Annotated in this window: 50 protein-coding genes (1 of these 50 running past the window's edge); 34 read left to right on the top strand and 16 right to left on the bottom strand. The window is 63.3% G+C overall.

Annotation, left to right across the window (positions count from 1 at the left end; all coding sequences use genetic code 11):
- The first annotated feature begins 8 nt into the window (after window positions 1–8).
- Complete coding sequence (locus CRO22_RS12820) at window positions 9–1,379, top strand: class II 3-deoxy-7-phosphoheptulonate synthase (RefSeq protein ID WP_097070598.1); 1,371 nt, start codon at window positions 9–11, stop codon at window positions 1,377–1,379.
- Between the two features lie 83 nt (window positions 1,380–1,462).
- Here the strand turns inward: CRO22_RS12820 and CRO22_RS12815 are convergent, their stop codons facing one another.
- The gene (locus tag CRO22_RS12815) at window positions 1,463–2,212 is read right to left on the bottom strand and encodes a PAS domain-containing protein (protein ID WP_245860974.1); all 750 of its coding nucleotides are present in this window, start codon (window positions 2,210–2,212) and stop codon (window positions 1,463–1,465) included.
- A 204-nt stretch (window positions 2,213–2,416) separates the two neighbouring features.
- Between CRO22_RS12815 and CRO22_RS12810 the strand changes: the two genes are divergently transcribed.
- Genes CRO22_RS12810 through CRO22_RS12800 form a run of 3 tightly spaced genes read left to right on the top strand, consistent with a single transcriptional unit; the run spans window position 2,417 to window position 4,461 of the window.
- Window positions 2,417–3,295 carry a YicC/YloC family endoribonuclease gene (locus CRO22_RS12810; protein WP_097070550.1) on the top strand — a complete coding sequence of 293 codons (879 nt, stop codon included), beginning with the start codon at window positions 2,417–2,419 and terminating at the stop codon, window positions 3,293–3,295.
- Between the two features lie 12 nt (window positions 3,296–3,307).
- Entirely contained in the window at window positions 3,308–3,943 is a 636-nt protein-coding gene (gene gmk, locus CRO22_RS12805; RefSeq protein ID WP_176518638.1) for a guanylate kinase, read from the top strand.
- A complete protein-coding gene (locus CRO22_RS12800) occupies window positions 3,940–4,461 on the top strand; it encodes a gamma carbonic anhydrase family protein (RefSeq protein WP_097070548.1) in 522 nt (173 codons plus the stop codon). Before gmk ends, CRO22_RS12800 begins: the two co-directional genes overlap by 4 nt.
- 2 nt (window positions 4,462–4,463) lie before the next feature.
- Here the strand turns inward: CRO22_RS12800 and CRO22_RS12795 are convergent, their stop codons facing one another.
- On the bottom strand, window positions 4,464–4,862 hold the full coding sequence (locus tag CRO22_RS12795) for a hypothetical protein (protein ID WP_097070547.1): 399 nt from the start codon (window positions 4,860–4,862) through the stop codon (window positions 4,464–4,466).
- Window positions 4,863–5,023: 161 nt separating this feature from the next.
- Between CRO22_RS12795 and CRO22_RS12790 the strand changes: the two genes are divergently transcribed.
- Complete coding sequence (locus tag CRO22_RS12790) at window positions 5,024–6,070, top strand: ATP-binding protein (RefSeq protein ID WP_097070546.1); 1,047 nt, start codon at window positions 5,024–5,026, stop codon at window positions 6,068–6,070.
- 126 nt (window positions 6,071–6,196) lie between these two features.
- Here the strand turns inward: CRO22_RS12790 and CRO22_RS12785 are convergent, their stop codons facing one another.
- Window positions 6,197–7,783 (bottom strand): alpha-glucosidase, encoded by a 1,587-nt coding sequence (locus CRO22_RS12785; RefSeq protein ID WP_097070545.1) that lies wholly within the window; start codon window positions 7,781–7,783, stop codon window positions 6,197–6,199.
- A 152-nt stretch (window positions 7,784–7,935) separates the two neighbouring features.
- Between CRO22_RS12785 and CRO22_RS12780 the strand changes: the two genes are divergently transcribed.
- From CRO22_RS12780 to CRO22_RS12755, 6 genes are all read left to right on the top strand, one after another.
- Window positions 7,936–10,332, top strand: a complete 2,397-nt coding sequence (locus CRO22_RS12780) for a glycogen/starch/alpha-glucan phosphorylase (RefSeq protein ID WP_217991901.1) — start codon at window positions 7,936–7,938, stop codon at window positions 10,330–10,332.
- 7 nt (window positions 10,333–10,339) lie between these two features.
- Window positions 10,340–12,505 carry a 1,4-alpha-glucan branching protein GlgB gene (gene glgB / locus CRO22_RS12775; protein WP_097070543.1) on the top strand — a complete coding sequence of 722 codons (2,166 nt, stop codon included), beginning with the start codon at window positions 10,340–10,342 and terminating at the stop codon, window positions 12,503–12,505.
- A 41-nt stretch (window positions 12,506–12,546) separates the two neighbouring features.
- On the top strand, window positions 12,547–13,818 hold the full coding sequence (gene glgC / locus CRO22_RS12770) for a glucose-1-phosphate adenylyltransferase (RefSeq protein ID WP_097070542.1): 1,272 nt from the start codon (window positions 12,547–12,549) through the stop codon (window positions 13,816–13,818).
- A 69-nt stretch (window positions 13,819–13,887) separates the two neighbouring features.
- The gene (glgA, locus tag CRO22_RS12765; RefSeq protein WP_097070596.1) at window positions 13,888–15,321 is read left to right on the top strand and encodes a glycogen synthase GlgA; all 1,434 of its coding nucleotides are present in this window, start codon (window positions 13,888–13,890) and stop codon (window positions 15,319–15,321) included.
- Entirely contained in the window at window positions 15,318–17,321 is a 2,004-nt protein-coding gene (glgX, locus tag CRO22_RS12760; RefSeq protein WP_097070541.1) for a glycogen debranching protein GlgX, read from the top strand. Before glgA ends, glgX begins: the two co-directional genes overlap by 4 nt.
- Window positions 17,322–17,330: 9 nt before the next feature.
- Complete coding sequence (locus CRO22_RS12755; RefSeq protein WP_097070540.1) at window positions 17,331–18,956, top strand: alpha-D-glucose phosphate-specific phosphoglucomutase; 1,626 nt, start codon at window positions 17,331–17,333, stop codon at window positions 18,954–18,956.
- Between the two features lie 250 nt (window positions 18,957–19,206).
- On the opposite strand, the gene CRO22_RS12750 is transcribed toward CRO22_RS12755, so the two are convergent.
- Complete coding sequence (locus CRO22_RS12750) at window positions 19,207–20,178, bottom strand: quinone oxidoreductase family protein (protein WP_097070539.1); 972 nt, start codon at window positions 20,176–20,178, stop codon at window positions 19,207–19,209.
- An 11-nt stretch (window positions 20,179–20,189) separates the two neighbouring features.
- The gene (gene cbbR, locus CRO22_RS12745; protein WP_097070538.1) at window positions 20,190–21,191 is read right to left on the bottom strand and encodes a LysR family regulator CbbR; all 1,002 of its coding nucleotides are present in this window, start codon (window positions 21,189–21,191) and stop codon (window positions 20,190–20,192) included.
- Between the two features lie 92 nt (window positions 21,192–21,283).
- On the opposite strand from cbbR, the gene CRO22_RS12740 reads away from it, so the two are divergent.
- The 12 genes from CRO22_RS12740 (at window position 21,284) to CRO22_RS12685 (ending at window position 32,835) form a co-directional block, all read left to right on the top strand.
- Complete coding sequence (locus CRO22_RS12740) at window positions 21,284–22,279, top strand: class 1 fructose-bisphosphatase (RefSeq protein ID WP_097070537.1); 996 nt, start codon at window positions 21,284–21,286, stop codon at window positions 22,277–22,279.
- Window positions 22,280–22,285: 6 nt separating this feature from the next.
- Entirely contained in the window at window positions 22,286–23,164 is an 879-nt protein-coding gene (locus CRO22_RS12735; RefSeq protein ID WP_097070536.1) for a phosphoribulokinase, read from the top strand.
- Between the two features lie 78 nt (window positions 23,165–23,242).
- Window positions 23,243–25,216, top strand: a complete 1,974-nt coding sequence (tkt, locus tag CRO22_RS12730; RefSeq protein ID WP_097070535.1) for a transketolase — start codon at window positions 23,243–23,245, stop codon at window positions 25,214–25,216.
- A gap of 9 nt (window positions 25,217–25,225) precedes the next feature.
- Window positions 25,226–26,227, top strand: a complete 1,002-nt coding sequence (gap, locus tag CRO22_RS12725; RefSeq protein ID WP_097070534.1) for a type I glyceraldehyde-3-phosphate dehydrogenase — start codon at window positions 25,226–25,228, stop codon at window positions 26,225–26,227.
- An 82-nt stretch (window positions 26,228–26,309) separates the two neighbouring features.
- Window positions 26,310–27,374, top strand: a complete 1,065-nt coding sequence (fba, locus tag CRO22_RS12720) for a class II fructose-bisphosphate aldolase (RefSeq protein WP_097070533.1) — start codon at window positions 26,310–26,312, stop codon at window positions 27,372–27,374.
- A gap of 17 nt (window positions 27,375–27,391) precedes the next feature.
- A complete protein-coding gene (locus CRO22_RS12715) occupies window positions 27,392–28,768 on the top strand; it encodes a ribulose-bisphosphate carboxylase (protein ID WP_097070532.1) in 1,377 nt (458 codons plus the stop codon).
- 54 nt (window positions 28,769–28,822) lie between these two features.
- Window positions 28,823–29,509 (top strand): ribulose-phosphate 3-epimerase, encoded by a 687-nt coding sequence (gene rpe, locus CRO22_RS12710; RefSeq protein WP_097070531.1) that lies wholly within the window; start codon window positions 28,823–28,825, stop codon window positions 29,507–29,509.
- Window positions 29,510–29,520: 11 nt separating this feature from the next.
- Entirely contained in the window at window positions 29,521–30,072 is a 552-nt protein-coding gene (locus CRO22_RS12705; RefSeq protein WP_097070530.1) for a thioredoxin family protein, read from the top strand.
- Window positions 30,072–30,734 carry a phosphoglycolate phosphatase gene (locus CRO22_RS12700; protein ID WP_097070529.1) on the top strand — a complete coding sequence of 221 codons (663 nt, stop codon included), beginning with the start codon at window positions 30,072–30,074 and terminating at the stop codon, window positions 30,732–30,734. Before CRO22_RS12705 ends, CRO22_RS12700 begins: the two co-directional genes overlap by 1 nt.
- The gene (locus CRO22_RS12695; protein WP_097070528.1) at window positions 30,725–31,408 is read left to right on the top strand and encodes an HAD family hydrolase; all 684 of its coding nucleotides are present in this window, start codon (window positions 30,725–30,727) and stop codon (window positions 31,406–31,408) included. The genes CRO22_RS12700 and CRO22_RS12695 overlap by 10 nt, the downstream gene beginning before the upstream one ends.
- 57 nt (window positions 31,409–31,465) lie before the next feature.
- Window positions 31,466–31,900, top strand: coding sequence for a TIGR01244 family sulfur transferase (locus tag CRO22_RS12690; RefSeq protein ID WP_245860973.1), 435 nt, complete (start codon window positions 31,466–31,468; stop codon window positions 31,898–31,900).
- Between the two features lie 185 nt (window positions 31,901–32,085).
- A complete protein-coding gene (locus CRO22_RS12685) occupies window positions 32,086–32,835 on the top strand; it encodes a helix-turn-helix transcriptional regulator (RefSeq protein WP_097070527.1) in 750 nt (249 codons plus the stop codon).
- A gap of 362 nt (window positions 32,836–33,197) precedes the next feature.
- On the opposite strand, the gene tsf is transcribed toward CRO22_RS12685, so the two are convergent.
- Together tsf and rpsB are read right to left on the bottom strand one after the other, a co-directional pair.
- Window positions 33,198–34,106, bottom strand: coding sequence for a translation elongation factor Ts (gene tsf / locus CRO22_RS12680; RefSeq protein ID WP_097070526.1), 909 nt, complete (start codon window positions 34,104–34,106; stop codon window positions 33,198–33,200).
- Between the two features lie 90 nt (window positions 34,107–34,196).
- A complete protein-coding gene (gene rpsB, locus CRO22_RS12675) occupies window positions 34,197–34,952 on the bottom strand; it encodes a 30S ribosomal protein S2 (protein ID WP_097070525.1) in 756 nt (251 codons plus the stop codon).
- A gap of 346 nt (window positions 34,953–35,298) precedes the next feature.
- Here rpsB and CRO22_RS12670 point away from each other — a divergent pair, with 346 nt between their 5' ends.
- From CRO22_RS12670 to CRO22_RS12660, 3 genes are all read left to right on the top strand, one after another.
- Window positions 35,299–36,225 carry a PfkB family carbohydrate kinase gene (locus CRO22_RS12670; RefSeq protein ID WP_097070524.1) on the top strand — a complete coding sequence of 309 codons (927 nt, stop codon included), beginning with the start codon at window positions 35,299–35,301 and terminating at the stop codon, window positions 36,223–36,225.
- Entirely contained in the window at window positions 36,222–37,133 is a 912-nt protein-coding gene (locus CRO22_RS12665) for a pseudouridine-5'-phosphate glycosidase (protein WP_097070523.1), read from the top strand. The genes CRO22_RS12670 and CRO22_RS12665 overlap by 4 nt, the downstream gene beginning before the upstream one ends.
- A gap of 70 nt (window positions 37,134–37,203) precedes the next feature.
- Entirely contained in the window at window positions 37,204–37,962 is a 759-nt protein-coding gene (locus CRO22_RS12660; protein WP_097070522.1) for a DUF502 domain-containing protein, read from the top strand.
- Between the two features lie 18 nt (window positions 37,963–37,980).
- On the opposite strand, the gene CRO22_RS12655 is transcribed toward CRO22_RS12660, so the two are convergent.
- Window positions 37,981–38,754, bottom strand: coding sequence for a 3-hydroxybutyrate dehydrogenase (locus CRO22_RS12655; RefSeq protein WP_097070521.1), 774 nt, complete (start codon window positions 38,752–38,754; stop codon window positions 37,981–37,983).
- Between the two features lie 295 nt (window positions 38,755–39,049).
- Here CRO22_RS12655 and CRO22_RS12650 point away from each other — a divergent pair, with 295 nt between their 5' ends.
- Window positions 39,050–40,897 (top strand): extracellular solute-binding protein, encoded by a 1,848-nt coding sequence (locus CRO22_RS12650; RefSeq protein ID WP_097070520.1) that lies wholly within the window; start codon window positions 39,050–39,052, stop codon window positions 40,895–40,897.
- A gap of 198 nt (window positions 40,898–41,095) precedes the next feature.
- The gene (locus tag CRO22_RS12645; RefSeq protein WP_097070519.1) at window positions 41,096–41,416 is read left to right on the top strand and encodes a hypothetical protein; all 321 of its coding nucleotides are present in this window, start codon (window positions 41,096–41,098) and stop codon (window positions 41,414–41,416) included.
- A 38-nt stretch (window positions 41,417–41,454) separates the two neighbouring features.
- Here the strand turns inward: CRO22_RS12645 and CRO22_RS12640 are convergent, their stop codons facing one another.
- On the bottom strand, window positions 41,455–42,078 hold the full coding sequence (locus CRO22_RS12640; protein WP_097070518.1) for a helix-turn-helix domain-containing protein: 624 nt from the start codon (window positions 42,076–42,078) through the stop codon (window positions 41,455–41,457).
- 45 nt (window positions 42,079–42,123) lie between these two features.
- Between CRO22_RS12640 and CRO22_RS12635 the strand changes: the two genes are divergently transcribed.
- The 3 genes from CRO22_RS12635 to CRO22_RS12625 all read left to right on the top strand — a co-directional run bounded on the left by CRO22_RS12635 (window position 42,124) and on the right by CRO22_RS12625 (window position 45,591).
- Window positions 42,124–43,659 carry a class I adenylate-forming enzyme family protein gene (locus tag CRO22_RS12635; RefSeq protein WP_097070517.1) on the top strand — a complete coding sequence of 512 codons (1,536 nt, stop codon included), beginning with the start codon at window positions 42,124–42,126 and terminating at the stop codon, window positions 43,657–43,659.
- Window positions 43,656–44,279, top strand: coding sequence for a DsbA family oxidoreductase (locus tag CRO22_RS12630; RefSeq protein WP_097070516.1), 624 nt, complete (start codon window positions 43,656–43,658; stop codon window positions 44,277–44,279). Before CRO22_RS12635 ends, CRO22_RS12630 begins: the two co-directional genes overlap by 4 nt.
- A 91-nt stretch (window positions 44,280–44,370) precedes the next feature.
- Window positions 44,371–45,591 (top strand): multidrug effflux MFS transporter, encoded by a 1,221-nt coding sequence (locus CRO22_RS12625; RefSeq protein ID WP_141399447.1) that lies wholly within the window; start codon window positions 44,371–44,373, stop codon window positions 45,589–45,591.
- Between the two features lie 49 nt (window positions 45,592–45,640).
- Here CRO22_RS12625 and CRO22_RS12620 read toward each other — a convergent pair whose 3' ends face one another.
- The 6 genes from CRO22_RS12620 to CRO22_RS12595 all read right to left on the bottom strand — a co-directional run bounded on the left by CRO22_RS12620 (window position 45,641) and on the right by CRO22_RS12595 (window position 53,577).
- Window positions 45,641–46,030, bottom strand: a complete 390-nt coding sequence (locus CRO22_RS12620) for a helix-turn-helix domain-containing protein (protein ID WP_097070515.1) — start codon at window positions 46,028–46,030, stop codon at window positions 45,641–45,643.
- A gap of 11 nt (window positions 46,031–46,041) precedes the next feature.
- Window positions 46,042–47,127, bottom strand: a complete 1,086-nt coding sequence (locus tag CRO22_RS12615) for a quaternary amine ABC transporter ATP-binding protein (protein WP_097070514.1) — start codon at window positions 47,125–47,127, stop codon at window positions 46,042–46,044.
- On the bottom strand, window positions 47,120–48,031 hold the full coding sequence (locus tag CRO22_RS12610) for an ABC transporter permease (RefSeq protein ID WP_097070513.1): 912 nt from the start codon (window positions 48,029–48,031) through the stop codon (window positions 47,120–47,122). Before CRO22_RS12610 ends, CRO22_RS12615 begins: the two co-directional genes overlap by 8 nt.
- 61 nt (window positions 48,032–48,092) lie before the next feature.
- Window positions 48,093–49,094: an ABC transporter substrate-binding protein gene (locus tag CRO22_RS12605; RefSeq protein ID WP_097070512.1), complete on the bottom strand. Its 1,002-nt coding sequence runs from the start codon at window positions 49,092–49,094 to the stop codon at window positions 48,093–48,095.
- Window positions 49,095–49,363: 269 nt separating this feature from the next.
- Window positions 49,364–52,801: a transcription-repair coupling factor gene (mfd, locus tag CRO22_RS12600; protein ID WP_097070511.1), complete on the bottom strand. Its 3,438-nt coding sequence runs from the start codon at window positions 52,799–52,801 to the stop codon at window positions 49,364–49,366.
- A gap of 110 nt (window positions 52,802–52,911) precedes the next feature.
- The gene (locus CRO22_RS12595; RefSeq protein WP_342745176.1) at window positions 52,912–53,577 is read right to left on the bottom strand and encodes a component of SufBCD complex; all 666 of its coding nucleotides are present in this window, start codon (window positions 53,575–53,577) and stop codon (window positions 52,912–52,914) included.
- On the opposite strand from CRO22_RS12595, the gene hemB reads away from it, so the two are divergent.
- Together hemB and CRO22_RS12585 are read left to right on the top strand one after the other, a co-directional pair.
- Window positions 53,576–54,574, top strand: a complete 999-nt coding sequence (gene hemB, locus CRO22_RS12590) for a porphobilinogen synthase (protein WP_097070510.1) — start codon at window positions 53,576–53,578, stop codon at window positions 54,572–54,574. The two genes, CRO22_RS12595 and hemB, sit on opposite strands and share 2 nt — an antisense overlap.
- 118 nt (window positions 54,575–54,692) lie before the next feature.
- Window positions 54,693–55,250 (top strand): lipid-binding SYLF domain-containing protein, encoded by a 558-nt coding sequence (locus CRO22_RS12585; RefSeq protein WP_097070509.1) that lies wholly within the window; start codon window positions 54,693–54,695, stop codon window positions 55,248–55,250.
- Window positions 55,251–55,324: 74 nt separating this feature from the next.
- Here the strand turns inward: CRO22_RS12585 and CRO22_RS12580 are convergent, their stop codons facing one another.
- A complete protein-coding gene (locus CRO22_RS12580) occupies window positions 55,325–55,942 on the bottom strand; it encodes a lytic transglycosylase domain-containing protein (protein ID WP_097070592.1) in 618 nt (205 codons plus the stop codon).
- Between the two features lie 192 nt (window positions 55,943–56,134).
- Between CRO22_RS12580 and ssb the strand changes: the two genes are divergently transcribed.
- On the top strand, window positions 56,135–56,574 hold the 5' portion of the coding sequence (ssb, locus tag CRO22_RS12575; protein ID WP_097070508.1) for a single-stranded DNA-binding protein. 79 nt of this gene lie beyond the right edge of the window; the window shows 440 of its 519 coding nt (coding positions 1–440); the start codon lies at window positions 56,135–56,137; its stop codon lies off the right edge, out of view.

Genomic DNA, 56,574 nt, shown 5'->3' with positions numbered 1-56,574 from the left:
AGGGCAAGATGGCCAAGGCATGGACGAAATCGGACTGGCGCGCGAAACCGCGGGTGCAGATGCCCGATTATCCTGATGCACAGGCGCTGGCCTCGGTCGAGGCGCAGCTCGGGCATCTGCCGCCGCTCGTCTTTGCGGGCGAGGCGCGCCGGCTCAAGGCCGATCTCGCCAAGGCGGCGAAGGGCGAAGCCTTCCTTTTGCAAGGCGGCGACTGTGCCGAGAGCTTCACCGAATTCTCCGCCGACAATCTGCGCGACACGTTCAAGGTGCTGTTGCAGATGGCGATCGTGCTCACCTGGGGCGCGAAAGTGCCGGTGATCAAAGTGGGCCGGATGGCCGGGCAATTCGCCAAGCCGCGCTCCGCGCCCACCGAGATGATCGGCGGGGTCGAATATCCGTCCTACCGCGGCGATATCATCAACGGGTTCGAAGCGACCGAGGCCGCCCGCACGCCCGATCCGGCGCGGATGCTGACCGCCTATACCCAGGCGGCGGCCTCGCTGAACCTGCTTCGCGCCTTCTCGACTGGCGGCTATGCCGATATTCACCGCGTGCAAAGCTGGATTTCCGGCTTTACCGACGAAGATGAAGCGGCGCGCTACCGCGAAGTGGCGGAGCGGATCTCGGATGCGATGGATTTCATGGCCGCCGCGGGGGTGACCTCGGAAACCGCGCATGAGTTGGCGGCAGTTGATTTCTATACCTCGCACGAGGCGCTGCTCCTCGAATATGAAGAGGCGCTCTGCCGGATCGACAGCACCACCGGTCTGCCGGTGGCGGGCTCGGGCCATATGCTCTGGATAGGCGACCGCACCCGGCAGGTGGATGGGGCCCATGTCGAATTCTGCCGTGGCGTGCAAAACCCAATCGGTCTCAAATGCGGCCCCTCGACCACGGAGGAAGACCTCAAGGTCTTGATGGCAAAGCTCAATCCGCAAAATGAGCCGGGCCGCCTCACGCTGATCGCGCGGTTTGGCGCGGGCAAGGTGGGCGAGCATCTGCCGCGCCTGATCCGCACTGTGCAGGCGGAGGGCGCCGAGGTGGTCTGGTCCTGCGACCCGATGCACGGCAACACGATAAAATCGGCCTCGGGCTTCAAGACCCGGCCGTTTGACTCGGTGCTGCGCGAGGTGCGCGAGTTCTTTGCCGTGCACAAGGCCGAGGGCACGATCCCGGGGGGGGTGCATTTCGAGATGACCGGCAAGGACGTGACCGAATGCACCGGCGGCGTGCGCGCGGTCTCGGACGAAGACCTCTCGAGCCGCTATCATACCGCCTGTGACCCGCGGCTCAACGCCAGCCAGTCGCTGGAACTGGCCTTCCTCGTGGCTGAGGAGCTGCAAGACCGGCGCATGATGAAGAAAGCCGCAGGGCTTTAAGAGCGCCACACAATCCTTTGAGATTAAATAGAAAGGCCCGGGGAATTCCCGGGCCTTTTCTTCCTGCCTGTCGCGGCAATTGGTCAGTCGTTGCTGACAACACGGAACATCGCGCGGCGCTCTTCGGGCGTGCGGGCGGTGAAGGCGGGTTTGGGCGGTTGCGCCACGCGCGGCACCTGCGCGACCGGCGCCGCCGGCTTGCCGAAATGCGGCAGGCGCTCGCCAAGGCCGAAGGCTTCGGGGCGGACAGGCGCAGGCGTTTTGGCCGGGGTCGGCACGCCCACTTTCACCGGCTCGACATGCGAGGCCTCAACCAGGAAGCGGCGCGGCGTGCGGCCAATGCCCTGACCTTCCGCGACGAGGCAGCCGAGGATGCGCGTCACATCGCCCATGTCGGATTTCATCGGCAACAGGATCATCCGCGCCGTCATCGGCGGTTTGCCAATCCCCGCCTCGGCGGTCAGCACAAGCTCGGCAATCGACGGGCCGGAGAACACTGCCTCGGTCGCATCGGCCACGCGTTTGCGGCCCTCGGGGGTGAAGAGAGCGGTGAGCGGCATGCCGCGCACTTCCATGCCCATCAGATCATTGAGATGCATGCCCGCAAGGCGAAAACGGCCCATGCCGGGGGCGACGCGCTCAAGAATGAAAGCATATTCGAGCGTGTTCTGCAGCCCGCGCGGGTCAATCTCGGCGCGCGCCGGCACATCGCGTCCCTGGCGCAACCCTTCCCAATAGGCCCGCATCTGCGAGACGACCCGACGACCCACGCCAGTGTCTCCGAGACGCGCCAGTTGGTCTTTCATGTCGTGGTCGTGGTCCATATTGTCCATCCCGTTTCCGGCCCTGATCTGGGCTCTGGCGTCCTGATGCTCCGGCCTTTGGCGAGGCGGGTCTTTCTGTTGACCCCGGGAGCGAAATCCTTACTGAACTCTTAATACGCCCTTTTTCGGCCACACGGAGAACTAAAGTCTTAAATGGTTAAACTTGCAGATAGATCCCGCTCGCCGTCCGCCCCCGCGCCGGGGCTGCGCTCGATGACCGCTTTTGCCGCCGCTTCGGGGGCGACGGAGGGGCATGACTGGGCCTGGGAGATCCGCGCCGTCAATGGCAAGGGGCTCGATTTGCGGCTGCGCCTGCCCGAGATCGAGGGGCTTGAGGCGGAGGTGCGCGCGGCGGTCACGCGCGCGGCCGCGCGGGGGAATATTCAGCTTTCCCTGAAAGTTGCGCCCAAAAGTGGAAGCGAGCGGCTGGACCTTTCCATGTCTGCGCTCGGCGCGGCGCTCACCGCGCTGCGCGAAGTGGAGGAAACGGCGCGGGCGCATGGGCTCACGCTCGCCCCCTGCCGCGCCACCGATCTTCTGGGCCTGCGTGGCGTGGTCACCCAGAGCGCGGGAGAGACGAGCGATCCAGCCGCGCTGAAAGCGGTGCTTCTGGCCGGGCTCGACAATCTTCTGGGCGATTTCGTGGCAATGCGTGCGGCGGAAGGGGGGCAGCTTTGTGGCGTGATTGCGGCGCAAATCGAGAGAATCAGCGATCTGACCGAGCAGGCGGCCGAAGTGGCGGAGGCGCGCCGCCCCGAAACGGCGGCAGCGCTGGCCGCAGCATTGGCCCGCGTGATGGAAAATGCCCCCGCCGCCGATGCCCCGCGCGTGGCGCAGGAACTCGCCCTTCTGGCCGTTAAGGCCGATGTCACCGAGGAGATTGACCGGTTGCGCGCGCATCTCGCCGCAGCGCGCGCGCTTTTGGCAGAATCAGGCCCCGTGGGGCGCAAGTTCGAGTTCCTGACCCAGGAATTCGTGCGCGAGGCGAATACTCTCTGCTCAAAATCGGGGGCGACCGCCTTGACCGCAATCGGGCTTGACCTGAAGCATGTCATCGACCAGATGCGCGAGCAGATCCAGAATGTGGAGTAAGACATGCCCGAAATGCGCCGCCGGGGGCTGCTGATCATCCTTTCCTCACCCTCTGGCGCAGGAAAATCGAGCCTTGCCAAGCGCTTGATGGCTTGGGACGCGACGATGCGGTTTTCCGTCTCGGCCACAACGCGCGCGCCGCGGTCCGGTGAGGTGGACGGGCGCGACTATTACTTCAAGAGCCGAGAGGGGTTTGAGGAGATGGTCGCGGCGGGCGAGATGCTCGAGCATGCCGAGGTGTTCGGCAATCTTTACGGTACGCCGCGTGCGCCGGTGGAGGCGCGACTCGCCGAGGGGCATGACGTGATCCTCGATATTGACTGGCAGGGCGGCCAACAAGTGCGCCGCTCGGTTCTGGCGCAGGATGTGGTCAGTATCTTCATCCTGCCGCCGACGATTGCCGACCTTGAGGCGCGGCTGCGCATGCGCGCGCAAGACTCAGACGAGGTGATCGCCGGACGAATGGCAAAAAGCCGTGACGAGATCAGCCATTGGGGCGAATATGATTATGTGGTGGTCAACCGCGATCTGGAGATCTCCGAAGCTGAGCTGCGGGTGATTTTGCAAGCCGAGCGCGCGCGGGCGGTGCGCCAGCCGGGGTTGACCGAATTTGTGCGCGGGCTGAACAGGGAGTTCGAGAACCGATGATCTATGCGCTCGACGGCGTGGCGCCGGTGCTGGGGCAGGGCGCCTGGGTGGCGCCCGATGCCAATCTGATCGGCAACGTCGTGCTGGAAGAGGAGGCCTCGGTCTGGTTTGGCTGCACGCTGCGCGGCGACAATGAAGAGATTCGCGTCGGCCGCGGATCGAACGTGCAGGAAAACGTGATCTGCCACACCGATATGGGTTTTCCGCTCGTGATCGGCGCCAATTGCACCATTGGCCATAAGGCGATGCTGCATGGTTGCACGATTGGTGACGGCACACTGATCGGCATGGGGGCCACGGTGCTCAACGGCGCGAAAATTGGCCGGGGGTGCCTGATTGGTGCGGGGGCGCTGATCACCGAGGGCAAGGAGATCGCGGATGGCAGTCTCGTGATCGGGGCGCCGGGCAAGGTGGTGCGGATGCTCGATGAGGCTGCACAGGCACGGCTCTTGAAATCCGCCGAGCACTACCGCGCCAATGCGGCGCGGTTCCGCGCCGGGCTCACAGCGCTCGGCTGACCTCAGTTCACGCTCGCGGGCACTTCGAGAATTGCAAAATCGCGGGCGCCCCAGATCTGGCGCACCTCGGCGCAGACGATCGCGGTGTTGGGCAGCGGCGCCGAATAAGCGCGCAACGGCCCCTGATAGCCGATCCGGTCAAGCCGGCGGGCCAGATCAAGAATATCGTGATCGGGGCTGAACAGGGGCGCGAGCACCACATCGGGCGCAACCCGCGCCAGAAGCTCCGCGTCGAGCATGTTGATGCGGGCGATGGTGATCGAGGCGCCCGTCACACCACGCAACGCCCGCGGCAGTGCCTGCGACGGATCCACGACCAGAATCCGGCGGCCCGCCAGCGAGAGAGACGCAACCTCCGGTTGCTTCAAACGGCGTTCGAATTCATCGACTGGTGGGGGCATTGCTCCATCCGTTTCGGCTGGTGGCTCTCCACCAGTACATGATCGATCCGCACCAATGTATCGACTAGCCCCCTCGTCGATACACACGGTCTTGATTAGTCCTATGGTTTCCCCGAAGTTGACCCGGGTCAAGCTTCAGCTCGCGTGGAAGGAACAGAAAATTGCCGGATTCGTCAACAATCTCCTTCTCCGAGGCGCTCCCGTTTCCCATCATGGTCGTCTCTCGCCTGCAGCGTGTGGTTCATGCGAATGCGGGGGCCGAGGCGATGCTGGGCGAGGGGCTTGCGGGGCGCGCGCTGGTGACGGTGTTGCGTCAACCCGCGCTCATTGATGCGGTGGAAACAGTGATTGCCGGCGGGCAGCGCCAGCAGGTGCGGCTCCGGCTCGGCGCGGTCGGGCGCGAAGGGCTGGTGCAGGTGACGGTGGCGCCGCTCGAGCCGGGTGGCGGGGCTGAGGGCGTGGTCGTGCTTGGATTTGAAGATGTCACCGCGCTCGAGAATGCCGAGGCGATGCGGCGCGATTTCGTGGCCAATGTGAGCCATGAGCTGCGCACGCCACTCACCGCTCTGATGGGCTTTGTCGAAACGCTGCGCGGAGCCGCGAAAGATGACCCGGTGGCGCGCGACCGGTTTCTGGCGATCATGGAACGCGAGGCGGGGCGGATGAACCGGCTGGTGGGCGATCTCCTCTCGCTCAGCCGCGTCGAATCGGAAGAGCGTCGCCGTCCCACCGCCGAAGTCGACCTTGGCACGGTCTTGCGCGGCGCGATGCAGGCACTCGCGCCCCTGGCCGAGGCGCGACAAGTGGCCCTGATGCGCGAGGGGCTGACGGAGGGGCTGAAACTCCCGGGAGACCCGGATCAGCTCACGCAGGTGTTCACCAACCTGATCGAGAATGCGATCAAATATGGCGGCACGGGCGGCGAGGTGCGGCTTGGTGTCGAGCGGATCGATTATGAGCCGGTTTTGCGTGGGGCGGCGCTGAAAGTGGTGGTGGCCGACAAAGGCGAGGGGATCGAAGCGATTCACCTGCCGCGGCTGACCGAACGGTTCTACCGCATCGACAGCCACCGCTCCCGCGAACAGGGCGGCACGGGGCTCGGGTTGGCGATCGTCAAGCACATCATCTCACGGCACCGCGGCCGGATGAAAGTGGAAAGCGAAAAAGGCGAAGGCAGCCGCTTCATCGTTATTTTGCCCCTTGCCTGACCAAGCGCGCGGCCTCGACACAGCCGCTTTATCGCGCCAAGAAGGGTAAGGAATGCCCTTGATCTCCTTCATGATGCTATGAATTTCTCTGGATGGGTGACGTTGAGGGGGCTGGTGCCCCCTTTCTCATCGTAACCAGATCGCGCCGTTCGGGCCGAGGGTCACGTTCTTATCGGTTACCTCCGCCGCGAGCGCCGGGCCGCAGGGCGTGCCCGTGATGCCCGGCAGCGTGATCGGATCGGGGCCGAGATTGAACAGGCAAGTGAGCGTTTCGTCCGCTGTCGAGCGGGTGAAGCCTAGCACCGGTTCAGGCACATCGAGGAAGGTCATGTCACCTGCGCGCAGGGCCTCGGAACCGCGGCGGAAGGCGAGAACGGCGCGGTAATGATGCAGGACGGAGGCCGGGTCGGCCTCTTGCGCGGCCACGTTGCGCGCGGCCTGCGGCGGTTTTATCGGAAGCCAGGGCTTTGCGGTCGAGAACCCCGCGTTTTCCGAGCCATCCCAGACCATCGGCGTGCGGCACCCGTCGCGCCCCTTGTTCTCGGGCCAGAACCGCAGTCCGGGCGGATCGGTGAGCTCTTCGTAAAGCAGCTCTGTTTCGGTCTGCCCGAGTTCTTCGCCCTGATAGACCCCGATCGTGCCCCGGAACGACGCAAGCATCGCGATGGCGAGTTTTGCCACCGCCTCCGGCGTGCCGTGCTTTGCCCAGCGCGTAACATGGCGATTGACGTCGTGATTGGAGAAGGACCAGGACGGCCAGCCGTCCGGTGCCCCCTCGAAAAAGCTCATAATCACGTCGCGGTAATGCTCCGGCGTGAATTTTGGCCCCAGCATGTCGAAACTGTAGGCCATGTGCAGATGCGCTGTGCCCGACGTATAATCCGCCATGATCTGCACTGCGCGATGCGGCACATCCCCAACCTCACCCACCAGGCAGCGGCCCTCGTACTGATCCAGAAGTGCGCGCATTTTAGAAAGGAAAACAAGGTTTTCGGGTTGCGTCTTGTCGTAGAGATGGTCCTGCATGTCATAGGTGGAAACCGGCGGCCAGCGCTCGGGCTCGGGGGCCGCAGGGGGGTTATCGCGCAGTTGTGCATCGTGCACATAATAATTGACCGTGTCGAGGCGGAAGCCGTCGACCCCGCGCTCTAGCCAAAACCTGAGTACATCGAGCATCTCGGCCTGCACCTCCGGGTTGCGCAGGTTGAGATCGGGCTGCGAGATCAGGAAATTGTGCAGATAATACTGCCCGCGCTCGGGCGACCATTCCCAGGACGAGCCGCCGAAGACCGATTGCCAATTCGTCGGCGGCGATCCGTCGGCCTTGGCATCGGCCCAGACATACCAGTCCTTCTTCGCGCCTCCCGCCTTCGAATCAGCAAACCAGGGGTGACGATCGGAGGAATGGCTGAGCACCTGATCGATGATCACTTTCAGACCGAGCTCATGCGCCCGCGCCACCAGCGCGTCGAAATCGGCGAGCGTGCCGAAGGCGGGGTCGATATCGCGGTAATCGGAAACGTCATAGCCCATGTCCGCCATCGGTGAGCGGAAGATCGGGCTGAGCCAGATCGAATCGACGCCGAGACTGGCCACATGATCAAGCCGCGCGGTGATCCCTTTCAGGTCACCCAGCCCGTCCCCGGTGCTGTCCTGAAAGCTGCGCGGATAAATCTGGTAGATCACCGCGCCGCGCCACCAATTTCTTCCCATTGTCATCTCCCTGCCAACATATGAGGCAAGCATAAGTCCATTCTGCGCCGCGGCAATCCCGGGGGCTGCGATCGCGCGGGTTCGGCTTGACGGCGGCAGGGCGGCGCCCCATCAAGGGAGAAGGCAGGGATTTGGCCAAGGGAAGGTTTGACGTGAAAGATGTAAGCGCCCCCGGTATCGAGGCCTTCAAGGCGGAAATTCTGCGCCATCTGACTTATTCGATGGGGAAAGATGCCGATCATGCCTCGGTCTATGACTGGCGGATGGCGCTGAGCCTTGCCCTGCGCGACCATATTGTCGAGCCCTGGTTTGCCGCGACGAAGCAAACTTGGGATCAGGGCCGCAAGCGCGTTTATTACCTGTCGATGGAATTTCTGATCGGGCGGATGCTCGAGGATGCGGCGATTAACCTTGGAATGCGTTCGGTGGCGCGCGAGGCGATCGAGGCGCTCGGGCAGGATTGGCATGCCGTGGTGGAAGACGAGCCCGATGCCGCGCTCGGCAATGGTGGCCTTGGCCGGCTGGCGGCCTGCTACATGGAAAGCATGGCAACGCTTGGCTGCGCGGGCTACGGCTACGGCATCCGATATGAACACGGCCTCTTTCGGCAGCGCTTCGAGGGCGGGCGGCAAGTCGAGACCCCGGAAGACTGGCTCAAGCAGCGCCACCCCTGGGAGTTCGAGCGCCCCGAGGTAAGCTACGAGATCGGCTTCAAGGGCGCGGTCGAGATGACCGGCGGCAAGGCGACTTGGGTGCCTGCGGAAACGGTGCTGGCCGAGGCCTGCGACATGCCGGTGATCGGCTGGCAGGGCCGCTGGGCGAACACGCTGCGGCTCTGGTCTGCCAAGCCCACGACGCTTTTTGACCTTGCGCGCTTCAACCACGGCGATTTTGCCGCCGCCGCCGAGCCCGAAGCGCTGGCACGTACGCTCTCGCGCGTGCTTTACCCCGACGATACGACCTTCCAGGGCAAGGAGCTGCGCCTCAAGCAGGAATATTTCCTGACCGCCGCGGCGCTGCATGACATTTTGCGGCGCCATCTCGCGGGTGGCTACAAGCTGACCGAGCTGCCCAAGCATGTCGCGATCCAGATGAATGACACCCATCCGGCGATCGCGGGGCCGGAACTGATCCGGCTGCTCACCGACGTGCACGGGATGGAATTTGAACAGGCCATTGATATTGCAACGCAATGTCTGGGGTACACGAACCACACCCTGCTCCCCGAGGCGCTCGAACGCTGGGCGACCTATCTGATGGGCTCGGTGCTGCCGCGGCATATGCAGATCATTGAGGCGATCGACGCCTGGCATCTGCGCGCCAATCCCTCGCGCCCACATTATGTGGGCATCGTCAAGCATCACGAGGTGCGGATGGGCGAGCTTGCCTTCATCACCGCGCATAAGGTGAACGGGGTCTCGGCACTCCATACCGAGTTGGTGAAGAAGAACCTGTTTCCGGAGCTGCACAAGCTGCACCCGGACCGGATCGTCAATCAGACCAATGGTGTCACGCCGCGGCGCTGGATGCGGATGGCGAACCCGGCGCTCTCGAAACTGGTCACCGCGAATATTGGTGCCGGCTGGGAGGCTGATCTGGACAAGCTGCGTGAGCTTGAGAAGTTCAGCGAAGACAAAGATTTCCGCGATGACTTTGCGAAAGCGAAGCGGGTCAACAAAGTGGCTCTGGCGAACTGGATCGCCGAGACGCAGGAGGTGCAAGTCAGCCCAGATGCGCTCTTTGACGTGCAGGTGAAGCGGATCCACGAATACAAGCGCCAGCTTCTGAACATCCTGCAGACGATCGCCGAATGGCACGCGATCCGCTCCAATCCGACGATGGAGGTGGTGCCGCGGGTCAAGATTTTCGGCGGCAAGGCGGCGCCGGGCTATCAGGCGGCCAAAGAGGTGATCCGGCTCATCAACGATGTGGCGAAAGTGGTCAACAACGACCCCTATGTCGGCGACCGGCTCAAGATCGTGTATCCGGCGAACTACAATGTCTCGATGGCGGAACGGCTCATTCCGGCGGCCGATCTGAGCGAGCAGATCTCGACCGCGGGCAAGGAAGCCTCGGGCACGGGCAACATGAAATTTGCGCTCAACGGCGCGCTTACTATTGGCACGCTCGATGGCGCCAATGTGGAGATCCGCGAAGAGGTGGGGGCGGATAACTTCTTCCTGTTCGGGCTCACCGCGGAAGAGGTGATGGAGCGGCGCAAGGATCCCGAACACGCCCGCCATGCGATCTTGCAAAGCCAGGTTTTGCAAGACGTGCTGCAGATGGTCGCCGAGGGGCGGTTCTCGCCTGAGGAACCGGGGCGCTATCACGGGCTTGTACACAACATGTGGCACAGTGATTATTTCCTCGTCGCGTCGGATTTCGAGGCTTACCGTGCGGCGCAGGCGGAGGTTGATCGTGCTTTCGCCGCGCCTGACCGCTGGTGGCGCATGGCCGTGCTGAACACCGCGCGGATGGGATTCTTTTCGTCCGACCGCGCGATCCGGGGATACATGGCGGAGATCTGGGGAACAGACTCCGCGCTGTGAGGGATGAATGCCGATGATCAAGCTCGACGAGGCGATTGCGCTGGCCGAGGGCCGGCATGAAGACCCCTTTGCCGTTCTCGGTTGGCAGAAGGCGGGGAAGGGCGGGCGGATCGCGGCGCTGGTGCCCGGCGCCGACAAGCTCTGGGCGATTGCGGTGGACGGCAAGGCAACCGAACTTCCGCATCTGACGCACGGGCTCTTTGTCGGGCCCTGGAAGGGCGGCAAATATCGGCTCAGGGCCAAGAATGCGCTCGCGACCTGGGATTTCGACGATCCCTACAGCTTTGGCCCGGTGCTGGGTGCGATCGACGAATATCTGATCGGCGAAGGCACGCACCGGCATCTGTGGCAGGTTCTGGGCGCGCATGTGATCACCCATGAAGGGCTGCGCGGCGTGCATTTTGCAGTTTGGGCGCCAGCGGCCAGACGCGTCTCGGTGGTGGGCAATTTCAACACCTGGGACGGACGGCGGCATCAGATGCGGCGACGCGGGTCGACCGGCGTCTGGGAGATCTTCATTCCCGGGCTGATGGCGGGCGAGGTCTATAAATACGAGATCCTTGGCGCTGATGGCCAGATCCTTCCGCTCAAGGCCGATCCGGTGGGCTTTGGCGCCGAACATCCGCCGCAGACGGCCTCGCTCGTGCGCGAGCTTGGGCTGCATATCTGGGGCGACGGCGCCTGGATCGCCGGGCGCGAGAGCGCGAACAATATCCATGCGCCGGTCAGCATTTACGAGGTGCATCTGGGCTCCTGGCGGCGGGTGTGGGAAGAAGGCGGGCGCGCGCTCAGCTATCATGAACTCGCCACGCAGCTTGTCGATTACGTGGTCGAGATGGGCTTTACCCATATCGAGCTGCTGCCGATCACCGAGCATCCGTTTGACGGCTCCTGGGGCTATCAGCCGGTGGGGCTTTACGCGCCCACCATCCGCCATGGCCGCCCCGAAGAATTCGCAGCTTTCGTCGACGCGGCGCATCAACGCGGCATCGGCGTCATTCTCGACTGGGTGCCGGGCCATTTCCCGACCGATGATCATGGGCTGCGCCGCTTTGATGGCACAGCCCTTTACGAGCACATGGACCCGAAAGAGGGGTTCCATCAGGACTGGAACACCCTGATCTACAATTACGGGCGGCGCGAGGTGAAGAACTACCTTCTGGCCAACGCCTTGTTCTGGCTGGAGGAATATCATCTCGACGGGCTGCGGGTCGATGCCGTGGCCTCGATGCTCTACCGCGATTACTCGCGCCGCGACGGCGAATGGGTGCCCAACCAGTTTGGCGGGCGCGAGAACCTCGAGGCGATCGAATTTCTCAAGGCGATGAATGCGCAGGCCTATGGTGGCGCCCCCGGCATCATGACCGTGGCCGAGGAAAGCACCGCCTTCCCGGCCGTGACCCAACCCGTGCATACTGGTGGGCTGGGCTTCGGCTTCAAGTGGAACATGGGCTGGATGAATGACAGCTTGCGCTATTTCTCCCGCGACCCGATCCATCGCCGCTGGCATCACAACGAACTTACCTTCGCCTCGTCATATACTTACAGCGAAAACTTCATCTTGCCGATCAGCCATGATGAGGTTGTGCACGGCAAGGGATCGATGCTGGGCAAGATGCCGGGCGATGGCTTGAGCAAATTTGCCAACCTGCGCGCCTTCTATGCATTCCAATGGGCGCATCCGGGCAAGAAGCTTTTGTTCATGGGGCAGGAATTCGCACAGGGCCGCGAATGGGCCCATGCCGGTGCGCTCGACTGGCATCTGCTCGATGAACCGCTCCACCGCGGCATTCAGGCGATGATCCGCGATCTGAACAAGCTCTACCGTGAGATGCCGGCGCTGCATTGGGGAGATTGCGACCCCGCTGGCTTCGACTGGATCGAGCCTGACGATACCGAGGCCTCGGTCTATGTGTTCGAGCGCCGCGCGCCCGGTGCCGCTCCGGTCGTTGTCGCGGCCAACCTCACACCGGTGGATCGCACCTACCGCATTGGCCTGCCGCAGGGCGGCACCTGGTGCGAGATCTTCAACTCGGACAGCGGTTATTACGGCGGCGCAAACTGGGGCAACCTCGGGGCCATCGAGGCCGAGGAGATCGCAACGGCGCGCCGCGGGCTCAGCGCCGAAGTTTATCTGCCACCGCTCGCGGTGGTGATGTTCACGCCAGCCTGACAGGGGCGCGTGAACGGGGAGACAAGAAGGGAGAGGGAGATATGAAACCGCAACCGAACCAGAGGCTCTCGTCGCAGGCGATGGCCTTCGTTCTGGCGGGGGGCCGCGGCAGCCGCCTCAAGGAACTCACCGACCGGCGCGCGAAGCCCGCGGTCTATTTTGGCGGCAAGACGCGGATTATCGACTTCGCACTGTCGAATGCGCTCAATTCCGGCATCCGCAAGATGGCGATTGCCACGCAATACAAGGCGCATAGCCTCATTCGCCACATGCAGCGCGGCTGGAACTTCTTCCGCGCCGAGCGCAACGAATACCTTGATATTCTCCCCGCGAGCCAGCGCATCGATGAGAGCAAATGGTATCTCGGCACCGCCGATGCCGTGGCGCAGAACATCGACATCATCGAGGATTACGACGTCAAATACGTCATCATCCTGGCGGGCGATCATATCTATAAAATGGATTACGAGGTGATGCTGCGCCAGCATGTCGAGACCGGTGCGGATGTGACGATCGGCTGTCTCACCGTGCCGCGCGAAGAGGCCACGGCCTTTGGCTGCATGGCGGTCGACAAGAGCCTGCGCATCACTGGCTTCATCGAGAAGCCGGCCGATCCGCCGGGCCTGCCCGACGACCCGACGCATACGCTGGTGTCGATGGGGATCTACGTCTTCGACTGGAAGCTTTTGCGCGAACTTTTGATCCGCGATGCCGAAGACCCGAATTCGGGCCATGATTTCGGCCATGACCTGATCCCCGACATCGTCAAGAACGGCAAGGCGATGGCGCATCGCTTCGCCGAGAGCTGCGTCACCTCCGGGCTCGAGACCGAACCCTACTGGCGCGATGTCGGCACCATCGACGCTTTCTGGCAGGCCAATATCGACCTGACCGATTTCACGCCCAAGCTTGACCTTTACGACAATGCCTGGCCGATCTGGACCTATGCCGAGATCGTGCCGCCAGCCAAATTCATCCATGACGAAGACAACAGGCGCGGCTCGGCGGTGAGCTCGCTCGTCTCCGGCGATTGCATCGTTTCGGGCTCTGAGGTGCGCAATTCGCTCCTGTTCACCGGCGGGCGGGCGCATTCCTATTCCTCACTCGATTACGTCGTGGCACTGCCTTACGTCGAAGTGGGCCGCAAGGCGCAGCTCAGTCGCTGCGTGGTCGACCGCGGCGTGAAGATCCCCGAGGGGCTCGTGGTTGGCGAGGATCCCGAGGAAGATGCAAAGTGGTTCCGCCGGACCGAGGGCGGGGTGGTGCTGATCACCCAGCCGATGCTCGACCGGCGCGCCGCAAAACTGGGCTGAACGGGAGCGCCGGACCCCGGAGCCCCGGCCGGGGCCGCCGGGGCCGGCGGCATGAAGAAGGGGAAGAAGATGAAGCAAGTTCTGTCTGTCGCATCGGAAGCGGTGCCTCTGATCAAAACGGGCGGGCTCGCCGATGTGGTTGGCGCGCTGCCCGCGGCTCTCGCAGGGCAGGGCTGGCAGATGCGGATGATGCTGCCCGCCTATCCGGGTCTTCTTGGCAAGCTTGGCGAGACCGAGGTGGTCTGGCGCGACGAGGCGCTTTTCGGCGGGCCGGCGGCGCTGCATCTGGGCAGGCACGGCGGGGTTGACGTGCTCGCGCTCGAGGCGGCACATCTTTATGAGCGCGAGGGCGGCCCCTATGCCGGCCCGCATGGCGATTACTGGGACAATGCCGAGCGGTTCGCGGCGCTGTGCTGGGCGGCGGCGGCGGTCGCGCGTGACGGTGCGGGCGACTGGCGTCCGGATGTGCTGCATGCGCATGACTGGCAGGGCGCGCTCGCGCCGGCCTATCTGCGCTATTGGGGCACCAATGTGCCGACCGTGCTGACGATCCACAACGTCGCCTTTCAAGGCCGTGTGGGGACCGACAAGATCGGCGCGCTGCGGCTGCCCTACGAGGCCTGCCACCCGGGCGGTTATGAATTCTGGGGAGATGTCTCGATGCTGAAGGCGGGGCTGACCACGGCGGATGCGATCACGACCGTGAGCCCGCGCTATGCCGAGGAGCTGATGCGGGCCGAGTACGGGCAGGGGCTCGAGGGGGTGATGGTGGCGCGCGCAAGTGCGCTCACGGGCATTCTCAACGGCATTGATGATACCGTCTGGAACCCTGAGGCCGACCCGGAATGCGCGCCGTTCAGCGCCACGAAGCAAGCCGGAAAAGCAAAAAACCGTAAGGCGTTGCTCGAAGAGTTTCAGATGGACCCGGAGCTTTCCGGCCCGCTGATGGTGCTGGTCTCGCGGCTCACGCCGCAAAAGGGGATCGACCTTCTGCCGGCCGCGGCCGAGGCGCTTGTCGAGGCGGGCGGCGGGCTGGCCATTCTGGGGTCGGGCGATCTCTGGGCCGAGGATATGGTGCGCGGGCTTGCGACCCGGTTCCCCGGTCGGGTGAGTGTAAAAATCGGTTATGATGAAGGGCTGAGCCACCGCATGTTCGCGGGCGGCGATGCGGTGCTTGTGCCGTCGCGCTTCGAGCCCTGCGGTCTCACGCAGCTTTACGGGCTGCGCTATGGCTGCGTGCCGCTCGTTGCCGCGGTCGGCGGGCTCGCCGACACGGTGATCGGGGCGAGCCCGGCAACGCTGGCCGCCAATGCCGCGACCGGCGTGGTGTTCCATCCGGTTGATGCGCTCGCGCTGCGCCAGTCGGTGCGTCAGCTCTGCAGCCTTTATGCCGACCGCAAGACCTGGGGCGCGATGGTGCGGCGCGGCATGAAAGCCGACCTTGGCTGGGGCGCTTCGGCGGCGCGCTATGCCGCGCTTTACGACCGGTTGCTCGCCGCATGAAGATCCGGCCGGGCAGGGCCGAGGTGCTTGGAGCGGTGCCCGTCGGGGGCGGAACCAATTTCGCCCTCTATTCCGCCCATGCCGAAAAGGTCGAGCTTTGCCTGTTCGAGGGGGAGCGGGAGATCCGCCTTCCGCTTCCCGAACGCGCCGGCGAGATCTGGCACGGCTTCGTGGCGGGGGTCGGGCCGGGGACGCAATATGGCTACCGGGTGCACGGCCCTTGGGCGCCCGAGATCGGCCATCGCTTCAACTCCGCCAAGCTTCTGATCGACCCCTATGCACGGGCGCTGAGCGCGCCGCTCGTCTGGCATCCGCTGATGCAGGGCGGCAGCGCCCGCCCGGACCGGCGCGATTCCGCCCTCGCCACGCCGCGTTCGATCGTTTGCGAGATCCTGAAGCCACATTGGGAAAGGCCTGCAAGATCTTGGTCTCATACATTTATCTATGAGGCGCATCTGCGCGGGCTAACGATGCTTCACCCCGATGTGCCCGAAGCGCTGCGCGGCACTTACGAAGGGATGGCAAGCCCGCCGATCCTTGCGCATCTCAAACGCCTTGGCGTTACCGCGATTGAGCTGTTACCCGTCGCGGCCTTTCTCGATGATCGGTTTCTGGTCGAAAAGGGGCTGCGCAATTACTGGGGCTACCAGCCGATCGCCTTTTTCGCCCCCGAGCCGCGCTACGGCACGCGCGACGGGTTCCGCGCCATGGTGCGCGCCTTCCATGCGGCGGGGATCGAGGTCATTCTGGATGTCGTCTTCAACCATTCGGGCGAGGGGGACGGCTCTGGCCCGACGCTCAGCCTGCGTGGGATCGACAATGCCGCCTGCTACCGGCTGGCGGAGGGCGGGCGCAGCTATGTCAACGACACCGGCACCGGCAATACGCTCAACCTCGCCAATCCGATGGTGCTGCGGCTCGTGATGGATGCCTTGCGTCACTGGGTCGAGGAAATGGGGGTCGATGGCTTCCGATTCGATCTTGCCGCCACGCTCGGGCGCACCTCGACCGGGCAGTTCAAGTCCTGGGCGCCGTTTTTAAGCGCGATCCGGCAAGATCCGGTGCTTGGCGCAGTGAAGCTGATTGCCGAGCCGTGGGACATCGGCCCCGGTGGTTATCGGCTTGGCGATTTTCCCTTTCCCTTCATCGAATGGAACGATCGGTTCCGCGACGGGTTGCGGCAGTTCTGGCGTGGCGACGCAGCGCAGATCGCCGAACTCGCCCGCCGCATCGCCGGCTCAGCCGAGATCTTCGATCGTCATGGACGCCCCGCCACAACCTCGCTGAACTTTCTCACGGCGCATGATGGTTTTACCTTGCAGGATCTTGTTTCGTATAATGAAAAGCGGAACGAGGCCAATGGTGAGCAAAACCGCGACGGCCATAATGCCAACTATGCTGAAGCGCTTTCCGAGCCCGCAGCACGGCAGGGGCGCAAACGCGCGCTCTTGGCCAGCCTGATGCTTTCGCAAGGGGTGCCGATGCTGCTTTCCGGTGACGAGATCGGCAACGGGCAGGGCGGAAACAACAATGCTTATGCGCAAGACAATCCGATCGGCTGGGTCGACTGGCCAAACGCCGATTGGGCGCTTTGCGCCTTTGTGGCCCGGCTCGCCAAACTGCGTCATGACCATCCCGTACTGCGGCAGAACCGGTTCCTCCATGCGAAAACCCGGGGGCAAGATGGCATGCGGGATCTGATCTGGCGCATGCCCTCGGGTGCCGAACCCACCGCACAAGACTGGCACGATGCCAACGCGCGCTGTCTTTGCGCCGAGATCCGGGGCGCCGCCGAAGGCCCGGCGGGGCAGGTCGCTTACGAGGCCTTTTTCGCGATCTTCAATGCCGGTCCCACAACGAGGGTACATCTGCCCGAGGGATGTTGGCGACTGATGCTCGACACGACCCGCCCCGAGGCCCCGGAGAGCGCACATACTGAGCCCGTGACTTGTGTTTTCGCCCAATCCGTTCAATTGTTTATCCGATCGACAGCGCGATAGGAGCTTGCCATGACGAGCCATTCGACCCGGCCCTTTGAAGGCCAGAAACCCGGCACTTCGGGGCTGCGCAAGAAGACCGCGGTCTTCATGCAACCCGGCTATCTGGAGAATTTCGTGCAAAGCACCTTCGATGCTCTGGGGGGCGTTGCGGGCAAAGTGCTCGTTCTGGGGGGGGACGGGCGCTATTTCGGCCGCGAGGCGGCGCAATGCATCCTGAAGATGGCGGCGGCAAATGGCGTCGCGCGGGTCATTGTCGGGCAGGGCGCCTGGCTTTCAACGCCCGCGGCCTCGAACTTGATCCGCAAGCGCGGGGCCGATGGCGGGCTGATCCTCTCGGCGAGCCATAACCCCGGGGGGCCAGAGGCCGATTTCGGGGTCAAATACAACATGGCGAATGGCGGGCCCGCGCCGGAGGCGGTGACCGAGGCGATCTTCGCCCGTACCCGGGAAATCGAGTCTTATCGGAAGCTCGATGCCCCCGATGTGAACCTCGACATGGTCGGAGAAACGGTGCTGGGCGGCCTTGTGGTCGAAGTGGTGGACCCCGTGGCCGCCTATGCCGACATGATGGAAGAGATATTCGATTTCAAAGCATTGCGCAGTATTTTTCATGAGGGCTTTACGGTTCGGATGGACAGCATGTGCGCCATTACCGGGCCTTATGCTGTGGAGATATTCGAGAACCGGCTCGGGGCGGTCAGGGGGACGGTGGTGCATGAGCACCCCTTACCGGATTTCGGTGGCATGCACCCCGATCCCAACCCGACCTGGGCGCATGAGCTGATGGACGAGATGATGGGGCCGGGCGCACCCGATTTCGGCGCCGCCTCTGATGGCGATGGCGACCGCAACATGATCCTCGGCCGCGGCATCTATGTATCGCCCTCCGACAGCCTCGCAGTGATCGCCGCCAATGCAGATCTGGTGCCGGGCTATGCATCGGGGCTGAAGGGGGTCGCGCGCTCGATGCCCACTTCGGCGGCCGTGGACCGGGTGGCGCAAAAGCTCGGGCTCGACAGCTATGAGACGCCGACTGGCTGGAAGTTTTTCGGCAATCTCATGGATGCGGGCCGGGTGAGCCTTTGTGGCGAAGAAAGCTTCGGAACTGGTTCCGACCATGTCCGCGAGAAAGACGGGCTCTGGGCGGTTCTGATGTGGCTCAACATCATCGCGGTGCGGGGGTTGGGTGTGGCCGAGATCATGGCGGATCACTGGGAAGAATATGGCCGCAACTACTATTCCCGTCATGATTATGAGGTGCTTCCCAATGATGTCGCCAACGCCATGCTGGGCGATTTGCGTGATCAGTTGGAGAGCCTGAAAGGAAAAGAATTCCAAGGGCTTGTCGTCGAAAGCGCGGATGAGTTCAGCTACACCGATCCGGTCGATGGCTCGGTCTCTGCCGCCCAGGGGTTCCGGATCCTGTTCACCGGCGGCTCGCGCGTGGTGCTGCGGCTCTCGGGAACCGGCACCGAGGGGGCAACGCTGCGCGTCTATCTCGAGCGATATGCACCGGGGCCCGAGGGACTGACAGAAGAGCCACAGGCGGCGCTTGCGCCGATCATCGCGGCGACAGAAGAGATCGTGGGCATCAGGGCGCGCACCGGCCGCACTGGCCCGGATGTGATTACCTGACCAGCGGCAATTAGGCCCCGCGCTGCGCTTGCGCGTTGCGCGGGGCATCGCGCGCGATTCATCTTACGGGGAACTGATAATCATCGCAGAACGCCATGAGCCCGAGCGAAGTTGTTGGACGCGACCAGGGAAAGTCCGATAATCCGATAATCAGTATTATGTAAAATAATTAGCCGCCACGGCGTCCATATTAGCTGCTTTTTCGTGCAAAACCCTTATTCCGCAGCGCGTGTGTTTCATGGTTGCTTTTCTACGTTGTCAGGATCGTGCAGCCGGTGGTCTTGCGCGCTTCGAGCGCCTTGTGGGCGGTGGCGACATCCTCCAAAGCGAAGCGCTGACCAATCTCGACGTGGATCGCGCCGCTCAGGATCATCTCGAAAAGTTCGCCGCTTGCCGATTGCAGCCAGCCCGGCCGCGCCGTGTGATGAAAAAGCGTGGGTCGTGTCAGCCGCAGCGAGCCACGTGCAAGGTCATTGACTCGAAAATCGAGTGCCGGACCGGAGCTTTGGCCAAAACTCACTAATGTCCCGAAACGCTCCAGCACATCGAGCGATTTCTGCAGCGTAACCGCGCCGACAGAATCGTAGACGGCTTGAACACCCTTGCCATCGGTAAGCGCGCGCACCTCGGCAACAAAATCCCGTGCATGATAATCGATCACCGCGTCATAGCCATGCGCGGCGGCGAGCGCGCATTTGGCCGCCCCTCCCGCGGTGCCAAGCGCGCGCACGCCTTTCGCTTTCAGCCATTGCCCGGCGAGCAACCCAACGCCGCCCGCCGCGGCATGGACGAGCACACAATCGCCCGGCTGCGCGGCGTAGGAATGATGGATCAGGTAATGCACGGTGAGCCCCTTGAGCATCACCGAGGCGGCGATCTCGTCCGAGATCCCCTCGGGGATCGGCACGAGCTGGTCAGCGGAGATCACCCGGTGGCTTGCATAGGCACCGTTCGGCTGAGTATAGGCGACACGCGTTCCGGGGGCGAGATCAACCCCGGGGCCGGCCATCTCAATCACGCCGGCCCCCTCGGAGCCGGTCACGAGATCCTGTGTCACCGGCCAAGGATAGAGCCCTGTGCGCATATAAACATCAATGTAATTCAGGCCGATGGCCGTATGTCTTAAGGTAACCTCGCCGGCGCCCGGCTGCGGGATGTCGCGCGCGACACGGCGAAAATTCTCGACCCCACCGGGGCTGCTCACCACCATCGCATAGCTCATCTCGGATCTCCTCAGATCGGCAGGTTCGGGTCAGGATGACCCGGCCGGGCAGCCGCGTCAATCGCCCCCCGGACCTCGAAACCATGTGCCGGAGCGCCCGGCAGATAGCTGCCGGCGAGCCCGAGGATCGCTTGCCAGAGCTGTGCCGCGACCGGCCGTGGCGCCTCGTCCTCGCGGCGCACCATGAACCAGTGCCGCAGGATCGGCAGGCCCGGGGCCTGCAATGGCACGATCCGCCCCGAGGCGAGTTCCTCGGTCACCGTATGAAGGCTCAGAAAGGCGATGCCGAGCCCCGCCATCACGGCCTGTTTGATCGTCTCGTTGCTATCCATCTCAAGCGTCTCATAAGCTTGGCCGTCGCCCACCCTGTCGAGCCAGCGCTCCATCAGGATCCGCGTGCCCGAGCCTTTCTCACGCGCAAGGAAGATCTGGGCAAAGAGCGCGTCCACCGCCACCCCCTGCCCCGCCAGCGGATGATCGGGTGCGGCCAGGAGCCCGTGCGGATGCGGCCCCAATGGCTCGGCCTGAACGGGAGGGCGGCGCGGCGGCCGCCCCATGATGGCGATGTCGAAGGCCCCGCGTTCGAGCCCCTCGATGGTGGCGGCACGGTTGCCGACCCGCAGCGCCACTTCGATATCGGGGTTCGAGAGGCTCAGGGCCTTGACGAGTCTTGGCGCGAAATATTTCGCGGTAGAGACGACCCCCAGCGTCACCCGCCCTGCCTGACCGCGCGCGAGCGCCGCCAGATTGGCCCCGCCCTGCGACAAAGCGTCTTCGATCCGCCGCGCGGTCTCCAGCAGCGTCCGCCCCGCCTCGGTGAGTTCCGATCCGCCGCCATCCGAGGCCCGCTGCAGGAGCCTGACCTGAACGGCATCCTCCAAGCTCTTGATTTGGGTGTGAATTGCTGGCGTTGTCAGGCCAATAATCTGACCTGCCGCGGTCAGGGATCCACCTTTTGCGACGGCCTGAAGCGCGCGCAGCTGTTTGAGCGTGATGCTGTCGAGGCGGATCATTTTAGATTTTCCTTAAAGCGAATTGCTGAATTTCAAATTTGCATGAAAGCGCATTCGGCGCAACGTCCGGCCAGCAGATGGCAGGAGGAGCTATGGCGATCGAGCTGGAAGACCTCGGGCTCAGCCCGGAACTGGCAGACGTGATGCAACGTCTGGCCGCGGTGGGGGCCCAGGTCGCCCGCATCATCTCTCGCAACGGCGTTGAACGCGATCTTGCGGCGGGCGTTGGCACCAATGCCGGCGGTGACGGTCAAAAGGCGCTCGATGTGATCGCCGATGACCTGTTCCGCACCGCGCTTGAGGACTCCGCGGTGGCCTATTATGCCTCCGAGGAACAAGACGAGGTGGTGAGCCTTGGCGCGGGCACGCTCGCGCTGGCGATCGACCCGCTCGATGGCTCCTCCAACATTGACGTGAACGTCTCAATCGGCACGATCTTCTCGATCTTCCCGGCCGCCGAAGGCCCCGATGAGAGCTTTTTGCGGCAGGGAACCGAACAGCTTGCGGGCGGCTACATCATCTACGGCCCGCAATGCGCGCTTGTGTGCAGCTTCGGGCGGGGCGTGCAGCACTGGGTGCTCGATCTCGACACCAACAGCTTCCGCCGCGTGGCCGACATCAAGCCGCTGCCGCAGGACACCTCGGAATATGCGATCAACGCCTCGAACTATCGCCACTGGCCGGCGCCGATCCGCGCCTTTGTCGATGACCTCGTAGCCGGAGCCGAAGGCCCGCGCGGGCGCAATTTCAACATGCGCTGGATCGCCTCGCTGGTGGCGGAAACGCACCGGATCCTGATGCGCGGCGGCGTCTTCCTCTATCCGGGCGACGAGCGCAAGGGCTACGAGCATGGCCGGTTGCGCCATGTCTATGAATGTGCGCCGATCGCGTTTCTGATCACGCAAGTGGGCGGCGGCGCCACCGATGGTTGCGAGGAAATCCTTACCGCGCTGCCCGGCAAACTCCATGCCCGCACCCCCTTCGTTTTCGGCTGCGCCGCCAAGGTTGCCCGCGTCGCCGCCTATCATGACCTGCCCGGCGAAGAGACCTCGGCCCTCTTCAACAACCGCGGCCTGTTCCGGAGCTGAAGCCCCATGTCGAAACAATTCCCCATCATCTCCGTCGTCGGCTCCTCGGGCGCTGGCACCTCGACCGTCAAGGCCACCTTCGACCAGATCTTCCGCCGTGAGGGCGTGAAGGCGGTCTCAATCGAGGGCGATGCCTTCCACCGCTACAACCGCGCCGACATGAAGGCCGAGCTGGACCGGCGCTATGCCGCGGGCGACGCCACTTTCTCGCATTTCTCGTTTGAGGCGAATGCGCTCGAGGATCTGGAGCGGGTGTTCCGCGAATATGGCGAAACTGGCAAGGGCCGCACCCGTCATTATGTGCATGACGCCAATGAGAGCGCAAAATATGGCGTGGAGCCGGGTCATTTCACTGATTGGGCGCCGTTCGAAGACGATACCGATCTGCTCTTTTACGAAGGGCTGCACGGCTGCGTCTCCAATGATCAGGTGAATATCGCCGCCCATGCCGATCTGAAAATCGGCGTCGTGCCGGTGATCAACCTCGAATGGATCCAGAAGATCCACCGCGACCGGGCGCAACGCGGCTACACCACCGAGGCGGTGACCGATGTGATCTTGCGCCGCATGCATGCCTATGTGCATTGCATCGTGCCGCAATTCTCGCAAACCGACATCAACTTCCAGCGCGTGCCAGTGGTCGATACCTCGAACCCGTTCATCACCCGCTGGATCCCGACGCCGGACGAGAGCCTGATCGTGATCCGTTTCCGCAACCCGCGCGGGATCGACTTCCCCTATCTGACCTCGATGATCCATGGTTCCTGGATGAGCCGGGCCAACTCGATCGTCATTCCGGGCAACAAGCAGGATCTGGCGATGCAGCTGATCCTGACGCCGCTGATCGAGCGGCTGGTGCGCGAAGGCCGTCGCGCGCGCGCCTGAACGAGCGCCCCCCAAACAGATCGGACGGGGCCCGGCACGCTGGGCCCCGAAGGGAACGGCACATCAGGGAGGAGTGCCATGAAGGATATCGTGATGACCGAAGAACGGCAGATGGCCAATGCGCTGCGCGCGCTTGCCATGGATGCGGTGGAAAAGGCAAAATCGGGCCACCCCGGCATGCCGATGGGCATGGCCGATGTGGCGACCGTGCTCTTCAACCGCTTCATGACGCTTGATCCGCAAGCGCCGAAATGGCCCGATCGGGACCGGTTCGTGCTTTCGGCCGGGCATGGCTCGATGCTGCTTTACGCGATCCACCATCTGCTCGGCTATGCCGATATGGATATAGAGCAGCTCAAGAATTTCCGCCAGCTTGGCGCGCGCACCGCAGGTCACCCCGAATACGGCCATGCCGACGGCATCGAAATGACCACCGGCCCGCTCGGCCAAGGCATTGCCACCGCGGTTGGCATGGCGCTGGCTGAACGCATGAAGAATGCGCGCTATGGTGATGATATTGTAGATCATTACACCTATGTCATCGCGGGAGACGGCTGCCTGATGGAGGGCATCAGCCATGAGGCGATCGACTTTGCCGGACATCTGAAGCTGGGCCGGCTGATCGTGCTTTGGGATGACAATGGCATCACCATCGACGGCGACACGACAATTTCCACCTCCACCGATCAGGGCGCGCGCTTTGCCGCCTCGGGCTGGCATGTGCAGAAATGCGACGGCCACGATCCCGACGAAATTGCCACCGCAATCGAAGCCGCGCGAAAAGATCCGCGCCCCTCGATGATCGCCTGCCGCACGGTGATCGGCTTTGGCGCGCCCAACAAGCAGGGCGGGCATGACGTGCATGGCGCACCGCTCGGGGCCGAGGAAATCGCGGCCGCGCGCGCCTGCCTTGGCTGGGAGCATGCGCCGTTCGAGATCCCGGCGGAGCTTTACGCCGCCTGGGGCCGCGTGGCCGCCCGAGGCGCCGCAGCACGGGCGGAGTGGGAAGCGCGGCTTGCCGCCTGCCCCGCGCGTGCCGATTTCAACAAGGCGGAGGCGGATGACACTTCGGCCCTGCCCGCGGCGATCAACGCCTGGAAGGCGAAGCTCTCGACCGAAAAGCCGAAGGTCGCGACCCGCAAGGCCTCCGAAATGGCGCTTGGCGTGGTGAACGCCACCCTGCCCTTCTCGGTCGGCGGTTCGGCCGATCTTACCGGCTCGAACCTCACCCGCTCGAAGGGGATGAAATCCATCACCCCGGGCGATTACGCGGGCGACTATATCCACTACGGCATCCGCGAGCATGAGATGGGCGCGGCGATGAACGGCATCGCGCTCCATGGCGGCCTGCGCCCCTATGGCGGCACCTTCATGGCCTTTGCCGATTACTGCCGCCCGGCGATCCGGCTTTCGGCGCTGATGGGCGTGCCGGTCACTTACGTCATGACGCATGACTCGATTGGCCTTGGCGAAGACGGGCCCACTCACCAGCCGGTCGAGCATCTGGCGAGCCTGCGCGCGATCCCGAACCTGACGGTGATCCGCCCCGCCGATGCGGTGGAAACCGCCGAGGCCTGGGAGATCGCCATGACTTCGAAGGCGACGCCGACGCTTCTGGTGCTGTCGCGCCAGAACCTGCCGACGGTGCGCACTGAGCATACGGCGGAAAACCTCACCGCGCGCGGCGCCTATTTGCTGCGCGACCCGGAGGACCGTCAGGTGACGCTGATCGCCACCGGCTCGGAGGTGGAGATCGCGCTTGCCGCTGCGGACCAACTCGCAGCCGAGGGGATCCGCGCCGCCGTTGTCTCCGCGCCGAGCTTTGAGCTCTTTGCCGCGCAGCCCTGCGATTATGCCCGCAAGGTGCTGGGCACCGCGCCGCGCGTGGGCTGTGAGGCCGCGCTGCGCCAAGGCTGGGATCTGTTCCTCGGGCCCGAGGATGCCTTTGTCGGCATGACCGGTTTTGGCGCCTCGGCCCCCGCGCCCCAGCTTTACAAGCACTTCAATATCACGCCCGAAGCGATTGTTTCGGAAGTAAAGAACTTGATCTGAGGGAAGAGAATGACTGTTAAAGTTGCCATCAACGGATTTGGCCGCATTGGCCGCAATGTGCTGCGCGCGATCGTGGAATCGGGCCGTACCGATATTGAAGTCGTCGCGATCAACGATCTCGGCCCGGTGGAGACCAACGCGCATCTGTTGCGCTTTGATAGCGTGCATGGCCGCTTCCCCGCGACCGTGACGACGGGCGAAGACTGGATCGACGTGGGCCGGGGCAAGATCAAGGTGACGGCCATCCGCAACCCGGCGGAGCTGCCCTGGGCCAATGTCGACATCGCGATGGAATGCACCGGCATTTTCACCAGCAAGGAAAAGGCCGCGGCGCATCTGCAAAACGGCTCGAAACGGGTGCTGGTCTCGGCCCCTTGCGACGGGGCGGATAAAACCATCGTCTTTGGTGTGAACCACGGCACGCTCACCGCCGAGGACATGGTCGTTTCCAACGCCTCTTGCACCACCAACTGCCTGTCGCCCGTTGCCAAAGCGCTCAACGATGCGATCGGCATCGAAAAAGGCTTCATGACGACGATCCACAGCTACACCGGCGACCAGCCGACGCTTGATACGATGCACAAAGATCTCTATCGCGCCCGCGCGGCGGCGCTTTCGATGATCCCGACCTCGACCGGGGCGGCGAAAGCGGTGGGCCTCGTGCTGCCGGAACTTAAGGGCAAGCTCGATGGCGTCGCGATCCGGGTGCCGACGCCGAATGTCTCGGTGGTGGACCTTGTCTTCGAAGCGAAACGCGCCACCACCGTGGACGAGGTCAACGCCGCCGTCCGCGCGGCGGCTGACGGCCCGCTCAAAGGCGTGCTTGGCTACACCGACCTGCCCAATGTCTCGTCGGACTTCAACCATGACCCGCATTCCTCGATCTTCCACATGGATCAGACCAAGGTCATGGACGGCAAGATGGTCCGTATTCTGAGCTGGTATGACAATGAATGGGGCTTTTCCAACCGCATGGCCGATACCGCCGTGGCGATGGGCAAGCTGATCTGAACCAAGCCGGGGGCGCTGCCCCCGGACCCCCGGGATATTTGGAGCAAGATGAAAGCTGCTCCGTGACAAGAGGAAAGCCAAGATGGCCCTGATTACCCTTCGCCAACTGCTTGACCACGCTGCGGAATATTCCTACGGCGTGCCTGCTTTCAACATCAACAACATGGAACAGGGGCTTGCGATCATGGAGGCCGCCAAGGCCTGCGACGCGCCCGTGATCATCCAGGCGAGCCGCGGCGCGCGCTCCTATGCCAACGACATCATGCTCGCCAAGATGATCGAGGCGCTCGCCGCGATCTACCCCGACATTCCGCTTTGCATGCACCAGGACCACGGCAACAACGAGGCCACCTGCATGACCGCGATCCGCCACGGCTTCACCTCGGTGATGATGGATGGCTCGCTCGAGGGCGATGCGAAGACGCCGGCGAGCTACGAGTACAACGTCGCGATCACCGAACATGTGAGCCGGATGGCGCATTGGGTCGGCGCCTCGGTCGAGGGGGAACTTGGCGTTCTGGGCTCGCTCGAGACCGGCGAGGGCGAGGCCGAGGACGGGCATGGCGCCGTGGGCAAGCTCGATCATTCCCAGCTGCTGACCGACCCCGATCAGGCCGTTGATTTTGTGAAGAAAACGCAAGTCGACGCGCTGGCGATCGCCTGTGGCACCTCGCATGGCGCCTATAAATTCTCGCGCAAGCCCGATGGCGAGATCCTCGCCATGAGCGTGATCGAGGCGATCCACAAGAAATTGCCCGACACCCACCTTGTGATGCACGGCTCCTCCTCGGTGCCGCAGGATCTGCAAGACATCATCAACGAATTCGGCGGCGCCATGCCGCAAACCTTTGGCGTGCCGGTGGAAGAGATTGTCCGCGGCATCAAGATGGGCGTGCGCAAGGTCAATATCGACACCGATTGCCGCATGGCCATGACCGGGCAGTTCCGCCGCATCGCCGAGCAGAACAAGGCCGAGTTCGACCCGCGCAAATTCCTCAAGCCCGCGATGGATGCGATGCGCGACCTTTGCAAAGCCCGGCTTGAAGCTTTTGGCACCGCAGGCCATGCTTCCAAAATCAAGGTCATCCCGATGGATGACATGGCGAAACGCTATGCCAGCGGTTCGCTTGCGCCCAAAACCAACTGATCGAAAGGACCCTCATCATGGATCAGTCCAACCGTTACGCCCGGCTCGACCTGAAGGAAGCCGATCTCATTGCTGGTGGGCGCCACGTTCTTTGCGCCTATATCATGAAGCCGAAGGCCGGCTACGGCTACCTTGAAACCGCCGCGCACTTTGCCGCCGAAAGCTCCACCGGCACCAACGTCGAAGTCTCGACCACCGACGATTTCACCCGTGGCGTCGATGCGCTGGTTTACGAGATCGACCCGGAAAAAGAGCTGATGAAGATCGCCTATCCGGTCGAGCTGTTTGATCGCAACATCATCGACGGGCGCGCGATGCTGTGCTCGTTCCTGACGCTGACGATCGGCAACAACCAGGGCATGGGCGACGTTGAATACGCCAAGATGCACGATTTCTACGTGCCGCCCTGCTACCTGCGGCTCTTCGATGGCCCGTCGATGAACATCTCGGACATGTGGCGGGTGCTTGGCCGCGATGTGAAGAACGGCGGCATGGTCGTCGGCACGATCATCAAGCCGAAGCTCGGCCTGCGTCCGAAACCCTTTGCGGATGCCTGCTACGAGTTCTGGCTCGGCGGTGATTTCATCAAGAACGACGAGCCGCAGGGTAACCAGACCTTCGCGCCGCTGCGCGAAACGATCCGCCTTGTGGCGGATGCAATGAAGCGCGCGCAAGACGAAACCGGCGAGGCGAAGCTTTTCTCGGCCAACATCACCGCCGACGACCACTTTGAAATGGTTGCCCGCGGCGAATACATCCTTGAAACCTTTGGCGAAAACGCCGACCACGTTGCCTTCCTCGTGGATGGCTACGTCACCGGCCCCGCCGCCATCACGACGGCGCGGCGCTGCTTCCCGCATCAGTTCCTGCACTATCACCGGGCGGGTCACGGGGCCGTCACCTCGCCGCAATCGATGCGCGGCTACACCGCCTTCGTGCTCTCGAAAATGTCGCGTCTGCAAGGGGCCTCGGGCATCCACACCGGCACCATGGGCTATGGCAAGATGGAGGGCGATGCCTCCGACAAGATCATGGCCTATATGCTGACCGACGAGGCCGCGCAGGGCCCCTATTACCATCAGGACTGGCTCGGCATGAAGCCGACCACGCCGATCATCTCGGGCGGCATGAACGCGCTGCGCCTGCCGGGCTTCTTTGACAACCTCGGCCATTCGAACGTGATCCAGACCTCGGGCGGCGGCGCCTTCGGCCATCTCGACGGCGGCACCGCGGGTGCGATCTCGCTCCGCCAGAGCTGTGATGCCTGGAAAGCGGGCGTGGATCTTGTCACTTATGCCAAGGACCACCGCGAACTGGCGCGCGCCTTCGAAAGCTTCCAGGGCGATGCCGACAAGCTTTATCCGGGCTGGCGCGTTGCTCTGGGCGTGAACTGAGTGGCATCTAATCGGGCGGGGGACATCCCCGCCCCCATCCTCTGGAGAGACGACATGAGCTTCGACCGTTCGATCAAGATTGCCCCCTCGATCCTTTCTGCCGACTTCGCCGATTTCGGGCGTGAAATTCAGGCCATCGAGGCGCAGGGCGCCGACTGGGTCCATGTCGATGTGATGGACGGCCATTTCGTGCCGAACCTCACCTTCGGCCCGCCCGCCGTGGCGGCCTTCCGCAAGCACGTCAAGACGGTGATGGACGTGCACCTGATGATTTCCCCGGTCGACAGCTATATCGACGCTTACGCTCAGGCGGGCGCCGATGTGTTGACCGCCCATGTCGAGGCCGGGCCGCATATCCACCGCACCATGCAGGCGATCCGCGCCGCGGGCATGAAGGCGGGCGTCGCGGTCAACCCCGGCACGCCGATCGAGGCGATCGAGCATATTCTCGACATCACCGATCTCGTCTGCATCATGACGGTGAACCCCGGCTTTGGCGGGCAGAAATACATCGACATGACCGCGAAGGTGCGCAAACTCCGCGCGCTGATCGGGGATCGCCCGGTGCATATCGAGATCGACGGCGGCATGGACCCGACAACCGCGCCCCTGATGGCCGCGGCGGGCGCCGATGTCTTCGTGGCGGGCTCAGCCGTCTTCAAGGGCGGCTCGGTCTCCACGCCGGAGGTCTACGGCAAGAACATCGCCGCAATCCGCGCCGCGGCGCAGGCCGCGCTTTAAGGGCCGGGGCGATGGCTGTTCACGCCCCCGTTTGCGATTTTGGCTGGAAAGCCCCGGATTTTGCCCTCCCTGATACCGAGGGCAAGATCTGGACGCTCGATCAGGTCAGCGGGCCGAAAGGCACGCTGATCATGTTCATCTGCAACCATTGCCCCTATGTACTCGCCGTGCTTGACCGGCTGCAGGCAGAGGCGGAGGCGCTGATGGCTCAAGGGATCGGCGTGGCTGCGATCTGCGCGAACGATGCCGCGACCTACCCGGAGGACAGTTTCGAGAAGATGGCAGAAATGGCCCGTGCGCGGGCCTTCAAATTCCCCTATCTGCACGACGAAAGCCAATCTGTTGCAAAGGCTTACGATGCGATTTGCACACCGGATTTCTTTGGATTCAATGCGGATTATGAGCTCCAATACCGGGGCCGGCTTGATGCCTCCGGCCGCAACCCCGCCCCGCCCGATGCCAAGCGCGAACTCTATGACGCCATGCTGATAATCGCTCAAACCGGCCAGGGCCCGCGCGAACAGGTTGCGGCGATGGGCTGCTCGATCAAGTGGAAGGACTGATGCAGCATACTGCCCTCATCTTCGATCTCGATGGCACGCTGATCGATTCTGCCCCCGCGATCCATGCTGTGTCCAATGCCGTGCTGACCGCGCGCGGCTACAGTGCGCTCAGCCTTGAAGAGATCCGCGGATACGTCGGCAAAGGCGCGCCGCATCTGGTGCGCTGCCTGCTGAGCACCGCGGGCGAAGACCCGGAGGGCGCGCTGTTCCAGCCGCTCTACAACGAACTCGTGGCGCGCTACGAAACCGATGTCGCGGGCAACACGCTTTACCCCGGCGTGCGCGCGGCGCTGGAGCGGCTCGCGGCGATGGGCTGCGCGCTCGCGATCACCACCAACAAACCGCGCGCGCCGGCCGTGGCGGCGATGCGCCATGTCGGACTCGACGATCTCTTTACCGTGGTTCTGGGCGGCGACAGCCTGAAGACCCGCAAGCCCGACCCCGAAATGCTGCACGAGGCGCAGCGCCTTCTGGGCCGTCCGCGGGCGCTGTATCTGGGCGACAGCGAGATCGACGCAGAGAGTGCGCAAAATGCCTCAATGCCCTTTCTTCTTTACACCGAGGGGTATCGCAAGGTGCCTGTGCACGAGCTTCATCACGCCATAAGCTTCAATGATTATGATATGTTGCCTGGCATTGTTGAGGGGTTTCAATGGCCTTGAAGGCGCTCATTTTCGATGTCGACGGCACGCTTGCCGAGACTGAGGAGCTGCACCGGCAGGCCTTCAACGAGACCTTCGCGGCGCATGGGCTCGACTGGCACTGGAGCGTCGAGGATTACCGCGACCTTCTGCGCACCACCGGCGGCAAGGAGCGGATGGCGCGGCATCGCGAAACGATCGGCGCCGGCCCGAGCGACGCGGGAATCGCCGCGCTGCACAAGGCGAAGACCGCGCGCTATGTGGCGCTTGTTGCCTCCGGCGCAGCGCCGCTCCAGCCCGGCGTCGCCGATCTCATCGCACGGGCCCAGGCCGCGGGTCTGCGGCTCGCCATCGCCACGACGACAACGCGCGCCAATGTCGCGGCGCTCATCAGGGCGAGCTTCGGCCACCCGATGGAAGAGATCTTCGAGGTGATCGCCGCAGGCGACGAGGTGGCAAAAAAGAAACCCGCCCCCGATGTCTATTTGCGCGCGCTTGATGGCCTCAGCCTGCCGCCCGGGGAGTGCCTCGCTTTCGAGGACAGCCGCGCCGGGCTCGCTTCGGCGCAGGCGGCGGGCTTGCGGGTTGTGCTCACCCCCTCCGCCTATACGGCGGGTGACGATTTCTGCACGGCAGACTTTCTCTGCGCCGATCTCACCGCTGCCGCAACAGCGCGCATTCCCGAACTGCCCTGAGCCCTTGCATCTGCCGGCCTTCCGCGCCATTTTGCCGCGGAAGGAAGAGGAGATAAGATGCTGGACTTGCGCTTTCTCGCGCCCGATTTCGCCGTGGCGCCCCAGATCGATCTGGCCGATGTGGCCGAGGCGGCGCGGCTCGGGTTTCGCACCCTGATCAACAACCGCCCCGATGCGGAAGTGCCGCCCGGATTGCAGCATGAGGCTTTTCGTGCGTCGGCCGAAACGGCGGGACTGCACTATCACTTCCTGCCCTATGAGCCCGGCGAGCTCACGCCGGATCTGATCGCTGGCTTCGAGGCGGCGCGTCACACGGCCCCCTCGCCGGTATTGGCCTGGTGCCGCTCGGGTACGCGCTGCTCGCATCTCTGGGCCTTGTCCGAAGCGCCCAACCGACCGATCGAGGATATCCTGCGTGCAACGATTCGGGCGGGCTACGACCTCTCCGCACTGGAGTTGCTGATGCGCGCCCGTGCCACCGGACGCGGCTGAGTTTCGCAACCCGCCACTATTCGGTCATAAAGGGAAATTTCGTTTCGCAAATGCGCCTTTCATCCGCGTTCCGGGCTGCGACGAAGTGATTTTCGACACATCGCGCGGTGGCTTTCGATTGCGCCGGCTCACGCTCCTGTGTCACATTCGGGCCAATACAAAGTTCAGAAAAGCAAAAATGCGCGATGCTCGAGCATCTGGAAACCGTCTTCCTCGCTGAAGACATAGGCACGATCTGGTCGCTTCACTGTGCCCGGATGGCAAAATTCGGGTTCGATCGCCTTCTTTACGGGTTCACCCGCTTTCTTGCGCCGCAGCTTGAGGGCAGTATCGATGATACGCTGATCCTGTCCAATCACGCGCCCGAATATCTGGATGTGTTTCTCGGCGAACGGCTTTTTGTCGAGGCGCCGATGGTGCGATGGGCCGCCGATTCGGTGGGTGCGCAATCCTGGAGCCGCGTGCAGGAGTATTATGCCCGCAAAGCCGTCACCCCGGGGTTGCAGCGCGTGTTCGACCTCAATCGTCGCTTCGGCATCGTGGCGGGCTATTCGATTTCCTTTTCCGATCCTTCGACTCGCGCCAAGGGCGCAATCGGGCTGTGCGCCCGGGCCGGGTTGAGCCAGGAGGATGTCGAAGAGATCTGGGCCGAGCATGGCCGCACGATCTGGGTGCTCAATACTGCAATGCATCTGAAGATCAGCTCGCTCCCCTTCCCGACAACGCGGCGCGCGCTCACCCCGCGGCAGCGCGAAGTGCTCGAATGGGTCGGCGATGGCAAGACCATCGCAGATATCGCGCAGATCATGGGGCTGACCTGCGCGACGGTAGAAAAGCATCTGCGGCTCGCGCGCGAGGTGCTGGAAGTCGAGACAACAGCGCAGGCAGTGCTCAAGGCGACACTGCAGAAGCAACTCTTCCTTACCGCGCTCTAGGCCGGCGCTGCGACATTTTTGCTAAGGTATGGAATCCCCTACTCGCCAGATGCCCGTCTCTCGCCTTAAGTTGGTGACGTTCCGTGAGTGGTGGCTTCGGCCAGGAACGTGGGCGCAGCCGAGTATTGATCCGGCGAGGCCCAAACCGGTTTTCCGGAACGGCCCGGACGGCTTATATTCGCCGTTCCGGGTCGTTTTTATTCCGGGCCCCGGTTTGCTTCTCTTCCGGGCCGGGCACCACAGGTCATCTGCGTGGCGCCTCAAACGATTCCGTAGCTACACGACCGAGAAAGCGCAAAGCAAGCAAAACGCCGCCCCTAAGGGCGGCGTATGACTTTAGTTAGATGCCGATCCGGCGAGGTTTATGCGCCGGCGATCTTCGCCACTTCGGCGGCGAAATCCTCTTCCTTCTTCTCAACGCCCTCGCCCACGGCGAGACGTGCGAAACCGGTGATTTCCACGCCCGCCTCGGTCGCGGCCTGGGCCACGGTGATATCGGGGTTGATCACGAATTTCTGGTTCACGAGGGTCACTTCCTCGAGGAACTTCTTCATCCGGCCCGGGATGATGTTATTGTGGATCACCTGCTCGGGCTTCGGTTTCGCGGCGGTCGCGTTCTCTTCCAGCGCCTTTTCGGTCTGCACTTTCAGCTCGCGCGCAACCACTTCCGGATCGAGGTTCGATTCATCAAGCGACATCGGCGCGGTGGCGGCGATGTGCATGGCGATCTGCTTGCCGATCTCCTGCGCCTTGGCGGCATCGCCCTTCAGCGCCACCAGCACGCCGATCTTGCCCATCTCGGGCGCGGCGGCATTGTGGACATAGGAGACGATGGTGTCACCTTCGAGCACATGCAGACGACGGAAGGTCATGTTCTCGCCGATCCGGGCAATGGCTTCGCCGAGCACTTCGTCGACAGTCTTGCCGTTCAGCGCGGAGGCTTTCACCACTTCGACCGATTCGCCCACGTCGAGCGCCACTTTCGCGACATCGCGCACCAGCGCCTGGAAATCCTCGTTCTTGGCGACGAAATCGGTTTCCGAGTTGATCTCGATCGCCACGCCGCGACCAGTGGTGACCGCCACGCCCACGAGACCTTCGGCGGCCACGCGGTCGGCTTTCTTGGCGGCTTTCGCGAGGCCTTTGGTGCGCAGCCAGTCGATCGCGGCTTCCATGTTGCCGTCGGTCTCGGTCAGCGCTTTTTTCGCATCCATCATGCCGGCGCCAGTGGTGTCGCGCAGCTCTTTCACCATTGCAGCGGTGATCGCCATGGGATTTCTCCTCTGAATTGGGTGAGGGCGGGGTTACCCCCGCCCGATGTCATTCGCGTGACGCCCCGAAACGTCCGGGGCGCCGCAAAATCAGGCCTCCGCGGCCTCTTCGGCCGGCGCCTCTTCCAGAGCGCCGAGGTCCACACCGGCGGCGCCCATCTGGGCGCTCATGCCGTCGAGCGCGGCGCGGCTCACCAGATCGCAATAAAGCGCGATGGCGCGGGCGGCGTCATCGTTGCCGGGAATGATGTAGTCAACGCCCTTGGGCGAGCAGTTCGTGTCGACCACGGCCACAACCGGGATGCCGAGCTTCTGCGCTTCGAGAATTGCGAGGTCTTCTTTCGACACGTCGATCACGAAGAGCAGGTCCGGCAGACCGCCCATTTCGCGGATGCCACCAAGCGAGGCTTGCAGTTTGGCCTGCTCGCGTTCCATGCCCAGACGCTCTTTCTTGGTCAGGCCTTCGGCGCCCGAGGCCATGATCTCGTCGATGTGCTTGAGCCGCGCGATCGACTGGGAAACGGTTTTCCAGTTCGTCAGCGTGCCACCGAGCCAGCGGTGGTTCATGTAGTATTGCGCGCATTTTTCAGCGGCTTCGGCGACGGCTTTGGAGGCCTGACGCTTGGTGCCGACAAAGAGCACACGGCCGCCCTTGGCGACGGTCTCGCGCACCACGTTGAGCGCGGCGTCGAGCATCGGCACGGTCTGGGTCAGATCGAGGATGTGGATACCGTTGCGCTCGCCATAGATGAACTCCGCCATGCGCGGGTTCCAGCGTTGCGTCTGGTGGCCATAGTGAACGCCAGCTTCCAAGAGCTGACGCATCGAGAAATCGGGAAGCGCCATGTTCCATTCCTTTCCGGTTTGCGCCTGAGCGGAGGATTTCAGGGTTGCCCCCAACCGGTGGACCAAACGGGGATGTCTCCCGCCGCCGGCCCGCCTCCGCCTGTGAAGTGTGCGCCCTTTAGGGGATTCCGACGGATATGGCAAGCCCCCTGCCCTTCTCCCTGCCCCAAGGCCCGCAAATCGCAGCTGCGGGAGCCTCCGGCGGGGATATTTGGCGCAAGATGAAAGCGGCGTTCGCTGTTTTGGCCCTTTCATCTTGCCCCAAATATCCCGGGGGGAGGCGCGAAAGCGCCGTGGGGGGCAGAGCCCCCCTTGCGTCCGGCGAACAGCCATAGCACCAAGGGGCATGACCCATAACCCCGAGGCGTCCGTGCCCGAGACCCCGCCCCCCGACATTCTCTGCATCGGCTCCGTTCTGTGGGACATCATTGGCCGCACGCCCTTTCACATGCGCGCGGGCGCCGATGTGGCGGGGCGGATCTCGCGCCTGCCGGGCGGAGTGGCGATGAATATTGCCATGACGCTCACCCGCTTCGGCCTCACCCCCGCGGTACTCACCGCAATCGGGCGCGATGCACAGGGGGCGGAACTCATGCGCGCGGCCGAGGCGATGGGGATCGACTGTCACTATATCTACCGTTCCGACGACCTGCCGACCGATCGCTATATGGCGATCGAGGGGGCGAACGGGCTGATTGCAGCGGTGGCCGATGCCCACAGCCTTGAGGCGGCGGGCGACAAGATCCTGCGCGCGCTGGCGGATGGCCGTCTAGGCAGTCCGGAGGCGCCCTGGGAGGGGCCGATCGCGCTCGACGGCAACCTGACGCAACAGCTTCTGGCGCAGATCGCGCGCGACCCGCTCTTTGCCCGCGCCGATCTGCGCGTGGCGCCGGCAAGCCCGGGCAAGGCCGAGCGGCTCGCCCCGCTTCTCACCCATTCGGGGGCCACGCTCTATCTCAACCGCGAAGAGGCGGGCATTCTGTGCCAGCGCAACTTCGAAAGCGCCGAGACGGCCGCCGCCGGCGTGATCGCACGCGGCGCGCGGCGCGTCCTTGTCACCGATGGCGGGCGTGCCGCGGCCGATGGTTGTGGCGAGAAGGGCGTGATCTCGGCCGCGCCCCCCGAGGTTCTCGTCACCCGCGTCACCGGCGCGGGCGACACGTTCATGGCGGCCCATCTCGTGGCCGAGTGCGAGGGCGCCTCTCGCGCCGAAGCGCTTGCGCGCGCCCTCACCGCCGCCGCCCGTTATGTTTCCGGAGATCAGAGCCTGTGACCCTGCCCCTTTCTTTCGCCCCCGAAGTCCGCACAGCCCTTGATGCCGGTCGCCCCGTCGTTGCGCTTGAGAGCACGATCATCACTCATGGCATGCCCTATCCGCAAAACCTCGAGACCGCGCGCGCGGTCGAGGCGGAGGTACGCGCCGCCGGGGCAACCCCCGCGACCATCGCGGTTTCGGGCGGGCAGATCCACATTGGCCTTACCCCGGAAGAGCTTGAAAAGCTCGCGCAAACGCCAGATGCGATGAAGCTCTCGCGGGCCGATCTGGCGTTTTGCCTCGCGGCCGGGCGCACCGGCGCCACCACCGTTGCGGCGACGATGATCTGCGCCCATCTGGCGGGCATTGGGGTCTTTGCCACCGGCGGCATCGGCGGCGTGCACCGCGGTGCGGAAGAGAGCTTCGACATTTCCGCCGATCTTGCCGAGCTTGGCCTGACCCCGGTCACCGTGGTGGCGGCGGGCGCGAAAGCCATTCTCGATCTGCCGAAAACGCTCGAAGTGCTGGAAACGCATGGCGTGCCGGTGATCGCCTATGGTCAGGACGAGCTGCCCGCCTTTTGGTCGCGCGCCTCCGGCCTCAAGGCGCCCCTGCGCGCCGACAGCCCGGCCCAGATCGCGCAGGCACATCTGCTGCGCGCGCGGCTCGGCCTTGCGGGCGGCCAGCTCATTGCGAACCCGATCCCCGAAGCGGCCGAGATCCCGCGCGAAGAGATCGTGCCCGCCATCGAGGCGGCCCTCGCCGAGGCCGCGGCGCAGGGGATCGCGGCAAAAGAGGTCACGCCGTTCCTGCTGTCGCGCATTTTCGAGTTGACCGAAGGGCGCTCGCTTGTCGCCAATATTGCCCTCGTTCTGAACAACGCGCGCCTTGCCAGCGCGATTGCCGCAGAAATCGCGAAAGCTTAGGGTCTGGTGGATTGCTTTCGGCCGGGGGCGTGCTTACCTGATCCGAAAGTCCCTCAGATCCGGCCCCTTCATGACCCAACCCGAAAATGCCCCGCCGCCCCACGACGCCGACAACCAGCACCCGCATAAACGCGGCCTGCTGGCGGGGCTCCGGGCCTCCTTCCTGACCGGGCTGGTGGTGATTTCACCGGTTGCGCTGACGCTCTGGCTGATGTGGAGCGTGGCCGGGATGGTGGATGGTTGGGTGCTGCCCTTCATCCCCACCCATCTGCAGCCCGAAACCTATGTCGGCACCAATCTGCGCGGCGTGGGCGTGGTGATCTTCCTGATCTTCACCATCGTCGTGGGCGCATTGGCGCGCAACTTCATTGGCCGCGCCATCATTCGTTTTGGCGAGGGGCTCGTGGACCGCACGCCGATCGTGCGCTCGGTCTACAATGGCGTAAAACAGATCGCCGAAACCGTGCTGAGCACGGGTGACACGAAGTTCGACCGGGCCTGCATCATCGAATATCCGCGCAAGGGCCTCAAAGCGATCGCCTTCGTCTCCTCGCGCGCCAAGGGTGAAGTGGCGGCGAACGGCGCAGCAGATGACCCGCTCGTTTCGGTCTTCCTGCCCACCACGCCGAACCCGACCTCGGGCTTTCTGCTGTTCGTGCCGGAAAGCGAAATCAGTTATCTTGACATGACGGTGGAAGATGCGGCGAAGCTGATCATCTCGGCCGGGCTCGTCTATCCGAACGATAAGAAGATCGTCGAGCAACGCACTGGCTGGAAAACAGAAAAGAAAATCGTTAAAGCGCCGGAAAAAGACCCGGAGGCGGCCTGAGCCGCCTCCTGAGCTGGCTCAAAGGGCCGTCCAGCCGCCATCGACCGAGATCGTGGTGCCGGTGATTTGCGCCGCAGCATCCGAGCACAGAAACACCGCCGTGCCGCCGATTTGCTCCACGGTCGCGAATTCTTTCGAGGGCTGACGCGTCAGCATCACCTCGCGGATCACCGTCTCGCGGTCCATGTCATGCACTTTCATCTGGTCGGGGATCTGCGCCTCCACGAGCGGCGTGAGTACATAGCCCGGGCAGATCGCATTGCAGGTGATCGGCTCCTCGGCGGTTTCGAGCGCGACTGTCTTCGTCAAACCAACCACGCCGTGCTTCGCCGCAACATAGGCGGATTTGAACGGCGAGGCGGTCAACCCATGCGCCGAGGCAACGTTCACCACACGCCCCCAACCCGCTTTGCGCATCATCGGCAGCGCCGCAGCGGTGGTGTGAAAGGCGGAAGAAAGGTTGATCGCGAGGATCGCATCCCATTTTTCCGGCGGGAATTCATCAACCGCGGCCACATGCTGAATGCCGGCGTTGTTGACGAGAATATCGCAGCGCCCGGCCTGCTCAACAAGCGCGCGGCACTCTGCCCCCTTCGACATATCGGCCTTGATGTAGCGCGCGTTGACGCTGAATTCCTTCCCCAGAGCGGCGGCAAGCGCATGATCCTCGTCGCGATCGGTAAAGGAATTGAGCACCACATCGGCGCCAGCACGCGCCAGTTCGCGCGCTACGCCAAGGCCGATGCCCGAATTCGATCCGGTGATGATGGCGATCTTGCCCTTCAGGCTCATGATATCCTCCTTTGAAATATCTTGTCCCTAACAAGCACCGGCGCGCTGCGGTTCCGCAACTGGAACCGCGCGACTGATCGAAATTTCGTGAGTGCACCCGACCGGCGAAAAGAAAAAGACGCCCGCACAAGGCGGGCGTCAAGTCATGAGGCAGGTTTCATACAGGCAAGAAACCTATCGAGCAGTGAAATCTTTATATGCCTGCTCGGCTCCGCTTCCAAGGGAAAAGTTTGCCTCCCGCTCCGCACCGCGGTAGCTTCCCACCTGAAAACGCAGGAAAACAAGGATTGTTGCGATGCCCGGACCGGTCATTTTCCGCGCCATCACCCTAATGTCACTGGCCTTTGCGCCGGTTTTGGAGGCGGGCATCGTTATGGCCGGACCGGCGCAGGGAATCGACTCGGGGCCGCAACTGGCCCTCGCCATGTATGGGGCGCCCGCGCTCGCGCCGGGTTTTGCCCACCTGCCTTATGCCAATCCTGCTGCCCCCAAGGGGGGAACGATTCGGCTTTCCGAATCAGGCAGCTTCGACTCGCTCAACCCCTGGATCCTGCAGGGCCGTCCGGCACAGGGCATCGGCGCCTATGTTGCGGAGTCGCTGATGAGCCGCAGCTATGACGAGCCCTTCACGCTCTACGGGCTCCTGGCTGAAAGTGTGGAGACCGATCCCGAACGCAATTGGGTTGCGTTTACGCTCCGCCCGGAAGCTCGTTTTTCTGATGGCGCACCGGTCACGGTCGACGATGTGATCTGGTCTTACGAGACCCTCGGGACCAAAGGCGCGCCGCGCTATCGCAACGCCTGGAGTAAGGTGGCCAGCATTGCCCGGACCGGGCCGCGCAGCCTGCGCATCACTTTCACGGAGCCGAACCGGGAGCTTGCTCTGCTGATGGGAATGCGTCCGGTGCTCGAAAAAGCGCAGTGGCAAGGCCTTGATTTCGAAACTGAAACACAGATCGTTCCGGTCGGTTCGGGGCCCTATCTGGTGGATCGGGTGGAGATGGGCCGGGAGATCACGCTCAAGCGCAACCCGGATTGGTGGGCGAAAGATCTGCCGATTGCCAGAGGCTTGCAGAATTTCGATACGATGCGCTGGGATTATTTCAGTGATCCGGGGGGGATCTTCGAAGCCTTCAAGGCCGGGGAGATCGATCTCTATCGCGAAGACAACCCGGTGAAATGGGCGCAAGACTACGATTTTCCACTGCTGAACGCGGGCCGCGTGGTGAAAAGTGAAATCCCGCGCGCCACACCTTCGGGCATCAAGGGGTTGGTCATGAATACGCGCCGGTCGCAATTTTCCGACTGGCGCGTGCGCGAGGCGCTGATCGAGGCGTTCAACTTCGAATTCATCAATGCCACGCTCACCGGCGGCCTTGAGCCGCGCATCACCTCCTATTTCGGCCATTCCGCGCTGGCGATGCAGCCCGGCGTGGCGGAGGGTGACGTCGCGGCGCTCCTGAAACCGTTTAAGGCTGAACTACTTCCGGGAACGATTGAGGGGTATACGTTTCCCACGTCAGATGGTTCACTATCAAATCGACGCAATATGCGAAAGGCGTTGAGCCTGCTTTCCGAGGCCGGTTGGAACGCCGATGATCAAGGTGTGCTCCGAAATGGGGAAGGTACCGCCTTCCGGTTCGAGATCGTGCTGCAACAAGGCATGAGCGAGGCGCAATCTGTGGTCGATATCTATGCAGAAGCCTTGCGCCAGCTCGGCATCTTTCCCACGGTCACAATCGTCGACGATGCACAATATCAGGCCCGCAAGACACAATACGATTTCGATATGACCTGGTTCTGGGTGGCGACCTCGCCTTCGCCGGGCAACGAGCAATATCTTTACTGGGGCTCGCAAGGGGCGCGCGAGCCGGGCTCTCGCAACCTCATGGGCATGGCGTCTCCTGCCGCTGACGCGATGATCGCAAAGCTTCTCGAGGCTCGGGATAGCGATGATTTTACTCATGCAGTACAAGCCCTTGACCGTATTCTCACCGCCGGTCGATATGTCATACCGGTCTGGTTCTCACCGGTTGCCCGGGTCGCACACAGTGCCAATCTTCACATTCCTCCGGAAATCCCGCTATATGGGGATTGGCCGGGTGTCACGCCCGATGCCTGGTGGAATGAGGCAGAACAATGAGAAATCTGATCCTTCTGGTCGCGCTGGGCGCGGCACTTGCGAGCTGCAACACGGTGGCGGGTATCGGCGACGATGTCTCAGGAGGCGCACGACGGGTGCAAAGCTGGCTCTGATGCGGGCGACGTTTTCCGCTTTTCACACCACGCAATGCAGCGCAAGATTGCCGGACCGGATCGGCCGGGGCGAGAGGAGACCGCGATGAAATGGCATCACGTTCAGGAAAACTGGTCTGCGTTCTACGAGGCGATCCTCGACCGCTGGCCCGCGGCCGAGGAAGCGGAACTCGACGAGATCGACGGGGATCAACGCGCTTTCATCCTCTACCTGAGCGAGTTGAGCGGCCAGGAAGTAGAGGAAACCCGCGCCGAGATCCGCGAATGGCTCTCGGGCGAATTGCCTTCCGACGTGGTGATGGACCCGCGTCACGACAATCGGTCGATCGCGCTGAGCCAGAAATATGTCCCTGATGGTGAGGACGAATACGACGACGATTCTCGTTTTGGCGATGATGGCAACTGAACAATAACGCGCAAGGCGTTATTTTCGATGTCAATTATCTAACCGAGCGAGGTTACCCAAAGGACCGTCGCATCTTCTGTGCTGACTGAGACCAGATTGTGGCCCATCGTCGCATCGTAATAAGCGCTGTCGCCACGGCGCAGTTCGACGGGCGCGTAAAATTCGGTGAACAACCGCACGATCCCGGTCAGCACGAGCAGAAATTCCTCGCCGTCGTGGCGCACCCAACCCTCGAATTCTTCGAATGCGCGCGCGCGGATCCGGGCACGATAGGGCAGCATTTTCTTCTGGCTCAAACCACTTGCGAGCAGCTCATGCTCATAGGTGGTGGTTGGATGCGCGACCCCCTCGCCGCCTTTCGTCACCGCCATCCGGCCCATGACCTGCGCTTTCGAGGGGGGCATAAACAGTTGCGGCACCGAGATTTCCAGCCCGTCGGCAAGCTTTTTCAACGCTTCGTAGGTGGGGGACATCTGCCCGTTCTCGATCTTCGAAAGCGTCGAGCGCGCCAGCCCGATCGCCGCGGCCGCCTGCTCAAGCGTCCAGCCGCGCGCATGGCGTAAATCGCGCACCCGGCGCGCCAGATCGACTGGCTCGGGCGCCTCTTCGCGTCCGTTTTCGCGCGCAATCCGGATCAACCCGGTTTCGTCGATCTCGCCCATCCGGCCCCCGCTTGCAACACTCTTCCTTGCGGCGTAGCAGGGGGCATGCTCTCTGTCCATGCCTCCTCACCCCCCGCCCCGCCGGCTGCCTTCAACATGGCGGCCCATGTGTTGGCGCATGCCGAACGCCTGTCCGAAAAGTCCGCGCTGCAAGTCCTGCGCGCGACGGGTGCGGAGCGCTGGTCTTACGGCCGGCTGGCCGCGGCGGTGCGCGGCGCGGGCACCGGATTTTTGCGCGCGGGGCTCGCCCCCGGAGACCGCGTCCTCCTGCGGCTCGGCAATACACCCGAATTTCCCGTCGCCTTTCTTGGCGCGATCGCGGTCGGGTTGGTGCCAGTGCCGACTTCGGCACAGCTGACAGGCGAAGAAATCACGAAAATGGCGGCGCAGATCGACCCCGCCGCCGTGGTGGCGGGCGAAGGCATCGCACTGCCTGACGGCAGCTCCACAATCCTCTCCGAAGCGGATCTGCGCGGCTTCGAGACCCTGCAGCCTTGTGATTATCAGATGGGAGTACCCGACCGGCTCGCCTATATCGTCTTCACGTCTGGGACCTCAGGTCAGGCGCGTGCGGTGGCTCATGCGCATCGTGCGATCTGGGCGCGGCAGATGATGCATGAGGGTTGGTATGGGCTTGAGCCGGAAGACCGGTTGCTTCATGCCGGTGCTTTCAACTGGACCTATACGCTCGGCACCGGATTAATGGATCCCTGGTCGGTGGGGGCGACAGCGCTGATCCCTGCGGCCGGGGTTGAGCCGGGGGCGCTGCCGCTTTTGCTCAAGCGCTTTGATGCGACAATCTTTGCAGGAGTGCCAGGTGTTTACCGCCAGATGTTGAAGCAGAACCCGAAGCTTGATCTGCCGAAGTTGCGGCATGGCCTGAGCGCCGGAGAAGCGCTTTCCACGCTGACGCGCCAGCATTGGCGGGACGCCACCGGCGCGGACATCTACGAGGCGCTCGGCATGTCCGAATGCTCCACATTCATCTCTTCCTGCCCCGCGAATCCGGCGCCTGCGGGGGCGATGGGGTGGCCGCAACCGGGCCGTTCTATCGCTGTTCTGGGTACTGACGGCGCGCCAGTGCCGCGCGGAACGCCCGGTGAGCTTGCCGTGCATCACTCCGACCCGGGCCTGTTCCTCACATATTATCGGGCCGAGCAGGAAGCCCGCGCAAAGTTCACAACGGATGGCGAATGGTTCCGCACCGGCGATACGGTCTGTATGACCGAAGCCGGGGCGATCGCCTATCTGGGCCGGGGCGACGATATGATGAATGCGGGCGGCTTCCGCGTCAGCCCGCTTGAGGTGGAGGCGACGATGGCCTGCTGTCCGGGCGCGGGCGAGGTGGCGGCGGTGGAAATAAGAGTTTCCGAGGAAGCCTCGATCATCGCACTCGCCTTTACCGGACCGGCCGCACCCGACGCGATGATGGCCCATGCCGCGGCGCATCTCGCGCGCTACAAACAGCCCCGGATCTGCCAGCATTTCAGCAGCCTGCCCCACAACCGCAACGGCAAGATCGACCGCAAGAGTTTGCGGGCGACTTGGCCGTCGATTGAAAAAAGAGGTGCAATGCAATGATAGCGCTTGATATCTTCGCAGATCCGACCTGCCCATGGTGCTATCTCGCAAAGGCCGCACTCGACCGCGCGCTGGAGGCACGGCCCGATCATCCTTTCGCGCTGGCGTGGTATCCGTTCCGGCTCTATCCGCAACTCCCGTCCGAAGGCATGGAGCGCGCGGCCTTCCTGAAGGCGCGCTACGGCGCCGAGGCCGCCCGCGCCGAGCTTCCGATAATCGAGGCGGCGCAAGCGGCGGGGGTGGCGTTGAACCTTCCCGCGATCGCCAGAATGCCAAACAGCCGTGATGCCTTGCGGCTCCTGTATTGGGCGGGGATCGAGGGGCGGCAAAGCCCGGTGATGGCGGCGCTGATGCGAGCCTACTGGCGCGAGGGGCGCGACATCGGCGCCCCCGCCGTGCTCGAAGCGATTGCCGCCGAAACCGGGCTCGATGCGCGGCTCATCAGACGGCTGCTTGGCTCCGACGCCGATGGCGATACGATCGCCGCGCGCGAAGCCCATGCCCGCGCGCGCGGGATCACCGCAGTGCCCACCTTCATCCTTGGCGATGAACATGTGATCACCGGGGCGCAGGATACGCCGTTCTGGTGCACCCTGATTGACGAAATCTCCGCCCTCTGACCTGCGCATCAGCGCACAGCCAAGGCAGTTGCGGGCTCTGGCCTTTGGCGTCACTTCCGCTATGGTCCGGCCGACCCCGAAAGGCTTTGAGATGACTCACCCCGAAACCAAGAGCGCCGTGCCGCGGCGCCTGCCCGCCTTTGAATTCACTGCGATGATGGCGCTTCTGGCCGCTACTGTCGCCTTTTCCATCGACGCGATGCTGCCCGCATTGCCCGAAATCGCCGAAACGCTCAGCCCAGAGGCGGTAAACCGCGCGCAGCTTGTGCTCACTGTCTTCATGGCGGGTATGGGGCTCGGCACCTTTCTCGCCGGGCCGCTTTCCGATGCGATCGGACGGAAATACACGATCCTGATCGGCGTGGTGATCTTTGTCATCGGTGCCTTTCTCGGGGCGCAGGCACAGAGCCTCGAGATGCTGCTGGCCGCGCGCGCGCTTCAAGGCTTTGGCGCCGCCGCACCACGGATCGTGCCGATGGCGCTGGTGCGCGACCTCTTTGCCGGGCGAGAAATGGCGAAGGTCACCGCCTTCATCATGATGGTTTTCATCCTTGTGCCCGCGCTCGCACCCTCGCTCGGGCAAGTGATCATCGGCTTTTCCGGCTGGCGTGGCGTGTTCTATGCGTTCATTCTCTTTGCGGTGGTGGGGCTATTGTGGCTGAGCCTTCGCCAGCCCGAAACGCTCGCCCCCGAAAAGCGCCGCCCGTTGCACCCGAGCCTGCTTCTTGCCGGCGCGAAGGAAGTGCTCGGCAGCCGCGAAGTGCGGCTCTACACATTGGTGATGACGCTCGGCTTTGCACAGATGTTCACGATGCTCTCCTGCTCGCAGCAACTATTTGCCGTCTTCGGCGTGACCGAGAGTTTTCCGCGCTGGTTTGCGCTGATCGCCATCCTTGCGGGCACCGGCACCGGCTTCAACGCGGCGTTCGTGATGCGGCTTGGCATGCGGCGGATCGTGCGCGGCACCTATCTGATGCAGATCATTTCCTCAAGCGTGATGCTCGTCCTCGTGCTGACCGGAGCGGTGGCGCCGCCAGCGGGCTTCGTATTCCTCTTCTGCTGGGCGGTTACGGTCTTCATGATGGCGGGGATCACCTTTGGCAATCTCAACGCGCTTGCGATGCAGAGCATGGGGCATCTGGCGGGGATGACAGCCTCGGTCGTTTCGGCGCTCTCGACCGTGGGCGCCGTGCTGATCGCGGCGCCGGTGGGTCAGATGTTCAACGGCACACCGCTGCCCGTTGTGCTGGCCACATTGAGCTGTTCGGGGCTCGCTTTCGTGATCATGAGCTTCACCGACGACCCGGCATAAAACGGCGCGCCCCTGAAAGGGGCGCGCCGCAAACTATTGATCTATATTATTATTCCAGCCGCAGCATCATCTGCCGCACGCGCTCCTCCAGAAGTTCCATCCGCGCCTGTGTCGCAGCCAGATCCTCGGTGAGCCGTTCCAGCTCCGCCTCGGCTTCGGCCGTCGCCGCGGCGGCTTCATGCGGGGCCGGAATGCCGGGGCCCTCGCCTGTCAACAGCCAGGAGAGCGAGACACCCAGCATGCCCGAGAGCATCTGGATCTGGTTGGCGCGCGGCATCGCCGCATCATCCTCCCAGCTGCAATAGATCTCCGGCAATGCGCCAAGCTTCTCGGCAAGGTCGCTGCGGCTCAGCCCGGCCGCCTCGCGCGCCGCTGCAAGCCGGTCTCCGAAGGTTGCCACCGCCTCGTCGAACCAGTGATCGGGGTCTTCCGCGTCCATGCGCCTCTCCTTTACTGAGGGGAAGTTTCGGTGCGTTGCACCATAGCCGACAGCAGATCAGCCATCTCCAGCACGCCACGCGGCCGGTTGCGCGCGCTCACGACAGTTGCCCGCAAAACTCCCGCGTCGAGCATCCGCCGCGCTGCCTCTTCGAGCACGAGTTTTCCGGGCAAGGTCATGGCTGGCAGCTTCCCCTCGGGAAGCGGTCCTGCCACTGTGGCAGCTTGCAGCACCCTGCCCCGGTTCACCTCGCGCACGAAGGCAGAAACATAATCATTGGCCGGATGTTGCACGATCTGTTGCCCCGTTCCCACCTGTTCAAGCTTGCCATCACGCAAGATCGCGATCCGGTCGCCCAGCCGCAAGGCCTCGTCGAGATCATGGGTGATGAAGACGATGGTCTTTTGCAACTCCTGTTGAAGCTCCAGCAAAACCGCCTGCATGTCCAGCCGAATGAGCGGATCGAGCGCCGAAAAAGCCTCGTCCATCAAAAGGATGTCGGCATCGGTGGCAAGCGCGCGCGCCAGCCCCACGCGTTGCTGCATGCCGCCCGAAAGCTGCGAGGGATAGCTCTCCTCGAAGCCCTTCAGCCCGACTCGCGTGATCCAGCGCCGCGCCACGGGCTCGGAGGTCGCGCGTGGCACACCCTGAATGTCGAGCCCGTAGCAGGTGTTTTCGAGTACGGTGCGATGCGGCAGAAGCGCGAATTTCTGGAACACCATTGCGGTACGGGAACGGCGGAACTGGCGCAGGGTTTTGGCCGACATCTGACAGATATCGGCCCCGTCGCAGACGATCTCGCCCACGGTGGGGGCGATCAGCCCGTTGATATGGCGAATGAGCGTCGATTTGCCCGAGCCCGAAAGCCCCATGATCACGGAGATCTTGCCCGGCGGGATTTCGAGCGAGATGTCGGTCAACCCGAGCACATGGCCGTGCTTGCGGTTGAGCTCTTCTTTGCTCATCCCAGCCTTGACGCAGTCGATCCACTTCTGAGGGTTTGGCCCGAAGATCTTGTAAAGGCTTTTTATTTCGATTCCGGGGCCTGCGGGCGCCGCTTCGTCTTCATCGTTTATAAGAACGCTTGTGTCAGTCATGATGGACCTCGCGGTGTTTTTGCAACCGGTGCCCGAAGGCCTGCGACGCGCGGTCAAAAACGATGGCAATGGCAACAAGCGCGAAGCCGTTCAGAAAGCCCATGGTGAAGAACTGGTTGTTGATCGCCTGCAGCACGTTTTTGCCCAAGCCTCCCACGCCCACCATCGAGGCCACGACGACCATCGAGAGGGACATCATGATCGTCTGGTTCACCCCGGTCATCAGCGCAGGCAGTGCGAGCGGCAATTGCACGTTCCAGAGCTTTTGGCGCGGCGAGGAGCCGAAGGCCTCGGCCGCCTCAAGCACATCGGCATCGACCATGCGGATGCCGAGGTTGGTCAGCCGGATCATCGGTGGCACCGCATAGATCACTACGGCGATCATGCCAGGCACTTTCCCGATGCCAAAAATCACAACAACGGGAATGAGATAGACAAAGCTCGGCAGCGTCTGCATCACGTCGAGCACCGGGTTGACGAGACGTTGCATCCGCTCTGAGCGGGCGGCCAGAATGCCGATCGGCAGGCCGATCGCGACCGCAATCAGCGTGCAGACGGAAACCATGGCCAGCGTCACCATCGTATCATCCCAAAGCCCCATCCATCCGATCAGCAACATCGCGAACGCGGCGCCGGTGACGATGCGCGCGTTGCGTGACGACCCCCACACCAACGCAAGGAGCACGATCAGCACGATGACCCAGGGCGTATCCGTAAAGGCGCGCTCAAGTGCGTTCAGCGCGATCTGCAGGGGCGCGGTGGCTGTGTCGATGGCGTCGGAATAGGTGCGAACAAGGTTCCGGAAGCCCCCGTCCACAGTTTTGCGCATTACGCGCAGGGTGCCGCTGTCCAGCGCCGGGAAGTGGCACAGGGCATCGGGCAAGCTCCAGCAGCTGGCGGCCATGCCGTTCCTTTCTGCTCAGGGTCGGGAGGGGCCGGGCCCTCAGGCCCGACCGATAATCTTGTCAGAGCGCGTCTTCGATGCGTTTTGCCACATCCTCGGGCACCCAAGCGTGCCAGAGCTCGGGCATCGTTTCGAAGAAATGATACGCAGCATCCTCATTCGTGCCCTGGTTCTCGTCCATCCAGGCGAGAATCTTGCCCACCGTCGCGTTGGACCATTTCCGCTTTGCGATGTAATCCATTGCTACATTTGCTTTTTCGGAGAATTCCTTGGTCACGACCGTATAAACATCGGAGACCGGATAAGAATTCACCTTCGGTGCGGGACAATCCGGCACGGCGGTGCAGGCATCCCAGTCCGCCTTGTCGTTCGGCACCCCGAACGAGAGACGCACCATGTCATATTTGCCGAGGATGGCGGTCGGCGCCCAGTAATAGCCGAGCCAGCCCGCCTTACGCTCATAAGCATTGGCAATCGAGCCATCGAGCCCGGCGGCCGAGCCGGTATCGACGAGCACAAAGCCCTTCTTATCGGCATCGAGCGCGCGGAACAGGTTCGCCGTCGAGATCTGGCAGTTCCAGCCCGACGGGCAATTATAGACCGCTCCCATCGACGGGTCTTCAGGGGCCGGGAACAGTTCGGGTTGCTCGAGCGCTTTTTGCACCGTGTCGATCTCCGGATGCGCCTCGGCGAGATACTTCGGGATCCACCAGCCCTCGACCCCGCCATCTTCGAGGATCTGCGCGGCAATCACCATCCGCCCCTCGGCCACGGCGGCATCGAGCGGCGTGCGCACGGCATTCACCCAAAGCTCGGGCGCCATATCCGGCTCGCCCTTCTCGTTCATCGAGGTGAAGGTCGGCATCGTATCGCCCGCCACCAACTCGACTTCGCAACCATACCCCTTCTCGAGGATGATCTTGTCCACCTGAGCCGCGACTCCCGCCGAGGCCCAGTTCATTTCCGCAATACTGATCCGGCCGCAGTCTTCCGCGGCCCAGGCCGGCAGGGCCAGGACAGCAAAGGGCACGGCAAGCCAGGCGGAAGCGAGATGCTTCGTCATGGGCTTTCTCCTGTCTGCGGCACTCTCGTGACGATCTCCGACGCGCCGCTGCCATCGAAAACCCGTTTGAATATCTGGGCCCGCAGGGAAAGCACCGAAGGGCGCGGGGCCGCTGGCAACCGGCCACGAACGCGGCCGATCGACGAGGAGCGCAAAACGCTCGGTCGGTCGAAACCGACACCTATGTCGTAAATGAAACGTGATCCGGGTGCAACCCTTCCAGGGCAGAACCCGTTCACGGCAGATTTAAAAAATTAAATATCAATAACTTATGAGTTTCTGGCCGTTTTGGCCACCACCACTTTTTCGGCCAGATCCCGGGCGATGGCAAAAGCACCTTTGATCCGCTCGCCATCGCTTTTCCAGTCGCGCCGCACGACGACCTTGTTGCCATTGATCTTGGCGAGGCCGCGCTGATCGTTCAGGAATTCAACGAGCCCGGCCGGGTTCGGGAACTTGTCGAGGTGGAATTGCACCGTTGCCCCCTTCGGCCCGGCATCCATGCGCGCAATCATCGCGCGCTTGCACATCGCCTTGATCCGCACGATGAGCAAAAGCGTATTGACCTCTTTCGGCAACGTGCCAAACCGGTCGATGAGTTCCGCCGCAAAGCCCTCAAGCTCAACCTTGGTGGTGAGGCTGGACAGGCGCCGGTAGAGCCCAAGTCGCACATCAAGATCGGGTATGTAACCTTCTGGAATCATGACGGGAACGCCAAGGTTGATCTGTGGCGACCAATCGCCCTCGCCGCCTGTCTCGGTCAACTCTCCCGATTTGAGTTTGGAGATCGTCTCTTCAAGCATCGCCTGGTAGAGTTCATAACCCACTTCCTTGATATGGCCCGATTGCTCTTCGCCCAGAAGGTTGCCCGCGCCGCGCAGATCGAGATCCTGGCTGGCGAGATTGAACCCGGCGCCAAGGCTGTCGAGGCTTCCCAGAAGGCGCAGCCGCTTGGTCGCCTGTGGCGTGAGGGGCAGGCGCGGCTTCGTGGTCAAATAGCAATAGGCGCGCAACTTGGAGCGCCCCACCCGGCCCCGGATCTGGTAGAGTTGCGACAGGCCGAACATATCCGCGCGATGCACCACCATCGTATTCGCGGTCGGGATATCGAGCCCCGATTCAACGATCGTTGTCGCAAGCAGAACGTCATATTTACCGTCGTAGAACGCGTTCATCCTGTCATCAAGCTCGCCCGCCGCCATCTGACCATGCGCCACGATGAAGCTGACTTCAGGCACATGGCTGCGCAGGAAGTCCTCGACTTCGGCGAGGTCCGAGATTCTCGGCACCACATAAAAGCTCTGCCCGCCCCGATAATGTTCCCGTAACAGCGCCTCGCGGATCGTGACCGCATCAAATTCGCTCACATAAGTTCGGATCGCGAGCCGATCGACCGGTGGTGTGCCAATAATCGAGAGATCGCGCACGCCCGTGAGGCTCAGTTGCAACGTCCGCGGAATCGGCGTGGCGGTGAGCGTCAGAACATGGATCTCGGAGCGCATCTCCTTCAGGCGCTCTTTGTGCTGAACGCCAAAATGTTGTTCTTCATCAATAATTAAAAGCCCAAGGTTGCGGAATTTTACCCCCTTCGCCAAAACCGCATGCGTGCCGATAACAATATCAACCGTGCCCTCAGCCAGCCCCTCGCGGGTTTGCGTGGCGGCCTTGGCGGAGACGAAGCGGGACAGCGGTTTTACTGTGAGCGGCGTGCCGCGGAAGCGCTCGGCAAAGGTCTTATAATGCTGCCGCGCGAGCAGCGTCGTGGGCGCAATAACCGCGACTTGCATGCCGGAATTCGCCGCGATGAAGGCCGCGCGCATCGCCACCTCGGTCTTGCCAAAGCCGACATCGCCCACAACGAGCCGATCCATCGGCCGGCCCGAGCCAAGGTCAGTCACAACATCCTCGATCGCGCTGAGCTGGTCCTCGGTTTCACTATAGGGGAAACGTGCGGCGAAAGCCTCCCATTCATGATGCGGCACCTCCAGAATCGGCGCGGCGCGCAAAAGCCGCTCTGCCGCAATCCGCATCAGCCGGTCGGCAATTTGCCGGATCCGCTCCTTTAGCTTCGCCTTTTTGGCCTGCCAAGCGCCGCCGCCGAGCTTGTCGAGAAGTCCGTCTTCATGCCCGTATCGACTCAGAAGCTCAATGTTTTCAACAGGAAGATAGAGCCGGTCTCCGCCAGCATACTCAAGGAGCACGCAGTCATGCGGTGCGCCAAGCGCCGAGATCGTCTCAAGCCCCCTGTAGCGGCCGACCCCGTGATCGACATGGACGACGAGATCGCCCGGCGAAAGGCTCTGCGCCTCAGTCAGAAAGTTCTCGGCTTTGCGTTTGCGGCGCGGTTTTGCCACCAGACGGTCGCCGAGCACATCCTGCTCCGAGATGATCGTCAGCCCCTCAGCCTCAAATCCCGCATCAAGCGGCCAGACCGCGAGGCTGAGCCCGGCAATGCTGCGCGCATCACTTATGAGATGAGCGCCAATGAGCCCCTCATCCTCCAGAAGCCCCTTCAACCGTTCGCGCGCGCCCTCGGACCAACTCGCCACAACCACCGGGCCGCGTTTCAGGCAGATCTCAATATGAGTTTTCAAAGACCCGAAAAGGCTGATATTTTCAAGCTGTCGTTCGGGAGCGAAATTGCGCCCGATCTTTGCCCCGGCATTGAGGATACCGGGTCCGGGTGGCGCCGCAAGCACTTGCAGCTTCAGCACTCGATGGTTTATGAGCTCGTTCTCCCAAGCCTTGCCATCAAGATAGAGAAGCCCCGGAGGGGCGGGTTTGTACACGGTATCGAGCCGGTCGCGGCGCGTCATGGCCTCGCGCCGGGTGTCATATTGATCGGCAATTCCCTCCCAGCGCGCGATCCGCTGCGGCTCGATCTGATCGTCGAGCATCACCGTCACGCCCGGCAGATAGTCGAACAGCGTCTCGAGCCTTTCGTGAAAGAAGCCGAGCCAGTGCTCCATCCCCGCGTGTTTGCGCCCGGCGCTCACCGCTTCGTAAAGCGGATCATCGGCGCCGCCCGCACCAAACTCGACGCGGTAGTTCTGCCGGAACCGGGTGATCGAGGCCTCGTCGAGGATCACTTCGCTCACCGGGGCGAGATCGATCACCGTGAGCTTCTCGGTGGTGCGCTGGCTGACCGGGTCGAAGCGGCGCGCGCCATCGAGCTGGTCGCCGAAAAGGTCGAGACGGACCGGTCCGGATTCCCCGGGCGGAAAAATGTCGATGATGCCGCCGCGTACCGCATAATCGCCCGGTTCGGAAACAGTAGATGCAGGCGAAAACCCCATTCTTACAAGGAATTGCCGTAGGTTCTTTTCATCTATGCGCTGCCCCACGCGCGCGGAGAAGCTGGCCCCTGCCACAAGATCGCGCGCCGGAATGCGTTGCGTGGCGGCTGACAGCGTGGTGAGCAGCACGAAGGGGCCAGGCAGGCTCCCGGCGGCGAGCGCGGCCAGCGTCGCCATCCGCGCCGCCGAGATATCGGGATTGGGCGAGACCCGGTCATAGGGCAGGCAATCCCACCCCGGGAAGCTGAGCACCGGCACTGCGGGGGCGAAGAAGGCGAGCGCCGCGCGCATCGCCTCCATGCGGCGGTCATCGCGCGCCACATGCACCACACTTTGCCCGCGCGCAATCTCGCGCGCCAGCAGTTTTGCATCATAGCCCTCGGGGGCGCCGGAAAGAAGAAAGTGCTCCATGGCCGAGACCTAACGGGATCCCCCCCGCTGTCAAGGCCAAGCCGCATCGTGCCGAACTGCGCCAAACCGGTTTAACCTCAAACCAGATCAAGGGCCGTTCGACAGATGGTTTAATGCAGAATGGAAATGCGCAGATTCTGGAACATGCCCCAGAGCGCGGTGATCGTGATCGCGACAATCCCCACGACTTGCACCCGAAGCCGGTGCCGCATCAAAAGCCGCGCAACCTCCTCGGGAGAAGGATCTCGCGCCAGCACCGGCGCGATCCGGGCCGCCATCCGCAGGCTCAACCCCGCCACCACCGCGAGCGGCAACGCGAGCAAAGCGACCGCCTGCGCAAATTCGATCCCGTAGCCGAATCCCAGCACGACAAGGCTCGAAAGCACGAAAGCTGCCCCCAGCGCGACCATCGCCCCCGCCTCCCGCCCGATCATCACGAGCCTGCGCACATTCACGCCGGTCAGGGTCATCATGTCCTCGGCGGCCTGTCCGCCGCGCCGCCGCGCCTGCTGCACCATGTCAAAAGGCACGCCCAGCACCCAATGCGAGGCCGTCGACCAGGTTACCGCCAGAGCGATCCAGTACCACAGGTTCGAAAACGATCGCATATCGATCAAATCGAAGATCAATTGCAGGATGCTCAACGGGATGCTCGCCTCTTTCGCCTGCCCCGGTGTGGCCCATTCAGGCGCGCGTTGCAAGCCGGGCGCGACATTGCGGGGCTTGAGCCTCCCGCCGATCCGTGGCACCGAAGCGACAAAGGAGAATGTTACCATGACCCTGATCACCCCCCCTTTCCCCACCAACCGCCTGCGCCGGATGCGCCGCAGCGCCGGCCTGCGCGATCTCGCCCAGGAACACCGCCTTTCGGTGAAAGACTTGATCTGGCCGATCTTCATCACCGATGTGCCGGGCGCGGATGTCGAGATCTCCTCGATGCCGGGCGTGGTGCGGCGCACGATGAAGGGGGCGATCGAGGCCGCCGAACTCGCGGCAAAGCTCGGCATTCCGGCGATCTGCCTTTTCCCCTATACCGATCCGGCGGTGAAAACCGAGACCTGTGAGCAGGCCTGGGCCGAGGGCAATTTCACCAACAAGGTGATTGCCGCGATGAAAGCCGCCGTGCCCGATGTCGCGATCATGACCGATATCGCGCTCGATCCCTACAATGCGAACGGGCACGATGGCCTGGTGCGCGACGGCATCATCCTCAACGATGAAACCGTTGAGGCGCTGGTGAAAATGGCGCTTGCCCAGGCCGAGGCCGGGGCCGATATTCTCGGGCCCTCCGATATGATGGACGGGCGCATCGGCGCCTTGCGCGAAGCGATGGAAGCGGCGGGCCACAAGGATATCGCGATCCTCTCCTATGCCGCCAAATATGCCTCTGCCTTCTATGGTCCGTTCCGCGATGCGGTCGGCGCCTCGGGCGCGCTCAAGGGCGACAAGAAGACCTATCAGATGAACCCCGGCAACAGCGACGAAGCGCTGCGCAATGTCGCGCGCGACATTGCCGAAGGCGCTGATATGGTGATGGTGAAGCCCGGCATGCCCTATCTCGACATCGTACGGCGCGTGAAGGACGAGTTCCAGATGCCGACCTATGCCTATCAGGTTTCGGGCGAATATGCGATGCTGATGGCGGCGATCCGCAATGGCTGGCTCGACCATGACAAGGCCATGCTCGAAAGCCTGCTCGCTTTCCGCCGTGCCGGCTGCGATGGCGTGCTGACCTATTTCGCGCCCAAGGCGGCCGAACTGATCGGCGCCTGAACGCCGATTCCCGCCGGGCCCGTCCATCGCGCATGACAAGCGGGCCCGCCTGGGGTAGAATTCCTCACCCCGACAACAGACCCGGAGCCTCAATCCCGGGACAGAACGGAGCGAGCAGATGACACTTCTTTCCAGACGCGGCCTTCTGGTGGCCGGCGGCGCGACTTTGGGCCTTGCCGCCTGCGGCAATGGCGTGGGCTCGAACGGCGCCGCCAAGATCGACGCACGGGTCGATGCCACGCGCGACTACATGATCCGCAATTTCCCCTCGACGCAGCAATTGCTCGATAAATCGGTGGGCGTGCTCTACATGCCCCTGATGACCGAGGCGGGCTTCGGTGTCGGCGGTGCCTTCGGGCGCGGCGCGCTGCGCATCAACAATGTGACGGTGGATTACTATTCCGCTGCCTCGGCAAGCTTCGGCTTCCAGATCGGTGCACAGCAATATGCCCATGCACTGTTCTTCATGACCGAAAAGGCGCTCGCAGATTTTCGCCATGCCGACGGCTGGGAGCTTGGCGCCGATGCGCGCTATGCGCTCCCCGATCATGGCGCCGCAATCGGCACCGATACGACAACGACCCTCGCCCCCGTGGTGGTGCAGGTGTTCGGGCAATCCGGGCTCATCGTCGGCGCGTCGCTGGCGGGCACGAAATACACCCGCATCCTGCCCTGATCCGTTCGGCGCAAACAGAAAAGGCGCGGGATTTCCCACGCCTTTTCTTTATGTTGCGCGGCGATCTTCGAGTGTTAACTGCCGTAGATCACGCGCACATAATTCACCGTTTCCGCGTAATTCGGCACCCCTCCCGCCTTGTCCACCGCCTCGGGCCCGGCGTTATAGGCGGCAAGCGCCAGCCGCCAGTTGCCGAAGCGGTCGTACATCATGCGCAGATAGCGCGCCCCCCCCTCGAGGTTTTGGAGCGGATCGTTCGGATCGACGCCAAGCCGCGCCGCGGTGCCCGGCATGAGCTGGGCAAGCCCGGTCGCCCCCTTGGGCGAGACCGCGCCCGGGTTCCAGCCGCTTTCCTGCTGGACAAGGCGCAAAAACAGGTCTTCGGGCACGCCATGCTTGGCCGCCGCGGCCTTGGCGTGATGCAGATATTGGCCACGATACCTGCCGGAATAGCGCGGCGTCGCCGCGGCGGTTTCGCCCGCCTTCGGCGCATCGGGGCGCAGCCGGGTCGAGTTCGCATATTGCCCCGCGAGCCGCCCGTCGAGCAGGGCAAACTGGCTCGCGCGCAGGAAAGTTTGCGATTTCGTCGATTTGCGCCCGATAACGAGCCCTTCCGCTCCCGCCATCGGGGCGGCCACTGGGCCAAGCGCAAGGCCGATCCCGATCCCGAGCGTCACGACAAATCTGATCATGCGATCATCCATCCTGGTGCAATCGGCGGCACTATAGCAAAAATCCGCCGTTTGCCCAGAGCCTTGGGGAACTCTCGCGCATAACCCGGCAAGCTTTTGCCGCCTCTTTCCGTCGCCGCCCCGGTTCTGTAGGGTGTCGCCCAATTCGGAATCGCGCGGGTCGGCCCCGACCCCTGCACATGGGAGAGCGAGATGGCGGGATCGGTGAACAAGGTCATTCTGGTGGGCAACCTCGGGCGCGACCCGGAAGTGCGCAGCTTTTCCAACGGCGGCAAGGTCTGCAACCTGCGCATCGCCACCACCGAGACCTGGCGCGACAAGCAATCGGGCGAGCGCAAGGAACGCACCGAATGGCATTCGGTGGCGATCTTCAACGAGCCGCTGGCGCGGATCGCGGAGCAATATCTGCGCAAGGGCTCACAGGTCTATATCGAGGGCCAGCTCGAAACCCGCAAATGGACCGATCAGAGCGGCCAGGAACGCTATACCACCGAAGTGGTGCTGCGCCCCTTCAGCGGCAACATGACCCTTCTGGGCGGGCGCGGCGAAGGCGGTGGCTCGGGCGGTGGCGGCAACTACGGCGGCAGCAACCAGGGCGGCGGTTACGGCGGCGGCTATGATGACGGCCCGGG

The sequence above is a fragment of the Rhodobacter maris genome (genome assembly GCF_900217815.1).
GTDB classification, from domain to species: Bacteria; Pseudomonadota; Alphaproteobacteria; order Rhodobacterales; family Rhodobacteraceae; genus Rhodobacter; species Rhodobacter maris.
Note: the sequence above shows the minus strand (reverse complement) of the source record. Positions and strands in the feature narration are given on the sequence as shown.

What these genes read in the sequence shown, in the direction of transcription:
- rpe (WP_097070531.1), top strand. Translation starts at nt 28,823, where the DNA reads ATGAGCTTCGACCGTTCGATCAAGATTGCCCCCTCGATCCTTTCTGCC.
- CRO22_RS12670 (WP_097070524.1), top strand. Translation starts at nt 35,299, where the DNA reads ATGACCCATAACCCCGAGGCGTCCGTGCCCGAGACCCCGCCCCCCGAC.
- CRO22_RS12595 (WP_342745176.1), bottom strand. Translation starts at nt 53,577, where the DNA reads ATGGTAACATTCTCCTTTGTCGCTTCGGTGCCACGGATCGGCGGGAGG.
- CRO22_RS12640 (WP_097070518.1), bottom strand. Translation starts at nt 42,078, where the DNA reads ATGGGCGAGATCGACGAAACCGGGTTGATCCGGATTGCGCGCGAAAAC.
- CRO22_RS12755 (WP_097070540.1), top strand. Translation starts at nt 17,331, where the DNA reads ATGACGAGCCATTCGACCCGGCCCTTTGAAGGCCAGAAACCCGGCACT.
- glgA (WP_097070596.1), top strand. Translation starts at nt 13,888, where the DNA reads ATGAAGCAAGTTCTGTCTGTCGCATCGGAAGCGGTGCCTCTGATCAAA.
- CRO22_RS12660 (WP_097070522.1), top strand. Translation starts at nt 37,204, where the DNA reads ATGACCCAACCCGAAAATGCCCCGCCGCCCCACGACGCCGACAACCAG.
- CRO22_RS12630 (WP_097070516.1), top strand. Translation starts at nt 43,656, where the DNA reads ATGATAGCGCTTGATATCTTCGCAGATCCGACCTGCCCATGGTGCTAT.
- CRO22_RS12650 (WP_097070520.1), top strand. Translation starts at nt 39,050, where the DNA reads ATGCCCGGACCGGTCATTTTCCGCGCCATCACCCTAATGTCACTGGCC.
- tsf (WP_097070526.1), bottom strand. Translation starts at nt 34,106, where the DNA reads ATGGCGATCACCGCTGCAATGGTGAAAGAGCTGCGCGACACCACTGGC.
- gap (WP_097070534.1), top strand. Translation starts at nt 25,226, where the DNA reads ATGACTGTTAAAGTTGCCATCAACGGATTTGGCCGCATTGGCCGCAAT.
- CRO22_RS12620 (WP_097070515.1), bottom strand. Translation starts at nt 46,030, where the DNA reads ATGGACGCGGAAGACCCCGATCACTGGTTCGACGAGGCGGTGGCAACC.
- CRO22_RS12645 (WP_097070519.1), top strand. Translation starts at nt 41,096, where the DNA reads ATGAAATGGCATCACGTTCAGGAAAACTGGTCTGCGTTCTACGAGGCG.
- CRO22_RS12810 (WP_097070550.1), top strand. Translation starts at nt 2,417, where the DNA reads ATGACCGCTTTTGCCGCCGCTTCGGGGGCGACGGAGGGGCATGACTGG.
- CRO22_RS12585 (WP_097070509.1), top strand. Translation starts at nt 54,693, where the DNA reads ATGACACTTCTTTCCAGACGCGGCCTTCTGGTGGCCGGCGGCGCGACT.
- CRO22_RS12715 (WP_097070532.1), top strand. Translation starts at nt 27,392, where the DNA reads ATGGATCAGTCCAACCGTTACGCCCGGCTCGACCTGAAGGAAGCCGAT.
- CRO22_RS12625 (WP_141399447.1), top strand. Translation starts at nt 44,371, where the DNA reads ATGACTCACCCCGAAACCAAGAGCGCCGTGCCGCGGCGCCTGCCCGCC.
- mfd (WP_097070511.1), bottom strand. Translation starts at nt 52,801, where the DNA reads ATGGAGCACTTTCTTCTTTCCGGCGCCCCCGAGGGCTATGATGCAAAA.
- CRO22_RS12700 (WP_097070529.1), top strand. Translation starts at nt 30,072, where the DNA reads ATGCAGCATACTGCCCTCATCTTCGATCTCGATGGCACGCTGATCGAT.
- rpsB (WP_097070525.1), bottom strand. Translation starts at nt 34,952, where the DNA reads ATGGCGCTTCCCGATTTCTCGATGCGTCAGCTCTTGGAAGCTGGCGTT.
- CRO22_RS12635 (WP_097070517.1), top strand. Translation starts at nt 42,124, where the DNA reads ATGCTCTCTGTCCATGCCTCCTCACCCCCCGCCCCGCCGGCTGCCTTC.
- gmk (WP_176518638.1), top strand. Translation starts at nt 3,308, where the DNA reads ATGCGCCGCCGGGGGCTGCTGATCATCCTTTCCTCACCCTCTGGCGCA.
- CRO22_RS12735 (WP_097070536.1), top strand. Translation starts at nt 22,286, where the DNA reads ATGTCGAAACAATTCCCCATCATCTCCGTCGTCGGCTCCTCGGGCGCT.
- CRO22_RS12815 (WP_245860974.1), bottom strand. Translation starts at nt 2,212, where the DNA reads ATGGACAATATGGACCACGACCACGACATGAAAGACCAACTGGCGCGT.
- CRO22_RS12795 (WP_097070547.1), bottom strand. Translation starts at nt 4,862, where the DNA reads ATGCCCCCACCAGTCGATGAATTCGAACGCCGTTTGAAGCAACCGGAG.
- CRO22_RS12705 (WP_097070530.1), top strand. Translation starts at nt 29,521, where the DNA reads ATGGCTGTTCACGCCCCCGTTTGCGATTTTGGCTGGAAAGCCCCGGAT.
- CRO22_RS12610 (WP_097070513.1), bottom strand. Translation starts at nt 48,031, where the DNA reads ATGGCCGCCAGCTGCTGGAGCTTGCCCGATGCCCTGTGCCACTTCCCG.
- CRO22_RS12820 (WP_097070598.1), top strand. Translation starts at nt 9, where the DNA reads ATGGCCAAGGCATGGACGAAATCGGACTGGCGCGCGAAACCGCGGGTG.
- CRO22_RS12740 (WP_097070537.1), top strand. Translation starts at nt 21,284, where the DNA reads ATGGCGATCGAGCTGGAAGACCTCGGGCTCAGCCCGGAACTGGCAGAC.
- glgX (WP_097070541.1), top strand. Translation starts at nt 15,318, where the DNA reads ATGAAGATCCGGCCGGGCAGGGCCGAGGTGCTTGGAGCGGTGCCCGTC.
- CRO22_RS12800 (WP_097070548.1), top strand. Translation starts at nt 3,940, where the DNA reads ATGATCTATGCGCTCGACGGCGTGGCGCCGGTGCTGGGGCAGGGCGCC.
- CRO22_RS12690 (WP_245860973.1), top strand. Translation starts at nt 31,466, where the DNA reads ATGCTGGACTTGCGCTTTCTCGCGCCCGATTTCGCCGTGGCGCCCCAG.
- CRO22_RS12685 (WP_097070527.1), top strand. Translation starts at nt 32,086, where the DNA reads ATGCTCGAGCATCTGGAAACCGTCTTCCTCGCTGAAGACATAGGCACG.
- fba (WP_097070533.1), top strand. Translation starts at nt 26,310, where the DNA reads ATGGCCCTGATTACCCTTCGCCAACTGCTTGACCACGCTGCGGAATAT.
- CRO22_RS12785 (WP_097070545.1), bottom strand. Translation starts at nt 7,783, where the DNA reads ATGGGAAGAAATTGGTGGCGCGGCGCGGTGATCTACCAGATTTATCCG.
- tkt (WP_097070535.1), top strand. Translation starts at nt 23,243, where the DNA reads ATGAAGGATATCGTGATGACCGAAGAACGGCAGATGGCCAATGCGCTG.
- glgC (WP_097070542.1), top strand. Translation starts at nt 12,547, where the DNA reads ATGAAACCGCAACCGAACCAGAGGCTCTCGTCGCAGGCGATGGCCTTC.
- CRO22_RS12695 (WP_097070528.1), top strand. Translation starts at nt 30,725, where the DNA reads ATGGCCTTGAAGGCGCTCATTTTCGATGTCGACGGCACGCTTGCCGAG.
- hemB (WP_097070510.1), top strand. Translation starts at nt 53,576, where the DNA reads ATGACCCTGATCACCCCCCCTTTCCCCACCAACCGCCTGCGCCGGATG.
- CRO22_RS12580 (WP_097070592.1), bottom strand. Translation starts at nt 55,942, where the DNA reads ATGATCAGATTTGTCGTGACGCTCGGGATCGGGATCGGCCTTGCGCTT.
- cbbR (WP_097070538.1), bottom strand. Translation starts at nt 21,191, where the DNA reads ATGATCCGCCTCGACAGCATCACGCTCAAACAGCTGCGCGCGCTTCAG.
- CRO22_RS12655 (WP_097070521.1), bottom strand. Translation starts at nt 38,754, where the DNA reads ATGAGCCTGAAGGGCAAGATCGCCATCATCACCGGATCGAATTCGGGC.
- CRO22_RS12750 (WP_097070539.1), bottom strand. Translation starts at nt 20,178, where the DNA reads ATGAGCTATGCGATGGTGGTGAGCAGCCCCGGTGGGGTCGAGAATTTT.
- CRO22_RS12605 (WP_097070512.1), bottom strand. Translation starts at nt 49,094, where the DNA reads ATGACGAAGCATCTCGCTTCCGCCTGGCTTGCCGTGCCCTTTGCTGTC.
- CRO22_RS12615 (WP_097070514.1), bottom strand. Translation starts at nt 47,127, where the DNA reads ATGACTGACACAAGCGTTCTTATAAACGATGAAGACGAAGCGGCGCCC.
- glgB (WP_097070543.1), top strand. Translation starts at nt 10,340, where the DNA reads ATGCCGATGATCAAGCTCGACGAGGCGATTGCGCTGGCCGAGGGCCGG.